Source organism: Ancylobacter sp. 3268, assembly GCF_031456575.1.
Lineage (GTDB): Bacteria > Pseudomonadota > Alphaproteobacteria > Rhizobiales > Xanthobacteraceae > Ancylobacter.
This window is the reverse complement of record NZ_JAVDUX010000011.1, coordinates 56,206-112,745: the sequence shown is the minus strand read 5'-3', so window position 1 is coordinate 112,745 and position 56,540 is coordinate 56,206. Positions and strand designations below refer to the sequence as shown.

The following is a 56,540-nucleotide window of genomic DNA, read 5'->3' as shown; positions in this document are numbered from 1 at the left end:
GCCCGTCCTTCGCCGCGGCGGCGGCGAAATCGGCTTCGACGTCCACCACGTCCCAGGCAACGTTGCCGCTTTCGACCATAGCCTTGAGCTTGCCGTAGTCGGTCGGCCCGTCCTGCTTCACGGCGATGCCGGTCTTCTTGGTGAAGGGCACGGCCCAGTCCTTTTTCTGGGCGTCCTGGGTCGTGCCGCCCCAGCTGGTGAAGACGATGGACCCCTGCTGCGCGGCGGCAAGGCCGGCCGCGGCGACCAGCGCCGCGAGAGCGAGGCCGGCGAGGCCCCCGGTCCTGGATATGCGTGACATGTCGTTCCCCTGTGGTTCTCTGGTTTGGTTCGGCACGCGGCGCTTTTCGCGCTCTGGTCAGCTCAGCGGCGAGAACGGGGTCGGCAGGAGAATCTTGTTCTCCATCACCTCGATCAGCGCCTGGATCTTGGGAAGGAAGGTGAGCCACGCCGGATCGGCGTTCAGCGCCGCGCGGCGGGCGGCGCGGTCGTCGAGGCTCTCATAGGCCCAGACGTGCACGATCTCGTTGAGCGGGCCGATCTCGCTGGTGAAATAGCCGACGAGATGGCCGAGATGGCCCTTCTGGATGGCGATGCCCTCCTCGGCCACCAGCTTCACATAGGCCGGCACGGTGCCGGTCTTCAGCCGGTAGGTGCGCATCTCGTAGAGCATGGCGTCGCCTCCTCAGCGCATCACGAAGGGATCGGCGATCGGCTCGTCCGAGGTGCGGATCCAGACCGACTTGGTGCGGGTGTAGTCGCGGATGGATTCGGCGCCACCTTCGCGGCCGAGGCCGGACTGGCCGTAGCCGCCAAACGGCACGATGGGCGAGACGGCGCGATAGGTGTTCACCCAGACGATGCCGGCCCGCAGCCGGCGGATCAGCCGGTGGGCGCGGGTGAGGCTGGCGGTGAACACGCCGGAGGCGAGGCCGAAGCGGCTGTCATTGGCCTTGGCGACGGCATCCGCCTCGTCCGCGAACGAAAGGACGGACAGCACCGGGCCGAACAACTCCTCGGCGGCGCAGGGCACCTCGTTGCCGGCGCAGGCGAGGATGGTCGGCTCGTAGTAATTGCCGGCGGCGAGACCCGCCGGGCGCCGGCCGCCGGTGACGAGGCCGGCGCCGGCCGACAGGCTCGCCGCTACCACTTCTTCGATATGGGCGAGCTGGCGCCGGGTGGCGAGCGGCCCCATCTCGGTCGCCGGCTCCTGCGGATCGCCGATGCGGATCCGCTTCGCCTTGTCGACGAGGATACCCAGCAACCGCTCGCGGATGGTCTCCTCGACGAGCAGGCGCGAGCCGGCGACGCAGCTCTGGCCGGAAGCGGCGAAGATGCCGGCGACGATGGCGTTGGCGGCGCTGTCCAGATCGGCATCGGCGAACACCAGCACCGGCGACTTGCCGCCGAGCTCCAGCGTCGTATAGGCGAGGTTCTCCGCCGTGTTGCGCACCACATGGCGGGCGGTGGACGGCCCGCCGGTGAAGGCGACGCGGTCGACGAGGCGATGCGAGGTGAGGGTACGCCCGCACTCCTCGCCGAAGCCGGTGAGGATGTTGACGACGCCGGCCGGGAAGCCGGCCTCGTGGACCAGCCGAGCGAAGGCGAGCAGCGGCGCCGGGCCGTCCTCCGAGGCCTTCAGCACCACGGTGCAGCCGGCGGCGAGCGCCGGGCCGAGCTTCACCGCGGAGAGGAAGAGCTGCGAGTTCCACGGCACCACGGCGGCGACCACGCCGATCGGCTCGCGGCGCAGATAGGCCTCCATGTCCGGCTTGTCGACGGGCAGGTGTGCGCCTTCCAGCTTGTCGGCGAGGCCGCCGAAATAGCGATAATAATCCGCGACATAGCCGATCTGCGCCCGCGTCTCGCGGATGATCTTGCCGGTGTCGCGGGTCTCCAGCTCGGCAAGCTCGCCGGCTCGGGCGGCGACGAGGTCGCCGAGCTTCATCAAGAGCTTGCCGCGCTGGGTGGCGGTGAGGTCGGCCCAGGCGGGATCGTGGAAGGCGCGATGCGCGGCCTTCACCGCGCGGTCGACATCGGCGGCGGTGGCGGCCGGCATGCGCGCCCAGGCACGGCCGGTTGCCGGATCGAGGCTCTCGAAGGCCGCGCCGCCGGCGACGAAGGCGCCGTCGATATAGAGAAGGAAATCGTCGCGGAGCGTCTCTGCCATCGCCCTCGTCCTCACGCCGCCGCCGCGCTGGACGGTGCGAAGGCCGGCAGCACCTCGCGGATGAACAGGTCGAGCGAGGCCTTCTTGCGGGCATGCGAGATGCCGCTGTCGATCCAGATCGAGAACTGGTCGAAGCCGAGCGCCTCATAGCCCTTCAGCCGGGCGATCACCTCGTCCGGGCGGCCGATGACGAGGTTGCGGCGCATCACCTCCGGGGCGTAGTGCGGCAGGGCGGCGCGCTCCTCCGGGGTGAGCGGGTCCATGATCGCCTGCCGGATCGGCCGCTTGTTGGCGAACCACGCGCCGAACAGGGCGTAGAAAGCGGAGAGGTCGTCGGCGAGAAGGCCGGCCTCCGCCTCGCTGTCGGCGACGAAGCAGTGCTGCAGCAGCATGATCTGCGGGCGCGGCACCTCGGGATGGCCGGCGACCGCGGTCTTGAAGCGCTGCATCAGGCTCGCCACCTCGCCGTCGCCGGAGGCGAGCGGCGTCACCTGCACGTTGCAGCCATTGGCCACCGCGAAATCGTGGCTGTTGGGATCGCGGGCGGCGATCCAGATCGGCACGCCGCCGGCCTGCACCGGCTTCGGCGTGGCGGTGGAGGTGGGGAAGGACCAGAACTCGCCCTGATGCGCGTAGTCGCCGGCCCATAGTTTCTGCACCGCCGGCACCAGCTCGCGCATGCGCAGCCCCGCGCCCATGGCGTCGAGGCCGGGCAGCATGCGCTCATATTCAAAGGCATAGGCGCCGCGCGCGATGCCGAGATCGAGCCTTCCGTTGCAGGCGACGTCCATCATCGCCGCCTCGCCGGCGAGGCGGATCGGGTTCCAGAACGGCGCGACGACATTGCCGGTGCCGAGCCGCAGCCGCGAGGTGCGCGCGGCGAGATGGGCGAGCTGGATGAACGGGTTGGGCGCGATGGTGAACTCCATCGCATGGTGCTCGCCGATCCACACCGTCTCGAAGCCGGCGGCCTCGGCGGCGAGCGCCAGCTCCTCCAGTTCGTCGAACAGGCGGCGGTGCGGGATCGACGGATCGGAACGCTCCATATGGACGAAGAGGGAGAATTTCATGACCGTCGAACCCCCATTGTTTGCTCAGGCCTGCGTGGCGAGCGCATGCACGGTGCCGCGCTCGGCATCGCCGACATAGATGCCGAACGCGTCTTCGCTGCGCTCCTTCACGAAGCGGCGCAGCATGGTGCGGGTCGCCGCGTCCGGCAGGCGCTCCCAGGGAATCTCCGCGAAGGGCACGAGGCACGTGGCGCCTTCCGGCGGCGTGCCCTCGAAGGTGCCGCGATAATAGATCGACACGGTGCCATCGGCGGCGCCCGGCGTCTCGTAGACCGCGAACAGGAAGCCGAGCCGGCCTTCGATGCCGAGCCGGGCCAGCACGCCTTTGAGGCTGCGGGGATTGCCGGCGGGCTCGAGGCAGGTGCCGGCGGGCAGAACGAGCCCGCCCGTGCCGTCCTCGACGAGGAGCAGGGCGCCGTCGCGCTCCAATATGGCGCCGACATGCGCCGGCTCCTCGCGCGTCGCCACCGCCTGCTGCGCCAGCGCGAAATCGACATAGGCGCCGCGGTAATAGCCGAGCGGGGCGCTCTCGCTGGCGCCGAAGCCGGCGACGCGGCCGATGAGGATCACATGGTCGCCCGCCTCCACCACCTCGTGGCGGGTGCAGTCGAACCAGGCGCTCGCCTCGTCGATGACCGGGCTGCCGGCCGGGCCGGGATGCCAGCGGCTCTGCGCGAATTTGTCCGGCGACTTGGAGGCGAACAGCGCCGAGACGTCCTTCTGCGCGGCGGCGAGCACCGAGACCGCGAAATTGCGCGCGGCGCCGAACACCGGGAAGCTCGACGCGGTCTTCGCGATGCAGACGAGGACCAGCGGCGGGTCGAGCGAGACCGAGGTGAAGGAATTGGCGGTGAAGCCGCGCATCTCGCCGGCGGCGTCGCGGGTGGTGACCACCGTGACGCCGGTGAGGAAGGCGCCGAGCGCCTGCCGGAAGGCCTTGGGGTCGAAAGGTTGCGGATCGAGCGCGGCCGCGACCTCGTCGAGGAAGGCGAGGAGGCGGCGGTTCACCTCCGCCGGCGCGGTGAGGTTCATCATGTGCCGTTCGCCGGCGAGGATGCCGGCCCGCCCGCGCGGGGCGAGGGCGGCCATCGCCTCCGACATGGCGGGCGTCGAGTTCGGGTCGCCGTCGGCGGTGAGGAACAGCGCCGGCACCGCGAGGGAGGGGAGGCGCTCGCGGTGCGCGGCGTCGGAGGACGCGAACAGGCCGTAGGTGCGGGCATAGCCGACCGGATCGCAGGCGGCGAGCAAAGCGGAGACGCGGGCGGCGGTCGCCTCCATCTCCGGCGGCACCGGCTCGCCGAACCAGCGGGCGACGGCGGCGTCATGGGAAGCGCCGCTGCCCTCCTGCGCCAGCGCGGCGGCGCGGGCGGCGACCGCGGCGCGCTGCTCCGGCGTGCGGCAGAACACGGCGTTCAGCGCGGCGACGCCGAGCACGCGGGACGAATGGGTGAGCGCCACCTCCAGCGCCACCAGCGCGCCCATGGAATGGCCGACGATCACCGCCGCCGGGAGGGCGAGCGCGTCGAGCAGGTGTACGACATGGTCGCTGTAATCGGCGAGGCGCGCCTCGTCCGGCGGCAGGCTGGAGCCGCCATGGCCGGGCATGTCGAGGGCGATGACGTCGTGGTGGGCGGCGAACGCCGCGACCTGCGGCTCCCACGCCTCCAGAGCCAGGCCGACGCCGTGGATCAGCACCACCGGCACGCCACCGGCGACGCCCTCGCGCCGGTAGCGGATGCGGGCCGGCCGCCCGTCGCGGCCGGTATAGGCGGCGACCGCGTCAGGCATCGGAGGCGACGTCCAGCGGCGCGGTGGTGTGCTGCGTGTCGCCGAGTTCCTTGAGGTCCTGGTAGCGGTCGCCGATGCGGTGATGCGGGCGCCCGCCGATCGAGGCGCCGAGCGCCACCACGATCTCGTCCGGCGCGGGAGCATCGAGGATGGAGAACTGGATGGTGAGGTAGTGCGAGCGCATGCCTTCGTCGAGCTTGTGCATCAGCGGGATGACCACCGGTGCGTTCGGCCCGCCGCGCACATTGGTGAAGGCGAGATAGCTCTTCGCCCCGACCGCCTTGCGATAGTGATTGCCGAATCGCAGCGTGTGAATGAGCGCCGAGGCGTGCTCGACCTCGCCGGAGGTGCCGACGATGGCGGCCTTGCCATAGCCTTCCACCGCCTCGCCGGAGCCTGTGAGCTTCAGCACCTCCTGCGTCAGCAGGGCACCGAGCTCGGGGGCGACGGCGGCGATCTCCGGCTTCAGATCCTCGACGAAGCCGCGTCCGGCCCACGGATTGGTCAGCACCGCCGCCGCGGCATGCAGCCGCAGCGGGGTGATGGCGGCGCGCCCGCCCTCGATCAGCGTGGTCTCGGAGTAGGTGACGAGTTTCCGGAGCTGCAGAGGCATGGCGCGCATTCCACCTTGGCGGCGCCCGTTCCAGCGCCCCTATCTATCGTTTCGCGTAAGATGGTATACCATAAGATGATCGAGTCAATTGTCATGACACGCGCCACAGGCGACAAGGAGCGGGGATGGAGGGACCATGGCCGCGATGACGGGATCGAACGACGTCGGCGAAGAGATGAAGATCGAGCGCAACGTCACGACGTTGCGCAGCCTCACGCTCGAGAAGATGCGGGACGCGATTCTCGACTTCCGCTTCCGTCCCGGCGAGCGGCTGGTGGAGCGCACCTTGTGCGAGCGACTAGGCGTGAGCCGCAGCGTCGTACGCGAGGTACTGCGCCATTTGGAAGCCGAGGGGCTGGTCGAAACCATCCCACACCAGGGACCGGCGGTGACCAAGCCCGACCCGACCCAGGCGGCGCAAATCTATGAAATCCGTGGCCTTCTGGAGAGCGAGGCGGCACGCGCGTGCGCCCTTCGTGCCGACGCGGCCTCGATCGCGGAGCTCGGACAGGCCATCGACCGGATCGATGCGGCGTTCCGCGCCGGCAGCCCGCGCGAGGTGCTCAAGGCCACGACGGACTTCTACGAGAAGCTGTTCCTTGCCGCAGGCAAGCTGGTGGCCTGGGATGTGGTGCGTTCGCTCAATGCCCGCATCAATCATCTGCGCGGCATGACCATCGCCACCGAGGGCCGCCATGCCGCGGCGATCGGCGAGATGCGCAAGGTTCACGAGGCGATCCGCCGGCGGGACGGCGCGGCGGCCTATGAGGCGAGCCGGGAGCACGTCGCGACAGTGGCGCGCCTCGCGGACGCGATACTCGGTGAGTTCTGACGCTTAGGCGCTTTGAGCTCGATGCGGCGCACCGGTGCGCGAGGAGACGATCCAATCACCCGCGGAGCCTTCATGTGGCGAGGCCATAGACTTCCAGCCTCCGCAACCGGCTGATGAGCGCGCCACGATGCTCGCCGATCAGCTTTCGGCCTCCGCATGCCTGGCGGTTTCGCGCCGGTGCCCTCGACCCCGGCAAGCCCCGAGGTCCGGAGGCTCGCTGCTCAGGGCAAATCCGGGCTCACCTTCCAGTCGCGCAGCTTATAGACCGTGCCGGGGCGCGGCCGGGGAGCATCGGCGCCTTCGCGCAGGCGGCGCTTGAAGCTGTGGATGGGCGTGGCGAGGTCGTCCACCCGCACCTCGACGACCGAAGGGCCCTCATGGGCGAAGGCGGCGTCCAGCGCCGGGCCGAGCTCGTCCGGCTTCTCCACATAAAGCCCCTTCAGGCCCAGTCCCGTAGCCGCCGCGGCGAAGTTGGGCTGACAGCTCTGGCTTTCCAGCAGGGCGGACTGCACATTCTTGAAGAAGATGTCCTGCCAGAGCTGGATCCAGCCCAGCCGTCCATTGTTCAGGACGACATTGACCACCTTCTGGTTCCTCTGGGCCTGCGTCGCCAGTTCGCCCACGGTGTAGGAGAACGCCCCGTCGCCGGCAACGGTGACGATGCGCGTGCCGGGCCGGGTCTCGGCGGCGCCAATGGCCGCCGGGATGGCATAGCCGAGGCCGCCCTGGCCGCGGGCGTAGAGAAAGGAACGACCGGGCCGGCGGGCCGGAATGTAGTTGGCGATCCAGCCGGCGGCGAAGCTGGCATCCGACACGACGATGTCGTCCAGTTCCAGCCGCGCGGCGACCTCGGCCATGACGCGGGCCGGGTGGAGGGGAAGCCGTTCGCTCTCGATCTCCGTGAGCTTCTGGCGCTCGCCCTCGGCCTTCACTTCCGCGATGCGCGCGGCCCATTCGGGGCGGGTCTGCGGGGCAAGCGCGGCGTTCAACAGGGTGAGCGCCTCGCGCACGTCGCCCAGCAGCGCCACCGTCGGCAGGAAGGTGCGGCCATGCTCGTTGGGATCGCAATCGATGGTGATGGTCGCCTGCTCCGGCAGCGGCAGGGTCCAGTTCATCGCGGTGTTCTGGCTGGCCTTGGAGCCGCACCAGATCACCAGATCCGCCTCCTTGACGAGTTCAATGGCGGCCCAGGATCCCAGCGGGTTCAGCGTGCCGGCAGCAAAGTCGGCGGTCTCCGGGACCGCGCCGCGTCCGGTGAGGCTGGTCACGGCGAGGCCGCCGAGCCTGCCGGCGAATTCGGTGGCCTCGGCGGAGGCTAGCGCGCCATGGACGCCGCCGCCGAACACCACGGCCGGCCGCTGCGCCCGGCCGATCAGCGCCACGGCGTCGGCGATGCCGGACGCGACGGGGGCCGAGCGCAGGAACGGCGCCTGCATCGCGCGCTCGTCGATGCCGATGCGGATCTCGGCCTCGTCCCACTCGGCGTCGAAGATGTCGTGCGGAATGATCAGCGCCACCGGACCGGGGCGCGGCGAGGTGGCGACGCGGAAGGCGGTGCGGATCATCTCCGGCAGCGCCGCGCGCGAGGGGACCAGCCAGCTGTCCTTGGTGATGGTCTTGAAGAAGGAGAGCTGGTCGAATCCCTGGCTGGCGATGCCTTTTTCCTTCAGCGTCAGCCAGTCCAGCGGCAGTTCGCCGACGATGCCGATCATCGGGACCGAGGCGTTCAGCGCTTCGATGAAGCCGGCGGGCAGAAGGTTGGCGCCGGGGCCGACCGTGACATCGCACACGCCGGGCTTGCCGGTGAGCCGCGCATAGGCATCGGCGGCATAGGCCGCGTTGCGCTCGTCGCGCATCAGCACATGGCGGATGCGGTCGGTGCGCCGGGAAATGCCGTCATGCAGCGCCGTGGTCTGCCCGCCGGGCATGCCGAACACCAGCTCGACGCCGTAGCGCGCCAGCATCTCGGCGACCAGATCACCCATATGGGCCATGGAACTCTCCTTGGGATCGACGATGTCGGCGTGCCGCAGTCCTGGGAAGGCCGTCAGGCGGGTGGCGCGGAAGGCGCGCGATGACGGATGGCATAATTCAATCGAGTATGACGTTTGTCAATGGCATGTTTCAAATTTGACTGGCATACGCCATGATGCATAAACGTCGACGCACCTGCCGGATCCCCTCCAGCGGGCGAAACATCCGGGCAAGGCATGGCGAAGCGGACAGAGCGCAATGGAACGGCGTCCCCGGCGCAGGATGCGACGCAGTTCGCGCTCGATCCCGTCCTGACGGCGGCCTGGCTTTACTATGAGGAGGGGCTGAAGCAGGACGAGATCGCCGCCCGCTTCGGCATCTCCCGCGCTACCGTGTTCAACCTCTTGCAGAAGGCGCGCGACGAGGGAACGGTCAGCGTCTCCATCGACGTCGCGCGCATCGGCGCGCTGCGCCTGGCCCGGACGCTGAGCCGATCCGCCGGCCTCGCCGAGTGCTACGTCGTTCCGGCGAGCGGCAATCACCGGCCGGTGGCCGACCGCATCGCCCGGCTCGGCGCCCGTGTCCTGGAGCCGCGGATCACAGCCGAGAGCGTGCTCGGCGTCGCCTGGGGGCGCACGGTAATGGCCCTCTCACAGGCGCTCGCTCCGCTCCACTTGCCCAGCACCACCATCGCGCAGATCACCGGCAGCGCCATCGGCACCTATGATTTCTCGCCGGAACTCTGCACCTCCAACATCGCGCTGAAGGTGGGCGGGCGGTGCGTGAACATGCTCGCGCCCGGCATCGTGTCCAGCCCGGAGATGAAGCAGCTGCTGATGGCCGAGCCGATCGTCGCGCAGCATTTCGCGCTGTTGCGCCATTGCGACATCACCCTGTTCGGCGTCACCGATCTGGGGGAGGGCACCTCGCTGATGCATAGCGGCTTCATGACCCAGGCGACATTGGCGGATTACCGCGCCCATGGCGCCATCGGCTTCGTTTCCGGCTATTTCTTCGATGCGGACGGGCAGCCGGTGCTGACGGATCTCGACGCCCGCCATCTGTCGATGCCGCGCGAGGATTTTCTCGCGGTGCCCACGCGGATCTGCGTGGGAGGGGGGCCATCGAAGATCGCGGCGATCACCGCCCTGCTGCGCGGCGGCTATGCCAATGTGCTGGTGACGGACGAAACCACCGCGCGGGCCGTTCTGGCGCGGATCAGCTGAAGCGCGTCACTTGACGATGAAGTGTAGCCGCGCCTGATCGGTCCGGTACACGGCGGTGTAGTATTCGACGGCCTCGTCGGTCTGCATATAGGTGACGGATTCGATGGCGATCACCGGCGCGCCGGCGGGAATGCCCAGCAATTCCGCCTGCTCGGGCGTGGCGGAGGCGGCCTCCAGCCAGCGTTCGGCGCGCTTCATGGCGATGCCATAGCGGCGCGACAGCGTGTCGTACAGCGAGCGATTCTGCATCGGCACCTGCTCGAAGCCGGGCGCCAGCCGCAGGTTGATGAAGGTATAGACGAGGATGCGCGGCATCCCGTCGACGCTCAGCACCCGGTCCAGCGCCACCACCGATTCATGCGCGCCAACGCCCAGCATCTGGCGGACACGTTCATCCGGCTTCACCAGTTCCTGGCGGAGGATGGCGCGGCTCACCGAATGATTGGTGTGGTGCAGTTCGCCGGAGAAACCGATATTCGAGCCGAGAAAGCCGTGGTCGTCGCGTTTGGGCGCGACGAAGGCGCCCTTGCCCTGCAGCTTGTAGATGACCCGCTCGGAGACCAGCTGGTTCAGCGCCTCGCGCACCACGGTGCGTGACACGCCAAAAATCTCGCACAGCTCGGATTCGGAGGGCAGCCTGGCGTTTTCCGGCAGCTTCTCGGTGACGATGAGCGTCAGCAGCGCCGATTTCAGCTGCGACCAGAGCGGCAAGCCGGAGCCGTTGTCGCGCAGGCCATTGTCCCGGTCCGCCAGCGCCTTGAGGGGCGGCACCAGATTGGTCCCGGCGCGCCGCGCGCGGCGATGTCCTTCGCTCATCAGGTCCTTCCCGGCACGAGATGCCGCGTGCCGATCACCTGCCCGGCCGCTGCGATTTCCTGCGCGATGCGCTCCGGCGGCCAGCCCAGCGCCTCGCCGGCCACCGTGCCCAGCTCGGCGAGCGCCTCGGGCGTCGCTTGCCCGAGCAGCGCGATGGAGGTGCGGCGGAGCACGATGTCTTCCAGCCGAACCACCCGTTCCTCGCGCGCGATTGCCACGATCTCCTGATACGAATAGTCGGGAAGCGTCGTCAACGACACTTCGCGCCACGGTGTGAAGCCTCCGAGACGTGTGGCCGCCGCGGTGCCGTAGCGGTCGAACAGGACGCGTGCCCGCGCAGGAGCGAGGCCGAAGCGTTGCGCGAGCTCGGTGATGTATTGCGTGGGATCGGCGGGCCAGCCGCTGCCGCCGCCGATGGCGATGCCGGCGGTGGAGCGCCGCCGCGCCCGGCCGATCCGCGCAAGTATATCGTCGGCAATTTCTTCGGCGCAGGCGCGAAAGGTCGTCCATTTGCCGCCGACCAGCGACAGCACCGGGAAGGGGCGGTCGCCCTGAGGCTCGAAGGTGCGGACCGAATGGTCGCGGCTGATCGCGCCGGCCACTCCCTCGCTCGCCGGCAGCGGCCGGATGCCGGCATAGGTATGCACGATCTGATCGCGGTCGAGCACGATGGCCGGCATCGCCATTGCCATCACCTCGAACAGATAGTCGATCTCCGCATCCGAACAGATCGTGTCGTCCGGGTCGTCCGTGCGCAGATCGGTGGTGCCGACCAGCGCATGCACGTCGTCGAGCGGGTAGGCCAGGCAGATGCGATGGTCGGAAGTCTCGAAATAGAGCATGGTGTCGGCGAGGCTCTCGACCAGGGCCGGGTTCCGCACCACGAGATGAGAACCCTTGGTGCCGCCGATCAATCGCTGATTGATGCCGAAGCGCCCATCCACCTCGTCGACGCGCGCCCCGGCGCAGTTCACCACCAGCTTCGGCCGCACGGCAAAGCGTTCTCCGGTCAACGTGTCGGCGAGCAGGATTCGCCCGCCCTCGCGGCCGGTCACCGCGAGGTAGGTGGCCGCCCGCGCCTCCGGACACATCTGCTCGGCCTGAGCGACCAGTTCGAGACCAAGTCGCTCCGGTGCGGTCAGTCGGGCGTCGTAGAATTCGGCGACATAGCGTGTCGACGGCGCGAGGGCCGGCATCTGCGCGCGAAACTCGTGGGCGGGGACCATACGGTGGTTGGGCATGGTCTGGTCGTGGCGGTTGAACAGGTCGTACGCACGTAGTCCCAGAGCGACAACGAGGGCGCCCTTCGGACCCGGTGTGCGCACCCATCCGAGAAAACGTCCCAGCGAGGTGAGCGCGCCGCTGAAGCGGTCGGCGATCGGTACACGCACGCGGAGCGGCCGGACAAGGTGCGGCGCGTCGAGGAGGAGGCGGTTGCGCTCCTCCACCGATTCCCGAACCAGCGAGAACTCGCCGATCTCCAGATAGCGCAGGCCGCCATGGATCAGGCGGGAGGAGGCGGCGCTGGTCGCCGAGCAGATATCGCCCCGGTCGACCAGCAGCGCGGGCACGCCCTGGAGGGCCAGATCCCGGAACACGCCGACGCCGTTGATGCCTGCGCCGATGATCAGCACCTCCGGCGCGGGGAGCCCCGGCCCCGGGGCGGCGCGCAGCCTGTCGAGAATGGCGTCGCGGGACAACATGGCAGGCTCCATGCCGATCGGCTCCCGAAGACCCTCACCGCGTGAGCAGAAAGGCGCAGGTCTTCGTGTCGGCATACAAACTTATAATTACAAGTAAGAAGCATCACATCCAATCCAACCTGTCAATTTGGGAATTTGAGCCGGAAATGACGCTGCATCGCAGCAAAAAATCGCCAGGTGAAAATATTGACGCGCTAGACATCACCGTTATGATCAAACATGTAATTACGTGTTGAGCTTCGAGAAACGAGGCCATGCCGGCTATGACCGGTACCGGAGGACGCCATGAAGGAACGCCTGATCGGCATCGATGCCGGCGGGACGATGACGAAAGCCGCCTTGTTCGATCTAGACGGCCGCGAGCTCGCCTGTGAGCGTCGACCCAACCAGATGCTCTTTCCGGGGCCGGGCCATACGGAGCGCGATCCGGAGCGCATGTGGCGGGCGGCCTGCGAGTCCATCGCTTCGGTGCTCGAGGTCACGGGCAGCTCGCCGGACGATGTGGTCGGTGTCTCCTGTTCCGGTTATGGCAGCGGCATCTATCTGACCGATCGCCACGGCGATCCGGTGCGGCCGGGAGTGGTCTCGACCGACAGCCGCACCGCTGATCTCGTCGGGGAGTGGGAGGGCAACGGACGCGCGGGCGTCACGGCCCGGCGCATTCAGCAGCGGGTCTGGCCCGGCCAGGCCATCGCGCTCATGGCCTGGTTCTCCAGGCACGAACCGGAGACGGTGGCGCGCACCGAGCGTGTGCTGTTCTGCAAGGATTTCCTGCGCGGCCGGCTCTGCGGCGATTTCTCCACCGACCCGACCGATGCCGGCATCGCCGGCGCCATCGATGTGGAGACCGGTGCCTATGCCCGCGAGGTTTTCCGCGATCTCGGCATCGCCTCCTGGCTGGACGTGATGCCGGAAATCGGCCCGTCGGCCGAGGTGGTCGGGCGCGTGACGCCGGCTGCGGCCCGGCAGACGGGGCTGAAGGAGGGCACGCCCGTGGTGCGGGGCGTGGTCGATGTGGCCGCCGCCGCGCTGGCCTCGGGCGTGGTGACTTCGGACCGGCTGTCGATGATCGCCGGCACGTTCAGCATCAACTCCACGCTGCACGACATGCCCCGGCTATCGGTGCCTCCCTTCCTGCAAATGCCCTATCCGGTGGGCGGGCAGGTGCTGGCGACCGAGGGGGCGGCGACCTCGGCCTCCAATTTCGAGTGGTTCTGCCGCGAGATTCTGGATGCCGAGGCGGCGCGGGCGCTCTCCAACGGCGCCTCCGTCTATGACGTCTGCAACGATTACGTGCGCGACGCGCTCGACCGCGCGAACGACATCCTCTTCCTGCCCTATCTGTTCGGCGGGCCCGGCGGCGCACCAGCGGGACTTCTGGGGCTGAAGCGCTCCGACAGGCTGGGCGACGTGCTGCGCGGCATATTCGAGGGCATCGCCTACGCCCATCGCGTGGATATTGAGCGCCTGCTCTCCGGCTATGACGCGGCCAAGCCCACGACGATACGCCTCGCGGGCGGGGCCTCGCGCAGCGCCATCTGGACCCAGATCTTCGCCGACGTCCTCGGTCTGCCGGTCGAGGTCACCGATGGTACCGAACTCGGCGCCCGCGGCGTCGCCATCGCCTCGGCGGTGGCGATCGGGGCCTATAGCGACTTCGACGCGGCCATCGCCCGGATGGTCCGCGTCCGCGAGCGGTGGGAGCCGAACGCGGCACAGCACGCCGCCCACTCCCGCAAATATGCCCGCTTCCTCAGCCTGACCCGTGCCCTCGCGCGGGACTGGCCACAGAAAGACTGAGCCGTAGCGCCTTCCGTTCGCCGCGCCGACCGCGGCCCGCCGGGGAACCTGCGCCCGCCGCATCGCGGCCCCGACCGACGCCTTCGCAGGCCTCTCTCCATGAGGCCCCAATGTCATTGTCGCCGGACATCTCGTTGACGGTGGGTGGACAGCACCACCTGCGGGACATCGCCCTCACTCTGGAACGCGACACGGTGAACGTGCTGCTCGGTCCCAGGCGAGCTCTTCGCGGTGACGGGCGGTGCAGCGCACCGACAGCGAAGTCGATGACGTTGCGTCGTCGACTAGTACGATCAGCCTAATCTTCCGGCTGTCCACGCTATGCCGATGTCGTTTCGGACCGGAGCGATATGGGCTGCCACCAAGCGGCTGGTGGCATTCTCGTCGCGCGAGCAGGCAAAGTCGCGGCTATCGTCTTGGCACCGTCAATTCAACGGACAAATCAAAGAGATAAGCCATGTCGCTCAGATATTCACTGTGCGCGGTCGCGCTCATTCTGGCTACCGCCACCTCAGCCTATGCCGAGGGTAACAGAGGCTCGGTGTCGCAATCCGGCAGTCGCAATTCCGGCAGCATCGGCCAGGTCGGGAGAGGCAACAGCGCCGACATGGCGCAACTCGGCCGCGGCCACACCGCGCTGTCGTTGCAGGTCGGGGCGGACAACGTCGTCAACATCGCCCAACGCAACAAGATGAACAATGCCGGCGTCGTGCAGGTCGGATGGGGCAACTGGGCCAAGGTCCAGCAGTTCGGAAAGATGAACAATACCAGCGTGTCGCAGACCGGGCGCGCCAATCGGACGAAGATCGTCCAGATGGGCGAAGCCAACGTCGCCGTGATCGACCAATCCGGTTGGGTCAACCTGGCGCAGGTGTTCCAGCTCGGCACCGGCAGTCAGGTGGTCAACAACCAGAACGGTCACCACAACGTCCTCGTCGCCGTGCAGCGCTGAGCGCAGGGCCGCCCAGCCCCGGCGGGCCAGCCCGACGCGTGCCGGCGCCGGCGCGCGGCGCGCGGAGCAATCGGCAAGAGCCTCCCGGCACGCTGGCCGGATACGGGGTGATGGCGGATCTCTCATGAGGATGAGGTCGGCCCCGTCGGTCGGCCTCGCTGATGATGCCGCGCAACGGCAATGAAAAAGCTCCCGCCGGTAACGTGGCGGGAGCTTTGTCGTGACGGGCTCAAGAAGGTGGTGGCGGGCGCCGGAGGCGTTGCCACCGCCTCGGCGCGATGCCGGATGCGGGCGCTCAGTCGCCGGAAGTGGCCATCTCGATGCGCTTGTTGAAGCGCAGCGCCAGGAGCGTGCAGACGGCGCCGGAGAGCAGGTAGGCGCCGGCGGCGAGCAGGCCGAAATTCGAGGCGAGAAGCAGCGCCGCCAGCGGCGCGAAGCCGGCGCCGAACAGCCAGGCGAAGTCGTTGGTCAACGCCGAGGCGGTGTAGCGGAACTTCGGCGCGAAGTTGGAGGCGACGACGCCGGAGGACTGGCCGAAGGAGATGCCGAGCAGGATGAAGGCGAGGATCATGAACACCGACTCGCCGACGAAGCCGCCGCTCAGCAATTGCGGCGCGAAGCCGGAGAACACCGCGATGGCCGCGGCGGAGCCGCCGAGCAGGTTGCGCCGTCCGATACGGTCGGCGATCACGCCGGAGACGAACACCGATACCAGGCCGCATAGGGCGGCGACCGCCTCGATGATCAGGAAGTGGGTCGGTCCCTCGGTGGTGAACAGGAACACCCAGGACAGCGGAAACACCGTGACCATGTGGAACAGCGCGAAGGTGGCGAGCGGCGCGAAGGCGCCGATCAGGATGCCCTTGCCCTCGGCGCGCAGGGTGTCGGTGACGCGGGCGGGCTGCAGGTCGCCGCGCTTGAACAATTCGACATAGTCCGGCGTCACCGCCATGCGCAGGCGGGCGAACAGCGCCACCACATTGATGGCGAAGGCGACGAAGAACGGATAGCGCCAGCCCCAGCTGAAGAAATCCTCGGCGGAGAGGTTGCCGAGGAAATAGGCGAACAGCGCGCTGGCCACGATGAGGCCGATGGGCGCCCCGAGCTGCGGCAGCGCGGCATAGAAGCCGCGGCGCTGCTCCGGCGCATTGATGGCGAGCAGCGGCGCCAGCCCGTCCCAGGTGCCGCCCCAGGCAAGGCCCTGGCCGATGCGGAAGGCGGCGAGCAGCCAGATCACCAGCGTGCCGAGGGTGTCGTAGCCGGGAAGGAAGGCGATGGCGACCGTCGAGGTGCCGAGCAGGAACAGGGCGATGGTCAGCTTGGCGCTGCGGCCGTAGCGGCGGTCGACCGCCATGAACAGCGCGGTGCCGAACGGGCGGGCGATGAAGGCGAGCGCGAAGATGGCGAAGGAGTAGATCGTGCCGGTCAGCGGATCGACGAAGGGGAAGATCAGCTTGGGAAACACCACCACCGAGGCGATGGCGTACACGAAGAAATCGAAGAATTCCGAGGCGCGGCCGATGACCACGCCGACGGCGATCTCGCCGGGGTCGACCTCGCCGTCCCGGTGGCCATCGGCATGGATTTGCCGCGCGTCGCGTTCAAGGGTCGACGTGGGAAGCGCCATCGTTCTCACTCAGATTCAGAAACGAACAGGGTCTATAGTATCATAGGCGGGTGGTGAGGGGCCGCGAGGCTTGCCGGACCACACGGCGTCGTTATTGCGTGCGATGCAGCAAGCCGGCATTGGACAAATTGTCCAATAGCCGCTTTGCTGCACCGCAGCTACCCGTTCGCCGTTTGGCAACGCCATTTTGGCAAGAACCATAGCAGGTTTCCCATTGCGCCGCCTCCGACTCCTCGCCCTGCTCCCGCTGATGGCCGCACTTGGCGGCTGCAAGTTCGAGGTGCTGGCCCCCACCGGCGATATCGCAGCGCAGCAGCGCGATCTCCTGGTGATCTCGGTCCTCCTGATGCTCATCATCATCATTCCGGTGATGGCCCTGACGGTGTTTTTCGCCTGGAAGTACCGGCAGTCGAATGCCGAGGCGCGCTATGAGCCGGAGTGGCACCATTCCACCCAGCTGGAGCTGGTGATCTGGGCGGCGCCGCTGCTCATCATCATCTGCCTCGGCGCCATGACGTGGATGGGCACGCATCTGCTCGATCCCTACCGGCCGCTCGATCGCATCGGCTCGCGGACGGTCATCGCCTCGCAGGACAAGCCGCTCGAGGTGAATGTCGTCGCGCTCGACTGGAAATGGCTGTTCATCTACCCCGAGCAGGGGGTGGCCACCGTCAACGAGCTGGCGGTGCCGGTGGATCGGCCGATCCATTTCAAGATCACCTCTTCCTCGGTGATGAACGCCTTCTACGTGCCGACGCTGGCGGGCATGATCTACGCCATGCCGGGGATGCAGACCCAGCTGCACGCGGTGGCCAATCAGCGCGTGGAATCGCGCGGCTTCTCGGCGAATTACAGCGGCGCCGGCTTCTCCAAGATGTTCTTCGCCTTCAAGGGAATGTCGGATTCCGAGTTCGCCTCCTGGGTGCGCGAGGCCAAGGGCGCGCCGGATCCGCTCACCCGCCAGGCCTATCTCGAGCTTGAGAAGCCCAGCGAGGCGGTGCCGGCGACCTTCTTCAACGCCGTCGACCCGACGCTGTTCGACGCCATCCTCAATCTGTGCGTCGAGCCCGGCAAGATGTGCATGAAAGAGATGATGGCCATCGACGCCAGGGGCGGTGCCGGCCTCGAAAGCGCGGTCGCCAGCCTGCTGCCGCTCCTGCATGACAAGCATGCGCGGCGCGGCACGGTGTTCGGCGGCGCGCCGTCCTATGTGGTCGGCATCTGCACGCCGGAGGAACTCGCCACCGCGCTGACCCTGTCCGCGGCCGGCTCCTCCGAGGCGGTGTCCCGCCGCGTCGACAGCGGCCCGGTCACCGGCGCCGGCCTGCCGATGCCCGGCGGCTTCTCCCCGGCGCTGCTGCCCGCCTTCACGTCGCCCCTTCTGCCGACGAGCGAGGCCGATATCGGTCCGCGCCGGCCTTCCAACAGCTGACGGCAGCCATGACCTCCTCCCCTATCGTCGAACCGACTTTCCTGCTGGGCCGTTTCAACCTGCAGGCGATCCCCTATCACGAGCCGATCCTGGTCTTCACCTTCATCGGCGTCGCCATCGGCGGTGCCGCGGTGCTCGGCGCGCTCACCTATTTCCGCCTGTGGGGCTATTTGTGGCGCGAGTGGTTCACCTCGGTGGACCACAAGAAGATCGGCATCATGTACATGGTGCTCGGCCTCATCATGTTCCTGCGCGGCTTCGCCGACGCCATCATGATGCGCCTGCAGCAGGCCCTGGCCTTCGGCGGCTCCGAAGGCTACCTGCCGGCCCATCACTACGATCAGGTCTTCTCCGCCCACGGCGTGATCATGATCTTCTTCGCGGCCATGCCGTTTGTGACCGGGCTGATGAACTACGTCGTGCCGCTGCAGATCGGCGCCCGCGACGTGTCCTTCCCGTTCCTGAACAATTTCTCGTTCTGGATGACGGTGTCGGGCGCGGCGCTGGTGATGACCTCGCTGTTCGTCGGCGAGTTCGCCCAGACCGGCTGGCTCGCCTATCCGCCGCTGTCGGGCATCGCCTACAGCCCCTATGTCGGCGTCGACTATTACATATGGGCGTTGCAGATCGCCGGCGTGGGAACCACGCTGTCGGGCATCAACCTCATCTGTACGATCGTGAAGATGCGTGCCCCCGGCATGGGCATGATGAAGATGCCGGTCTTCACCTGGACCTCGCTCTGCACCAACGTGCTGATCGTCGCCTCCTTCCCGATCCTGACCGCCACGCTGGCGCTGCTGACCGCCGACCGCTACATCGGCACCAACTTCTTCACGAACGATCTCGGCGGCAACCCGATGATGTACGTGAACCTGATCTGGATCTGGGGTCACCCGGAGGTCTACATCCTCATCCTGCCGGCCTTCGGCATCTTCTCCGAGGTCACCTCGACCTTCTCCGGCAAGAAGCTCTTCGGCTACACCTCGATGGTCTACGCCACGGTGGTCATCACCATCCTGTCGTACCTCGTCTGGCTGCACCATTTCTTCACCATGGGCTCCGGCGCCAGCGTGAACTCGTTCTTCGGGATCACGACCATGATCATCTCGATCCCGACGGGCGCGAAGATGTTCAACTGGCTGTTCACCATGTATCGCGGCCGCATCCGCTTCGAGTTGCCGATGATGTACACGGTGGCGTTCATGCTGATCTTCGTGATCGGCGGCATGACCGGCGTCATGCTCGCGGTGCCACCCGCCGACTTCGTGCTGCACAACTCGTTGTTCCTGATCGCGCACTTCCACAATGTGATCATCGGCGGCGTGGTGTTCGGCGTGTTCGCCGGCATCGCCTTCTGGTGGCCCAAGGCGTTCGGCTTCCGGCTCGATCCGTTCTGGGGCAAGATGTCGTTCTGGTTCTGGGTGGTCGGCTTCTTCTTCGCCTTCATGCCGCTCTACGTGCTCGGCCTGATGGGCGTCACCCGCCGCCTGCGCGTCTTCGATGATCCCTCGCTGCACGTCTGGTTCATCATCGCGGCCTTCGGCGCGGCGCTGATCGCCTGCGGCATCGCCTCGTTCATCATCCAGATCGGCGTGAGCATCCTGAGGCGCGACAAGCTGCGGGACACCACCGGCGACCCGTGGAACGCCCGCACGCTGGAATGGGCGACCTCCTCGCCGCCGCCGGCCTACAACTTCGCCTTCACCCCCGTCGTCCACGATACCGATTCCTGGTGGGACATGAAGCAGCGCGGCTATGTCCGTCCGCTGTCGGGCTTCAAGCCGATCCACATGCCGAGGAATTCCGGTACCGGCCCGGTTCTCGCGGGGATCAGCTTCGTGCTCGGCTTCGCGCTGATCTGGTACATCTGGTGGCTGGCGGCGGTGAGCTTCGTGGCGCTGCTGGCGGTCGCGATCCATCACACCTTCAACTACAACCGCGACTTCGACATCCCTGCCGAGGAAGTCGTCCGCACCGAGGAGGAGCGTACCCGCCTTCTCGCCGCGCAGGTGAACGCATGAGCACGACCGTGACCGCCCCCAGCGAGGCGCCCGTCTTCTACGAAGTCGACGAGCACCCGCATCCCGAAGGCCACAGCACCGCGCTGGGCTTCTGGATCTACCTGATGAGCGACTGCCTCATCTTCGCGATCCTGTTCGCCACCTTCGGCGTGCTTGGCGGCAATTATGCCGCCGGGCCCGGCCCGCGCGACCTGTTCGACCTGAACCTGGTGGCGCTCAACACCACCATGCTGCTGCTGTCCTCCATCACCTATGGCTTCGCCATGCTGGCGATGGACAAGGACCGGGTGAAGGCGACGCAGTTCTGGCTGGTGATCACCGGCCTGTTCGGCCTCGCCTTCCTGTCGATCGAGCTCTACGAGTTCCACCACATGATCGCCGAGGGCGCGACGCCGCAGCGCAGCGCCTTCCTCTCCGCCTTCTTCACCCTGGTCGGCACCCACGGCCTGCACGTCACCTTCGGCATCATCTGGCTGGTGACGCTGATGGTGCAGGTGCATCAGCGCGGGCTGATCGTCGCCAACAAGCGCCGGCTTATGTGCCTGTCGATGTTCTGGCACTTTCTCGACGTGGTGTGGATCGGCGTGTTCACCTTCGTCTATCTTCTGGGGATGCTGCGATGAGCGCCAACGCCCATAACGATGCTCACGGGCACGATGTGCACGCCGAACTGGGGGTCGCCCACGGCTCGATGCGCAGCTACATGACCGGCTTCGTGCTGTCGGTCATCCTCACCGCCGTGCCGTTCTGGCTGGTGATGAGCGGCAAGATCGGCAACCCGAACTGGACCGCGGCCATCGTCCTGGCCTTCGCGGTGGTGCAGATCGTGGTGCACATGATCTACTTCCTGCACATGAACTTTAAGTCGGAAGGCGGCTGGAACATGCTGGCGCTGGTGTTCACCCTCATCGTGGTGGGCATCGCCATGGCCGGCTCGCTGTGGGTCATGTACCACCTCAACACCAACATGATGCCCAGCCACGACATGAGGCAGATGCTATGAGCCTTCCGCCCCTGCGGGCGGACGAACATGCGAGGCCGCAGGCGGGAAAGAGGGTCGCCCTCCTTCTCGCCTGTTGCGTTATGGCCGCCCTGTTCGCCGCTCTCGGCGTCTGGCAGGTGCAGCGGCTCTCCTGGAAGCTGGACCTCATCGCCAGGGTCGAGGCGCGCCTGCATGCCGCGCCGGTGGCGGCGCCGGCGGTCGCCTCCGCCGCCGACGAATACCGGCGGGTGCGGCTCGAGGGCCGCTTCCTCAACGATCGCGAGACGCTGGTACAGGCGGTCACCGAGCTCGGCGGCGGCTTTTGGGTGCTGACGCCGCTGGCCACCAATGCCGGCGCCACCGTGCTGGTCAATCGCGGCTTCGTCCCACCCGAGCGGCGCGACCCGGCCAGCCGCGCCGCCGGCCTGATCGGGGGGCCGGTCGCGGTCACCGGGCTTCTCCGCCTCAGCGAGCCGGGCGGCGGCTTCCTGCGCAGCAACGATCCCGCCGGCGATCGCTGGTTCTCGCGCGATGTCGCCGCCATCGCCGCCGCGCGCGGCCTCGGCGGGGGCGGAGCGCCGGTGGCGGCCTATTTCGTCGATGCCGACGCGACGCCGGTGCCCGGCGGCTTTCCGGTCGGCGGGCTCACCGTGGTGCGCTTCACCAACAACCATGTGGTCTACGCGCTGACCTGGTTCGCGCTCGCCGGCATGTGTGTGGCGGCGGCGGTGTTCCTGTGGCGCCGGCCGGCCGGCACGCGCGGGGCCGCGGCGTGGTGAGCACGGCCGAGCGCCATACCGCCAACCGCGAGAACCTGTTCCTGCTGACTCAGCTGCGCTGGCTGGCGGTCGCCGGACAGGTCGTCACCATCCTCATCGTCCGGTTCGGCCTCGGCATCGAGCTGCCGCTCCAGGAAATGGGAATGGTGCTCGCCTGCCTGGTCGCGCTCAATCTCGCGACGCTGGTCTATCACGAGCGGCGGACGGCAATCTCCGACACCGAGCTGCTGCTGGAACTGCTGCTGGACGCCGCGGCGCTCACCATCCAGCTCTATCTGTCCGGCGGGGCCTCCAATCCCTTCGTCTCGCTCTATCTGCTGCAGGTGGCGCTCGGCGCCGTGCTGCTGCCGAGCTGGTCGGCCTGGGTGCTGGCGGGGGTGGTGTTGAGCGGCTTCGTGCTGCTGATGCGGAAGTTCCGGCCGCTGCCGCTGTCGGAGGAGCTGCATGGCGACCTGTTCACCCTGCATATCGGCGGCACGTTCATCTGCTTCGTGCTGGCCACGCTCCTGCTGGTGGCCTTCATCACCCGTATCGGCCGAAACCTGCGCGACAGCGACGCCCGCCTCGCCAGCTTGAACCGCCAGCAGGCGGAGGAGGGCCATATCGTGCGGATGGGCCTGCTGGCCTCCGGCGCCGCGCACGAGCTCGGCACGCCGCTCGCCACCGTCTCGGTGATCCTCAGCGACTGGCGGCGCATGCAGCTGCTGCGCGACCGGCCGGACCTCGCCGAGGACATCGCCGAGATGCAGCGCCAGCTCGACCGCTGCAAGGCGATCGTCTCCGGCATCCTGATGTCGTCGGGCGAGGCGCGCGGCGAGGGGACCCTGCGCACCACGGCGGCGGCCTTCTTCGACGGCATGATGAGCGAGTGGCAGGCGCGCCGTTCGCCGCATGCGCTCGACTACCGGCGCGAGCTTGTCGACGATGAGGAGATCATTTCCGACATCGCCCTGAAGCAGATCGTCTTCAACCTGCTCGACAATGCGGTGGAGGCCTCGCCGGACTGGGTCGGCGTGTCGGTGCGGCGACACGCCGATGTGATCGTGCTGGAGGTGCGCGACCGCGGTCCTGGCTTTACCAAGGAGATGCTCGCCGGCTTTGGTACGCCCTATAATTCCACCAAGGGTCGGCCGGGCGGCGGTCTCGGCCTGTTCCTGGTGGTCAATGTCGTGCGCAAGCTGGGTGGGCATGTCGAGGCGGTGAACGAGGCACAGGGTGCCTGCGTCACGCTGACCCTGCCGCTCGAAGCGCTCTCGGCGGAGGCCTGATACATGAACGACACCCTCCCGCAGGCGGATCGTCTCGATGCCGATGCGCCCGATCCCGGCAAGCTCCTGCTCGTCGTCGAGGACGATGCCGCCTTCGCCCGGGCGCTCGCCCGCTCCTTCGAGCGCCGCGGCTACGAGGTGCGCACCAGCCAGAGCGTCGATGGCGTCGAGGCGGCGCTCGACGGCGCCTCGCCCGGCTATGCGGTGGTGGATCTGAAGCTCGCCGGCGGCTCCGGCCTCGAATGCGTGAAGATGCTGCACGCCCGCGATGCGGCGATGAAGATCGTCGTGCTCACCGGCTTCGCCAGCATCGCCACCGCGGTGGAGGCGATCAAGCTCGGCGCCTGCCACTATCTCGCCAAGCCGGCCAATACCGACGACATCGAGGCCGCCTTCGCCCGCGCCGACGGCGACAGCTCCATCGCGGTGGCGGCGCGGCCGACCTCGCTGAAGACCCTCGAATGGGAGACCATTCACGAGACGCTGGTCGATACCGATTTCAACATCTCCGAGACCGCCCGGCGGCTCGGCCTGCACCGGCGAACGCTGGCCCGCAAGCTGGAAAAGAAGCCGCTGCCCTGAGCGGGCGGCGGCGTGCCGGGCGGCTTCAACCCTGTGGAAACCAATCGTCGCTAGGATGCCCGTGCCCGGTGGTCGCGCTTGGCGACGCCTGCGGGACGTGGGGGATCCGGACGATGAAGAACCTGACCATCCGCCAGCGGATTCTCGCGAGCTTCCTCGCCATTCTGCTGGTGCTCTCGGCGATGGCCGGGTCCTGCTACCACTGGTTCCTGTCGGCGGAGAACGAGGCGCTCAAGGTTGAGACCAGCACCGTTCCGGCGCTTTCCTCCAGCCTCCGGCTGATGACCGCCTGGATGCGGTCGCAAAGTCTGTTGCGGGCGCTGGCGCTGGAGGACAGCCCGGCCGGCCGCAGCCAGGTGCTGGAGCGCATCAAGTCGAACCGCGAGACCGCGAACACGCTGATGGCGGCCTATGAGGCCACGCTGGACAGTGACCAGGACCGGCGCAATTTCGCGGCGTTCCGCGAGGCGGTGTCGCGTTTCGAGCCGGTGCACGACGCCGCGCTCGGCCAGTCCGACGGCGAACTGCGCGCCACCATCGCCCGCGATCTGGCGCCGCTGCTCACCCGCATCCAGCAGACGCTGGAGGAAATCGTCGCCTTCAACCAGCAGGAAGCCAATGAATCGACGGCCACCATCGTCAGCGTGGTGCGCAATGCCGAGCTGGGGCTCGCCATCGGCTTCGTCATCGCGCTCGCCCTGTCGGTGGCGTGCGGCTACCTGCTGTTCCGCGCCATTGCCGGGCCGCTCGGCAAATTGCTGGCGATGGTGGGCGTGATGCGCGCCGGCGATTTCTCCGAACGGCTCGCGCTCGAGCGCCGCGACGAATTCGCCACGCTTTCGGACGGCTTCAACGCCATGGCCGACGAGCTCACCGCCCTGATCGGGCAGGTGCAGAAGTCGAGCATCCAGGTCAACACCTCCATCACCGAGATCGCGGCGACCTCCAAGGAGCAGCAGGCCACCGCCGGCGAGATCGCCGCCACCACCACCGAGATCGGCGCCACCGCCAAGGAGATCTCCGCCACCTCCAACGAGCTGGTGCGCACCATGGGCGAGGTGTCGAGCGTCGCCGAGCAGACCGCCACGCTCGCCGGCGGCGGCCAGGCCGGCCTCGCCCGCATGGAGGCGACCATGCGCCATGTGATGGAAGCGGCCGGCGCCATCAACGCCAAGCTGGCGGTGCTGTCCGAGAAGGCCGGCAACATCAACCAGATGGTCACCACCATCACCAAGGTGGCCGACCAGACCAACCTATTGTCGCTCAACGCCGCCATCGAGGCGGAGAAGGCGGGACAATACGGGCGCGGCTTCGCGGTGGTCGCCACCGAGATCCGCCGCCTCGCCGACCAGACCGCCACCTCCACCTACGACATCGAGCAGATGGTCAAGGACATCCAGTCGGCGGTCGCTGCCGGGGTGATGGGCATGGACAAGTTTTCCGAGGAAGTGCGTCGCGGCATGACCGAGGTGCAGGAGGTCGGCGGCCAGCTGTCGCAGATCATCGCCCAGGTTCAGGGCCTGGTGCCGCGCTTCGAGGACGTCAATGAGGGCATGCAGGCGCAGGCGACCGGCGCCGAGCAGATCAGCGAGGCCCTGTCGCAGCTCAGCGAGGCGGCGCAGCAGACGGTGGAATCGCTGCACCAGTCGACGCTGGCCATCGACGAGCTCAATCAGGTGTCCTCGGGATTGCGCAACTCGATCTCGCGGTTCAAGCTCCGGGCATGACGGCGAGGCAGGCACGATGCTGTTCCTGATGTTCCGCATCGGCAGGGATCGCTACGTTCTCGACGTCGAGCAGATCGAGCAGGTGCTGCCGTTGATGCAGGCCAAGGCGCTGCCCGGTGCTCCGCCCGGTGTGGCGGGGGTGATCAATTATCGCGGCGAGCCGGTGCCGCTGATCGATCTCGTCGCGCTGGCCACCGGCCGGCCGGCGGCGTCGGTGATGAGCACCCGCATCATCCTGGTGCGCTACCCGGCGCCGGGGGAGGGCGCGCATCGGCTCGGCCTGTGTGCCGAACGGGTGATCGACACCATCCAGCGCGATCCCGGCGACTTCGCCGCCACCGGCGTCGAGGCCGGCACGCCGGCCTGGCTGGGCCCGGTCGCTGCCGATGCCGACGGCTTCGTCCAGTGGGTGCGCGCGCCGGCGCTGTTGACCGATGACATCCGCGCCGTCCTGTTCCGCCCCGCCGGAGCGGAGGCATGATCCTCGACGAAGTCGAGCAATTGCTGCACGAGCGCATCGGCCTCGACGCCGGCACGGTCGGCGTCTCCGGGCTCAACTATGCTTTGAAGCAGCGCATGGCCGCCTGCGCCATCACCGATCCGTCGCTCTACTGGCGGCGGCTGACCGCGACGCCGCAGGAGCAGCAGGAGCTGATCAACGCGGTCATCGTGCCGGAGACCTGGTTCTTTCGCGATCCCAAGGCCTTCGTCGCCATGACGCGGCAGGCGCTGGCGATGCGTGCCACGGGCAAGGTGGCGGAGGGGCGGGCGCTCCGGCTGATCAGCCTGCCGTGCTCGACCGGCGAGGAGCCCTATTCCATGGCGATGGCGCTGTTCGATGCCGGCCTCGGCGCATCGGATTTCGCCATCGACGCCATCGACATCTCCACCCGCAATCTCGCCGCCGCCGCGCAGGCGGTCTATGGCCGCAATTCGTTTCGCGGCACCGACCTCGAATTCCGCGCCCGGCATTTCAATGCCGTGGAGGGCGGCTACCGGCCGCATGCGGAAATCCGCCGCCAGGTGCGGTTCCGGCACGGCAATCTGCTCGATGCCCTGGGAATCGATGCCGAGCCCTACGACGTCGTGTTCTGCCGCAACCTGCTGATCTATTTCGACCGCGATACCCAGGAGCGGGCGCTCGACCGGCTGTCTCGGATGCTGGCGCCGCATGGCGTGCTGCTGGTCGGTTCCGGCGAGGCCGGCCTGCCGTTGCAATGCGGTTTTTCCTCGCTGCGCATCCCGATGGCGTTCGCCTTCGCCAAGCGGGACGCCGCCGAGCGGCAACCCAAGCCGGCTGCGTCTCCCCCCGCGCCGGCCGGGCGGAAGCCGCCGGCACGGCCGGCGCCGGCGGCATCGCTGCGCACCCGCATGCCGCCGCCGCGGGCCGCGGTGGCGCCGGCTCCCCCGCAATCCCCGTCGCCCGCCGTGGCACCCGCGCCGTCGCGCGACGCGGCAGGCGAGAGCCTCGGCATCGTCGAGCGTGCCGCGAATGAGGGACGGCTTGGCGAGGCGCGCCAGGCGGCGCGCCGACACATCGAGGCCTTCGGCCCGTCGGCGGCCGCCTTGTACCTGCTCGGCCTCGCCTGCGATGCCGACGGCGCGGCGGACGAGGCGGTCGAGGCCTATCGCAAGGTGCTCTATCTGGCGCCGGACCATCGCGAAGCGCTGGCGCATCTGGCGCTGCTGCTGCGCCAGCGTGGCGATCTCGCCGGGGCGAAGGCGTTCAGCGACCGTCTCGGCCGGCTGGAGAAGAGGAGTGACCGGCAATGAGCGGCGGTGCCGACGACCGGCCGTCCGGCCGACCCGCCCGTGCGGCGGCGGCGCTCAAGGAAACGCCGCGTCGTGATGCCTCGCGGCACGAGGCGGCCAGCCGTCTGCTCGACCGTCCCCTGCCGCCGGGATATCGGGAGGAATGGGCGCGCTATTTCGCGGCGGTCGCCGAAGCCGATCGGGAGGAGAACTCCGCCAGCGAGGGCGCCGAGTCCCGCCGCATCCTGGTGTTCCGGCTTGCCGATGAGTGGCTGGCGCTCCCCGCCGGGCTGGTGGAGGAAGTCACCGAGCCCCGCCCGCGCCACACGCTGCCGCACCGGCGCGACGCGCTGGTGCTCGGCGTGGTCAATATGCGCGGTGAATTGCTGGTCGAGGTGTCGCTCGCCTCGCTGATCGGCATCGGCGAGGCGCAGGGCGGCCCGCGCGAAAGCGGCATCGCCGCCTTTGCCCGCCTGGTGGTGATCGGCCGCGAGGGCCGACGCGTGGCCTTCCGTGTCGACGAGGTGCACGGCCTGGTGCAATATGCGGCGCGCGACCTCGTCGAGCTGCCGGCGACGATCGGCAAGTCGGCATCCAGCTTCGCGACCTCGATGGTCGGCTGGCAGGGGCGCCTGCTCGGCCGTCTCGACGGCGCCTTGGTGCTCGACGCCATCGAGCGGGGCATCGCATGAGCACCCCGGATTATGGCAGCTTCTCCATGCTCGACCTGTTCCGGGCCGAGCTCGACATGCAGTCGCAGGCGCTCACCAACAGCCTGCTGGCGCTGGAGCGCGACCCGGTTGCCGCCGCCGAGTTGGAGGCGGCGATGCGGGCGGCGCATTCGCTCAAGGGCGCGGCACGCATCGTCGAGCTGATGCCGGCGGTGCAGGTCGCCCACGCCATGGAGGAATGCCTCGTCGCCGCGCAGAACGGGCGTTTGCGGCTGCGGCAGGGGCATATCGACGCCTTGCTCAAGGGGGTCGACCTGCTGGCGCTGGTCGCCACGGACGAGGCCGCCGGCGCCGCCGCCGGGCCGCGGATCGCCGCTTTCCTGCACACGCTGGAAGCCGCGTCGACGACCGGGGAAGGCGAGGCCGTCGACGGGCCCGCCCCGACGGAGCCGGAGCCCGCCCTCGCTGCCCTCGTCGCCGACGCCGCGCCGGCCGCGGCCGTGCTCGCACCGACGCCCGACGCTCCGCCGGCGGGTGCCGATCGCATGATCCGCATCACGTCCCAGAGCATGACGCGGCTGCTCGGCCTTGCCGGGGAATCGCTGATCGAGGCCCGGCGCCTGCGGCCGTTCGCCGACAGCCTGCAGCGCCTGAGGCGCCAGCAGGTCGAACTCGCCCGCGCGCTCGACAGCGTGCGCGCCGCGTTGCCGCCGGACGCGGAGGAGGGGCCAGCCGCCCAGGCGCTCGCGCTCGCCCGCGCCACGCTCGGCGAGAGCCGGGACTATCTCGCCGCCCGGCTGGCCGAGCTCGATTCCATCGATCGGCGCGGCACCGATCTCGCCAATCGCCTCTATGCCGAGACGCTGGAGAGCCGCATGCGCCCGTTCGAGGACGGCGTGCGCAGCTATTCCCGCACCGTGCGCGACCTCAGCCGGGCGCTCGGCAAGCAGGCGCGGCTGGCGATTCTCGGCGGCGCCACCGGCATCGATCGCGACATTCTCGACCAGCTCGACGCGCCGCTCGGCCATCTGCTGCGCAACGCCATCGACCATGGGCTGGAGACGCCGGAGGAACGCCGCGCCGCCGGCAAGCAGGCCGAGGGCCTCATCCGCCTCGAGGCCCGGCATACGGCGGGCCTGCTGCAGATCATCATCGCCGATGACGGGCGCGGCATCGATCTCGATGGCCTGCGCCGCGCGGTGGTGGAGCGCCACCTGATCGCCGCGGAGGCCGCCGCCCGGCTCAGCGAGGCGGAGCTGCTGGAATTCCTGTTTCTGCCCGGCTTCTCGATGAAGCCGACGGTGAGCGACGTTTCCGGTCGCGGCGTCGGCCTCGATGCGGTGCAGACCACGGTGAAGGAGGTTCGCGGCCGCGTCAGCGTCGCCACGCGCGCCGGCGAGGGCACGCGCTTCCTGCTGGAATTGCCGCTCACCCTCTCGGTGATCCGCACCCTGCTGATCGAGGTCGATGGCGAGCCCTATGCGCTGCCGCTGGCGGGCATCACCCGCACGCTCAAGCTGGCGCGGGAGGCCATCGAGACGCTGGAGGGCCGCCCGCATTTCCGCTTCGGTGCCCGGCCGGTCGGGCTGATCACCGCCCATGAGCTGCTGGAGCGCGGCGCGGCGGCGTCGGATGCGGCCGAGCTCGCCGTGGTGGTCATCGGCGAGGGCGAGGGCGCCTATGGGCTGATCGTCGACCGCTTCCTCGGCGAGCGCGAGCTGGTGGTACGGCTGCTCGATCCGCGGCTGGGCAAGATCAAGGACATCAGCGCGGCGGCGCTGATGGAGGACGGCTCGCCGGTGCTGATCGTCGACATGGACGATCTACTGCAATCGGCCGACAAGCTCGCCATGGCCGGGGCGTTCCGCAGCTTGCGGCAGAGCCTGGCCAGCACGGTGCAGAGCCGGCGCAAGCGGGTGCTGGTGGTCGACGATTCGCTCACCGTGCGCGAGCTGGAGCGCAAGCTGCTCGACCAGCACGGCTATGCCGTCGAGATCGCCGTCGACGGCATGGATGGCTGGAACGCGGTGCGCTCGGGCGCGTTCGACCTCGTGGTCACCGATGTCGACATGCCGCGCATGGACGGCATCGAGCTGGTCACGCTGATCAAGCACGATCCGCGGCTCAACCGGCTGCCGGTGATGATCGTCTCCTACAAGGACCGCGAGGAGGACCGCCGCCGTGGTCTCGATGCCGGCGCGGATTATTATCTCACCAAGGGCAGTTTCCACGACGAAACCCTGATCCACGCGGTCGAGGATCTGATCGGCGCGGCGGTCGAGTGAGGCGGAGCGGCGCAACAGGATATGGGACGCCAAATGAGGATCGGCATCGTCAACGACCTGCCACTGGCGGCGGAGGTGCTAAGGCGGGCGGTGGTCTCGGCGCCGGAACATGAGGTGGCCTGGATCGCGACCAACGGGCGCGCGGCGGTCGAGGCCTGCCGGCGCGACCTGCCCGATCTGGTGCTGATGGACCTGGTCATGCCGGAAATGGACGGCGTGGAGGCGACGCGGCAGATCATGAGGCAGACGCCCTGCGCCATCCTGCTGGTCATCGCCAGTGTCGACGGCAACATTCCCGGCGTCTACGAGGCGATGGGCTATGGCGCTCTGGATGCGGTCGACATTCCCTCGGTGAGCCGCGCCGACGACATGTCGATCCAGGCGAACGTGCTGCTGGCAAAGATCGCCACCATCGGCAAGCTGGTCGGCGACGGCCGCGCGTCGCGCCCGGCCTCGTCCCCGCCGACGCCGTCCGGCCTGACGCCGCCGCTGGTGGCGATCGGTGCCTCGGCCGGCGGCCCGGCGGCGGTGGCGAGCCTGCTCGGCGGCCTGCCGGCCGATTTTCCCGCGGCGCTGGTGCTGGTCCAGCATGTGGACGAGAAGTTCGTTCCCGGGCTCGCCGCCTGGCTCGGCCAGCACACCGCGCTGAAGGTGCGCCCGGCGCTGGAGGGCGACCGGCCGGAGGTCGGCACGTTGCTGATCGCCGCTTCGGCCGACCATCTCATCCTCACCGCCTCCGGCGCGCTCGCCTACACGCCGGAGCCGCGCGCCTATCCCTACCGGCCTTCGGTCGACGTGTTCTTCAAGAGCGTTGCGCGGCTGTGGCGGGGGGAGGCGGTCGGGGTGCTGCTGACCGGCATGGGGCGGGACGGGGCGATCGGTCTCAAGATGCTTCGCGACGCTCGTCACCATACGATTGCACAGGACAAGCAGAGCAGCGCGGTTTACGGAATGCCGAAGGCCGCCGCCGCGCTCGGCGCGGCCGCTGAAATTCTTCCCCTCGACCTGATCCCCGGACGGCTGACAGCGGCCTTCGGGCGATCGCAATGACGGGCAATAGTGCTATGAGCAACACGGGTACCTTCCCGGCCAGCGTGCCACCCCTGGCGGAAACCTATCTCTCGCTGGTGCTGCTGGTCGACGACCAGGTGCTGATCTGCGAGGCGGTTCGCCGGTCGCTGCTGGGCGAGGGGGATATCGACCTGCACTACTGCACCAATGCCCATGATGCGATCCGGGTGGCCGGCGAGCTGAAGCCGACGGTCATCCTGCAGGATCTGGTCATGCCGGGCATCGACGGCCTGGCCCTGGTGCGTCAGTATCGGGAAAATCCGGCGACCCAGTCGGTGCCGGTCATCGTGTTGTCCGCCAAGGACGAGGCGGCGACCAAGAGCGCTGCGTTCCAGGCCGGCGCCAACGACTATCTCGTCAAGCTGCCGGACCGCATCGAACTCATCGCCCGCATCCGCTACCATACCCGCGCCTATCTCGATCATCTCCAGCGCGACTCCGCCTATGCGGCGCTGCGCGAAAGCCAGCGTCTGCTGATGCAGGCCAATCTGGAGCTGGAGCGCCTCACCCGCATCGACGGGCTGACCAATCTCGGCAACCGGCGCTATTTCGACGAGTACATGCTGGCCGAATGGCGGCGCGCGCTGCGCGGCGACCTGCCGCTGTCGCTGCTGATGATCGATGTCGACAAGTTCAAGGACTACAACGACACCTATGGCCATCTGGCGGGGGACGAGGTGCTGCGGCGGGTGGGCAACGCCATTCGCCTGAGTGCCGGCCGGGCCGGGGATCTTGCGGCGCGCTTCGGCGGCGAGGAGTTCATCGTCGTGCTGCTGAACACCGGGATCGACGGGGCGCAGGCGGCCGCCGAGCGGCTGTTGCAGACCGTGCGCGACCTCGACATCCCGCATGGCGACGGGCGGGTCACGGTGAGCGTCGGCGTCGCCTCGATGCGGCCGGAGGGCGATTCGCCGGAGGTGATCATCACCGCCGCCGACATGGCGCTGTTCCGCGCCAAGGCAGCCGGCAAGGACCGCTACGAGCTGAGCGGCCCGACGGATCGCTAGGCGCGGCCGGCGGCGGCGATGCCTCCTCCGCGGTCTTGCCTCCTCCGCGGTCTTGCCTTCGCCCGCGGTCTTGCCCCGAGGCCCTTGCCTTGAGGCTTACTTGCAGACGTCGACCCACACCGCGCCGGTGAGCGTGGCCATGCGGTCGGGCGCGATCCGCAGCGCCGCATGCGGCGAGCCGGCGGCCGGCACCACCTCGTCGAAAGCTTTCAGCGACAGGTCGCAATAGACCGGCAGCGGCGTCGCGAGGCCGAACGGACAGACGCCGCCGATCGGGTGGCCGGTCAGCGCCATCGCCGCCTCGGCACCGAGCAGGCTCACCTTGCCGCCGAAGGCCGCCTTGGCCTTGGCGTTGTCGAGCCGCGCCGCGCCGCCGGCCACCAGCAGGAAGGCCCGCTCGCCCACGCGCAGCGACAGCGTCTTGGCGATCTGCGCCGGCGCCACCCCATGCCCGGCGGCGGCCTCGGCGACCGTCGCGGTGCGCGCCGCCAGCTCGATGACGGCGATGTCCGGTGCCGTCGCCGCCAGGAAGTCCCGCACCGATTGCACGCTCATGTCCGTTGTCGCTCCCGATCTGCCGACGGCCCGCAAGCATGCCCGATTCGCCGGTTGCGACGCAGCATCGAATTACCCTTGCGTTGTTGAGCAAATTGAACATAACTAAACACAAAGCTAAACGCGGCCGGACGCCACCGGCACGTGAACGCCAACCGAGGGGGCACAAGACCCGCCTCGTTCTCTGGGAGGAGAGCATGCTGAAGACGTGGAGGCCCCTTCTCGGGGCGGCGGTGGTCTGCGGGTCGCTCGGTGGAGCGCTCGCCGTGCCGCAGGCGGCGCAGGCCGAGCAGCTGACCCTGTGCTGGGCGGCATGGGATCCGGCCAATGCCTTGGTCGAGCTGTCCAAGGACTTCACCGCCAAGACCAAGATCGACATGAAGTTCGAGTTCGTCCCGTGGACGAGCTATGCCGACCGCTTCCTCAACGAGCTCAACTCGCACGGCAAGCTGTGCGACCTGATCATCGGCGACAGCCAGTGGGTCGGCGGCTCGGCGGAGAACGGCCATTACGTGAAGCTGAACGACTTCTTCGCCAAGGAAGGCATCAAGATGGATGACTTCGTGCCGGCGACGGTGGTCGGCTATTCCGAATGGCCGAAGAACACGCCGAACTACTGGGCGCTGCCGGCGATGGGCGACGTGGTGGGCTGGACCTACCGCAAGGATTGGTTCGAGAAGCCGGAGCTGCAGAAGGAGTTCAAGGCCAAGTATGGCTGGGACCTCGCGGCGCCCAAGACCTATGACCAGCTCAAGCAGATCGCCGAGTTCTTCCAGAAGCGGCAGATCGACGGCAAGACCGTCTATGGCGCTTCGATCTATACCGAGCGCGGCTCGGAAGGCATCACCATGGGCGTCACCAACGTCCTGTATGATTGGGGCTTCATGTATGAGAACCCCAAGAAGCCCTACGAGATGCAGGGCTACGTCAATTCGCCGGACGCGGTGAAGGGGCTCGAATTCTACAAGTCGCTCTATGATTGCTGCACCCCGCCGGGCGCTTCCAACGTCTACATGGTGGAATCGGCCGACGCCTTCAAATCCGGCCAGGTGGCGATGCAGATGAACTTCGCCTTCACCTGGCCCGGCCTGTACAAGGACGAGAAGGTCGGCGGCAAGCGCATCGGCTTCTTCCCCAATCCGGCGGAGAAGTACCATTTCGCCCAGCTCGGCGGGCAGGGCATCTCGGTGGTGTCCTATTCCGACAAGAAGGACGCGGCGCTCCAGTACATCAAATGGTTCGCCCAGCCCGACGTGCAGGCCAAATGGTGGCAGCTCGGCGGCTTCTCCTGCCTGAAGGCGGTGGTCGACGCGCCGGACTTCAAGGCCAGTCAGCCCTATGCGCCGGCCTTCCTGGAATCGATGGCCATCGTCAAGGATTTCTGGGCCGAGCCGAGCTATGCCGAACTGCTCCAGGCGATGCAGAAGCGGGTGCATGACTATGTCATCGCCGGCAAGGGCACGGCGCAGCAGGCGCTGGACGGCCTGGTGAAGGACTGGACCGAGATCTTCAAGGACGACGGCAAGATCTGACGCCTGCGGGCCTTTCTTTCCCTCTCCCCGCCGGGGAGAGGGGCTCGTGAAGCGGGTTGGTCAAGAGAGACGCAGCCGTGGCGCTTCACGACCCCCCGCCTCAACCCTTTTCGCCAGAGGTTGGGGGGCCGGGATGATCGCAGCCGGTTTCTCCGAGACTGCAACCAGCCGAATCTCGGCCTCAGGGAGATACGCTTGATCACGCTGATCAATGTATTCACCGTCGATCCCGACCATCAGCAGCGCTTGATCGAGATATTGACGGCGGCGACCGAAATGTCGGTCAGCCAGGCGGATGGCTTCGTTGCCGCCACGCTGCACCGGAGCACGGACGGCACCAAGGTGACGATGTACGCACAGTGGCGGAGCATGGCCGACTATCAGGCCATGCGGGAAGATCCCTCGCCGCGGCGATACTTCGAGGAAGCCCTGTCCATAGCCACGTTCGACCTCGGTATTTACGAGGTCGTCCGAACGTTTACTCCGCATCGGGTGCAACCGTGACCGCTTCGCACGAAACCTTCACCGACAAGGCCGCCGCGGCGGCGGTGCGCTCGACACCGGAGCCGCTCGCCGCACGGGTGCGCGGCCTGTCGGACCGCGCCATCGCCTGGTTGTTCATCGCGCCGACCATCGTCTTGCTGCTGGCGATCAACATCTTCCCGCTGTTCTGGGCGATCTACCTGTCCTTCACCAATTTCCGCGCCAACCGGCCGAACGCCGTGGTGCAGAATGTCGGGCTGGGCAACTATTCGCGCATCCTCAACGATCCCGACATCTGGGCATCGATGCAGACCACGGCGCATTTCGTGTTCTGGACCATCGTGCTGCAGACGCTGATTGGCTTCGCGCTCGCCTATCTCATCGACCGCAAGTTCCGCGGCCACGCCTTCTGGACCACGCTGATCCTCATCCCGATGATGCTGTCGCCGGCGGTGGTGGGCAATTTCTGGCGGTTCCTCTACGAGCCGCAGATCGGGCTGTTCGCCTATGCCGTTTCCTTCGTGTCGGGCATCCCGACCTCGGACATCCAGATGCTCGGCAACGTCCATCTGGCACCCTGGGCGATCATCATCGTCGATACCTGGATGTGGACGCCCTATGTGATGCTGATCTGCCTCGCCGGGCTGCGCTCCATTCCCGACTACATCTATGAGGCGGCCGAGGTCGACCGCGCCTCGCCCTGGCGGCAGTTCTGGTCGATCACCGTGCCGATGGCGCTGCCCTTCATCATGCTGGCGGTGCTGTTCCGCGGCATCGAGAACTTCAAGATGTTCGACATGGTCAACCTGCTCACCGGCGGCGGACCGGGCTCGACGACGGAGGTCGCCTCGATCGCGCTCAAGCGCGACGCCTTCGAGGCCTGGGCGACCGGGCGGTCCTCCGCCTTCGCCATCGTGCTGTTCGTCGCGGTGTTCGGCCTCGCCAACATCTATGTGAAGGCGCTCAACAAGGTGAAGCAAAGATGAGCTCCGCCAAATCCGCCGCGGCGGCAACCGCCAGTTCCGCCCATTCCGTCGTCGAGCCGAGCCCGGCCTCCAAGCGTGTCGCCGGCGCCATCGTCATCCTCTACGCGCTGGTCACCCTGGTGCCGCTGGTGTGGATATTCCTCACCTCGATCAAGTCGCCGCCGGATTCGATCTCCTACCCGCCGAAGATCCTGTTCACGCCGTCGCTGGAAGGCTACTGCAACCTCTTCACCACCCGCACGCGGCAGACGCCGGACTACATCGCCGCCCTGCCGCCGCCGTCGGGCGTGTGCGATGCGGTGACCCGCGAGCGCAACATGGTGATCGCCGGCCCGTCCAACTTCCTGCCGCGCTTCGCCAATTCGCTGATCATCGCCTTCGGCTCGACCTTCCTCGCGGTCTCGCTGGGCACGCTGGCGGCCTATGGCTTCTCGCGCTTCAAGGTGCCGCTGGCCGACGACCTGCTGTTCTTCATCCTGTCGACGCGGATGATGCCGCCGATCGCCGTCGCCATCCCGATCTACCTGATGTACCGGCAGCTCGGCCTGTCCGACACCGCCATCGGCATGATGCTGCTCTACACCGCGGTGAACGTCTCGCTCGCCGTCTGGCTGCTCAAGGGTTTCATCGACGAGATCCCGCGCGAATATGAGGAAGCCGCGATGATCGACGGCTATACGCGCCTCCAGGCCTTCTTCAAGGTGGTGCTGCCGCAGGCGACCACCGGCATCGCCGCCACCGCCATCTTCTGCCTGATCTTCGCCTGGAACGAATATGCCTTCGCCTCGCTGCTTACCTCGGGCAGCGCCCAGACCGCGCCGCCCTTCATCCCCACCATCATCGGCGAGGGCGGGCAGGACTGGCCGGCGGTGGCGGCGGGCACCACCATCTTCCTGGTGCCGATCCTCGTCTTCACCATCCTGCTCCGCAAGCAGCTCTTGCGCGGCATCACCTTCGGGGCGGTGCGCAAATGACCGACCACATCCTTCCCCCCAAGAAACACCGCCCCTTCTTCCTGCGGCGCGGGCCGATGGAGGCGCTGGCGGTGGCCATCATCGCGCTCGGCTTCCTCATGCTGTTCCAGCCCTTCGCTCTGGTGCTCTACACCTATTCCTTCATCACGCTTCTTGCCGGCACGGTGATGTTCACCATCGTGTCGAAGTTCCCGGAGTAGGCCGATGGCCGAGATCAGGGTCGACCATCTCCGCAAGGCCTTCGGCGAGTTCGTCGCCGTGCAGGATTCCTCCTTCACCGTCGAGGATGGCGAGTTCCTCGCCTTGCTCGGCCCGTCCGGCTGCGGCAAGACCACGACGCTGCGCATGATCGCCGGGCTGGAACTGCCCACCGGCGGCGCCATCCATCTTGGCGGCGAGGACGTCACCTACAGGCGCGCCAGCGAGCGCGACATCGCCTTCGTGTTCCAGCTCTTCGCGCTCTACCCGCACATGAATGTGCGCAAGAACATCGGCTTCCCGCTGCTGTCGCAGGGCGTGCCGAAGGGCGAGATCAAGCGGCGCGTCGAGGAGACGGCCAAGCTCCTGCAGATCGACCACATCCTCGACAAGTCGGTCTCCGGCCTCGCCGGCGGCGACCGCCAGCGGGTGGCGCTGGGCCGCGCCATCGTCCGCCGTCCCAAATGCTTCCTGATGGACGAGCCGCTCGGCACGCTCGACGCCGAATTCCGCGACGTGATGGTTCGCGAGCTGCGCGAGCTGCACAACCGCATCCACGCCACCACCGTCTACGTCACCCACGACCAGATCGAGGCGATGGCGATGGCGGACAAGATCGCGGTGATGAACCACGGCGTCATCGAGCAGTTCGCCACGCCCCGCGAGATCTACAACCGCCCGGCCTCGATGTATGTCGCCGACTTCATCGGCTCGCCGCCGATGAACTTCCTGCGCTTCACCGCCGGCCTGCCCAAGGGCGCCCGCATCGCCCGCATCGACGGCGCGGACGTGCAGATGCCCGAGCTGCGCGCCGACGTCGCCGAGGGCGAGCTTGCCCTCGGCGTGCGTCCCGAGCACATCCGATTCTCGGATAGCTCGCCGCTGCGCGGGGCGATCTATGGCGCTGAATATCTCGGCACCAACCAGATCGTCACGGTGGAGACGGCGGGCGGCCTCGTCCGAGCCCGGCTGCCGGCCGAGCGCTCCTACCGCGTCGGCGACCGGGTCGGGCTCAGCTTCGTGGCCGACCGGCTGTCGCTGTTCGAGTGCCGCAGCGGCCGGGCCGTCCCCTCCGTGCTGCACGAGGGCACGCTCGCCCGCGATACCCGCCACCGCGAAATGCGAGATCTGGAGGTCGGCCATGGCTGATGTCGCGCTAAAAGGCGTCACCCGCAGCTTCGGCGACAGGCGCGCGGTCGACGGCCTCGACCTTCACATCGCCGACGGTGAATTCGTCGTGCTGCTCGGCCCGACCGGCGCCGGCAAGACCACCACGCTGCGCCTCATCGCCGGGCTGGAGAAGCCGGATGCCGGCACGGTGGAGATCGGCGGCCGGCCGATGAACGGCGAATCCGCCGCCGGGCGCGACGTCGCCTTCGTGTTCCAGCAATATTCGCTCTACCCGCATCTCACCGTCTACGAGAACCTCGCTTTCCCGCTGCGCTCGCCGGCGCGGCGCATGGACAAGGCGAGCATCGACGCCCGCGTGCGGCAGGTGGCGAAGATGGTGCGCATCGACCACAAGCTGGAGAACCGCTCGACAAGGCTGTCCGGCGGCGAGATGCAGCGCGTCGCCATCGGCCGGGCGCTGGTGCGCCGGCCGTCCATCTATCTGATGGACGAGCCGCTTTCCTCGCTCGATGCCAAGCTGCGCGGCGAATTGCGGCTGGAGCTGAAGCGCATCCAGAAGGAGCTCGGCGCCACGCTGCTCTACGTCACCCACGACCAGATCGAGGCGATGACCATGGCCGATCGCATCGGCATCCTCGCCGAGGGCCGGCTGGTGCAGATCGGCACGCCGCGGGAGATCTACACCAATCCCGCCAACCTCCATGTCGCCGCCCGGCTCGGCCAGCCGCACATCAACCTGATGCCGGCGGACCTGCTGCCCGGCGGCGCCGTGCCCGCCGGCACGCGCACCATAGGCGCGCGCACTGAGCATCTCGAGATCAGCCGTGCCCGCCAGGGCAGCGCCGGCCTCGGTCCCGACGGCAATGCCGAGGTCGACTGGATCGAGCATCTCGGCGACCAGAACCACCTGCACATCAAGGTCGGCGGCCACAAGCTGGTGACGCTCGCCGATCCCGACCTGCCGGTCGAGGCCGGCGACCGGATCAGCGTGCGATTGAAGCAGCCGCTCTATTTCGGTGGCGACGGGCAGCGGCTCGCGTGACATGAAGGGGGCGGCGTCGCGCGGCGCCGCGCCGGAGTCGGCTAAGGATCGGAAGACCATGACGAAGCATTTCTTCAATCGCCGCGAGGCCATCGTCACCGAAGCACTGGACGGGCTGCTGCGCACCACCCCGCCCGGCCGGCTGGCGCGGCTGGACAGCTATCCCGACATCAAGGTCGTCATCCGCGCCGACTGGGACAAGGGGCGCGTGGCGGTGGTGTCGGGCGGCGGCGCCGGCCACGAACCCTCGCATGCCGGCTTCGTCGGGCGCGGCCTGCTCACCGCCGCCGTTTCCGGCGAGATCTTCGCCTCGCCGAGCGTGGAAGCCGTGCTCACCGCCATCCGCGCCGTCACCGGCGCGCCGGGCTGCCTGCTGATCGTCAAGAACTACACCGGCGACCGGCTGAATTTCGGCCTCGCCGCCGAGCGCGCCCGCGCCGAGGGGTTCAAGGTCGAGATGGTGATCGTCGCCGACGACATCGCCCTGCCGGACCTTTCCCAGCCGCGCGGCATCGCCGGCACGCTGTTCGTGCACAAGATCGCCGGCCACCATGCCGAGGCGGGCGACGACCTCGCCGCGGTGACCGCGGCGGCGCGGGCGGCGGCGAAGGACATCGCCTCGCTCGGCGTCGCCTTCTCCTCCTGCTCGATCCCCGGCCAGGATTTCACCGAGCGCCTCGGCGAGAGCGAGGGCGAACTCGGCCTCGGCATCCATGGCGAGCCCGGCGTCGAGCGCATCGCGGTGCAGCCGGCCGACGCCCTCGTCGCCCGCATGGCCGCGCATCTCGCCCCGAAGCTGGACACCGGCGCCGCCTATGCGCTCCTCATCAACAATCTCGGCGCGGTGCCGCCGCTGGAGATGTCGCTGATCGCCGACGCCGTGCTGCGGGCGCCGCTCGGCGCGCATGTGAAGCTGGTCATCGGCCCGCAGGCGCTGATGACGGCGCTGAACATGAACGGCTTCTCGCTGTCCTTCCTCAAGCTCGACGCCACCCGTGAAGCGGCGCTCACATCGCCGGTCGAGCCGCTGGCCTGGCGCCCGGCGGTGGCGGCCGGCCCGGTCGCGGTCGTCACGGCGCCTGCCGCCCCGCGCGAGGCTGCCCCGCCGGCCAGCACGGACGCGGCCACCGAGGCCGTGCTGCGCACCGCCTGCGCCGCGCTGGTCGCGCTCGAAGCCGAGCTGAACCGCCTCGACGCCAAGGCGGGCGACGGCGACACCGGCTCCACCGTCGCCACCGGCGCCCGCGCCGTCGAGGGCAGGCTCGCCAGCCTGCCGCTGGCCGACACCACGGCGACGCTCGCAGCCATCGGCGAGACGCTGGCCACCGCCATGGGCGGGTCGAGCGGCGTGCTGCTCTCCATCTTCTTCACCGCCGCGTCCAAGGCGACCGCCGAAGGCCGGGACCTCTCCGCCGCGCTGCTGGCCGGCCTCGACCGCATGACCTTCTATGGCGGCGCCACCCCCGGCGCGCGTACGATGGTGGATGCGCTCGATCCCGGCCTGAAGGCGCTGGCGGCGAGTGGCCTTGCCGCTGCCGCCGCCGCGGCCGGCGCCGGCGCCGAGGCCACCAGGACGATGATCCATGCCCGCGCCGGCCGCGCCGCCTATGTCGCGGCGCGCGATCTCGAGGGCTCGCCGGATCCCGGCGCGGTGGCGGTCGCCGCGGTGTTCGCGGCGCTGGCGACGCGGGGATAGCCGGGCGAACCGGGCAGGGAGGAGCCGATGCAGCTCGACGCCGCCGACCTTGCCGCGCTGATCGGGCTGTGCCGGGCGGAGATCGACCGGCATGGCGAGCATCTGAGCGCGCTCGACAGCGCCATCGGCGACGGCGACCACGGCGCCAATATGCGGCGCGGCCTGGAGGCGGTGTTCGCCGAGCGCGACGCCATCGCCGCCTTGCCGCTGCCGGCGGCGCTGGAGCGGATCGGCCTGGTGCTGGTGATGAACATTGGCGGCGCCGCCGGCCCGCTTTACGGCACGCTGCTGATGGAGCTGGGGCGGGGCCTCGGCAGCGCCGCCACGCCTGACGAGTTCGCCGCGACGCTGGAGCATGCCATCGCCGCGGTGGCGCGGCGCGGCCGGTCCGGGCCCGGCGACAAGACGCTGCTCGACGTGCTTTACCCCGTGCAGGCCGAGGTGGTAAGGCGCTCGGCACCCGGGCGGATCGCCGCCTGCGCCCGCTCGGCCGCCCATTCCACCGGGGCGATGCAGGCGCGGCGCGGCCGGGCGTCGTTTCTCGGGCCGCGCTCCATCGGCCACGAGGATCCCGGCGCCTCCAGCTGCGCCCTGCTCACCGCCGCCATCTGCGGCTATCTCGAGGAGCACCGCCCGTCATGAACGCGCGTGCCGCCCAGCCCGCCGCTTCGTCCTCGGCGAATGTCGGCATCGTCATCGTGTCGCACTCGCCGCTGGTAGCGAAGGGCGCCGCCGACATGGTGCGCCAGATGGTCGGCGACTGCGTGCCGCTGGCCTGGACCGGCGGCAATGCCGAGGGCGGGCTCGGCACCCATGTCGCCGGCATTTCTGCGGCGATCGAGGCGGCGTGGTCGGAGGCGGGGGTGGCGGTGTTCGTCGATCTCGGCGGCGCCGAGACCAATAGCGAGATGGCGGTCGAGCGGCTGGGTCCGGCGCGGGCGGCCCGCGTCGCCATCTGCAATGCGCCGCTGGTGGAAGGCGCGGTGGTGGCCGCCGCCGAGGCCTCGGGCGGCTCCAGCCTCGCCAAGGTGGTGGCGACCGCCGAGGAGCTGTCCCCCTGATGAGCGAGCCCAGCCCCGCCTTCCCGCGCGAGCGCAGCGGCACTCGCTGGCAGACCGAGGTGGAGGTCACCCACGGCATCGGCCTGCATGCGCGGCCCTCGGTCGCCTTCACCCGCCTCGCCAAGAGCTTTCCCTGCGCGATCGAGGTGGCGGTGGACGGCTCGGCCGATTGGCTGAACGGCAAGAGCATCGTCAAGATCATGGGGGCTCGCATCCGCCGCGGCACCCGCCTGCGCATCCGCGCCGAGGGGTCCCGCGCCGAGGAGGCGATCGTCGCGCTCGGGGAGCTGGTGCGGCGCAATTTCGATGAGGACCGCAAACATGGCCGCCCCGATGGCCGCCCCGATGGCCGGCCCGTCTGAGCTGCGCGGCAAGCCGGCCTCGCCCGGCCGGGCGCTCGGGCCGGCGTTCCGCGCCCCGGCGCCGGCGACGCAGTCGCTTCCCGCCGGCGGGGATGCCCGCGCGGCGCTTGCCGTCGCGGTGACGCTCGCGATCGAGGAATTGCGGGTGCTCGCCGCCGGGGCGGATGCGCAGAGCGCCGGCGTGCTCGACTTCCAGATCGAAATGCTGCTGGACGAGGACATGCTGGAGCCGGCGCTGCGGCGCATCGCCAGGGGGGAGGGCGCGGCGCTGGCCTGGGCCGGCGCCATGGACGCCCATATCGCGACGCTGGTCGCCGATGCCGGCTTTCCCGACAAGGACGCCCTCGCCGAAAATAGCGAGCGGCGCGGCTCCGGCGAAGACGCCTTCGCCGATGATGTCGAGCGGCGCGGCTCCGGCGAAGACGCCTTCGCCGCGCGGGCCTCCGATCTCGCGGATCTCAAGCAGCGCGTGCTCGACGCGCTTGCCGGCCGGGCGCGGGCGGATTTTCCGGAAGCCGCCATCTATGTCGGCCACGACATGCCGCCGAGCCTGTTCCTCGCCCATGACTGGTCGAAGGGCGGCGGCATCGCGCTGGCAGCCGGCAGTACGGTCAGCCATGTCGCCATGCTCGCCCGCGCCCGCGGCGTGCCGATGGTGATCGGCCTGGGCCCGCTGGCCATCCAGAGCGGCCAGCCGCTGCTGGTCGATGGCGGCGAGGGGCTGGTGCGCCTCGATCCCGGCGAGCCGGTGGCGGACATTCCCGTCCCGCCCGCCGTCCTGCCCGCCGTCCCGCCGGTCGCGCCCCGGCTGGAGCCGGTGGCGACCGAGGGGTTCCGGCTCAGCGTCAATCTCAACAGCCTCGCCGATCTCGATGCCGTCGATCCCGCCGCGGTGGACGGCGTCGGGCTGGTGCGCAGCGAATTCCTGTTCCTGTCGCCGGCGGAAGCGCTGAGCGAGGAGCGGCATGTCGCGTGTTATCGCCGCATCGTCACGCGCTTCGCCGGTCGCCCGGTCACGCTGCGCCTGCTCGATCTCGGCGGCGACAAGGCATTGCCCGGCCTGATCGAGGGCGGCCCGGCCTCGCTGCTCGGCGAGCGCGGCATCCGCTTCCTGCTGGCGCATCCCGAGCTTGCCCGCATCCAGGCGCGGGCGATCATGCGTGTCGCCGCGCTCGGCCCGGTCAGCGTGCTGCTGCCGATGGTGACGCTGCCGACGGAGGTGACGGCGATGGCGGAGCTGTTCGACGAGGAGGCGGCGCGCCTTGCCCGGCTCGGCGTGCCGGCCCGCCGCCCGCCGCTCGGCATCATGGTGGAGGTGCCGGCGGCCGCGCTCACGCTCGACCTGTTCGCCGAGGCGGCGTTCTTTTCGGTGGGGACCAACGACCTGATGCAGTATCTGTCGGCGGCGGCGCGCGACAATCCCGCCGTCGCCCCGCTCAACACCGGCTCGGAGACCGCCTTGTTCCGCCTGTTGGCCCAGATCAGCGCCGGCGCCCGCGCGCTCGGCAGGCCGGTGTCGGTCTGCGGCGATCTCGCCGGCGATCCCGACGCGGTGGCGCGGCTCATGGCGCTCGGCTTCCGCGACTTCTCGGTGGCACCCTCGCGGCTGCCCGCTTTGCGCGCGCTGCTGCGCCGGCCCGCCACGGCGGAGGGCTGAGCGGTGGCGCGGGAGACCGACGAGGCGGTGATCGCCTACAAGACCATTCTCGCCGGCCTGCTCGACAACCGGCCTTCCGGCACCCGCCAGCGGCTGGCGAGTGCGCTCGGCAAGCACCGCAGCTTCGTCACCCAGGTGACCAGCCCGGCCTATGACACGCCGCTGCCGGCGCGGCATCTGCCGACGATCTTCCGCGTCTGCCATTTCAGCCCGGCCGAGCAGGAGCGCTTTCTCTCGGCCTATGAGGCGGCGCATCCCGGCAAGCTGCCGGATGCCGGCGGCGGCGACAAGCTGCGCGCCCTGACGCTGATGGCGCCGGATTTCGCCGACGAGAAGAAGAACCGCCAGTTCGACGACGCCGTCGCCGAGTTCGTGCAGAAGATGGCCGCGCTGGTGAATGGCGGTGAGTGAGCGCCCCAGCCATAGCGGCGGCCGCCGCCGGCTTGCGCGCCGGAGCGCCGGGCGATGAAGAAGATCATGAACGCTCCGGAGCGGTTCGTCGCCGAGAGCCTTGAAGGGCTGGTGCGCGCGCATGAGGATCTCGTCGTCTTCGGCAGCGGGCGCAAATTCGTCCGCCGGCGCCATCTCACGCCCGGCAAGGTGGCGGTGATCTCCGGCGGCGGCGCCGGCCATGAGCCGCTGCATTCGGGTTTTGTCGGGCACGGCATGCTGGACGCCGCCTGCACCGGCCATGTCTTCACCTCGCCGACGCCGGACCAGATCGTCGCGGCGATGGACGAGGTCGATACCGGCGCCGGCTGCCTGCTCATCGTCAAGAATTACGACGGCGACGTGATGAATTTCGAGATGGCGGCGGAGATGGCCGCCTCCCGCCACGCCGTCGAGACGGTGATCGTCGAGGACGACGCCGCCACCGGCCCGGCGGTGCGCAGCCGCGGCCGGCGCGGCGTCGCCGGCACCATCGTGGTGGAGAAGCTGCTGGGCGCCGCCGCCGAGCGCGGCGCCGGCCTCGGCGCGCTCAAGGAGCTGGGCGAGGGCCTCAATGCCCGCATCCGCTCGATGGGCGTCGCGCTGCGCGGCGTGGCGATGCCGAACAATCCGCGCGAGACCTTCGCCCTCGGGCCTGAGGAAATGGAGATCGGCGTCGGCATCCATGGCGAGCCCGGCCTCACCCGCACCGGCTTCGCCGATGCCGATGCGATCATCCGCCGGCTCGGCGAGGCGATCCTTGCCGAACTTTCCCCGACGCTGGTTGGCGAGCCGGACCTGCGGCCACTGCTTCTCGTCAACGGCTTCGGCGGCACCCCGCCGATCGAGCTCTATCTCGCCTATGGCCTTGCCCGCCGCTTCTTCGAGGCGCACGGCATCGCGCCGGTCCGCTCGCTCACCGGCACCTTCGTCACTTCGCTCGACATGGCCGGCCTGTCGCTGACGCTCGCGCTGCTGACCCCGGATCAGCTGGCGCTCTGGGGAGCGCCGGTAGCGACGCCGGCACTGAGCTGGTGAGAATGCATCGCCGGCGGCGTCGCGGCGATCCAGTCCGCGAGCCGCGCGGCATAGGCCTCGGCGGCGGCGTCCAGTTCCTCCACCGGCACCTTGTTGGCGCCGTAGACGACGAAGGACGCGGCGAGCTCGAAGCGGCAGCGATGCGCGGTGGCGCGCAGCGGCGCCAGCAGCGCGTCCAGCGCGAAGGGATTGTCGGCACCGGGCCGGTAGGCCTCGGCGGGGCCACCGGCGGTGAGGGCGAGCAGCAGCGGCAGGCCCTCGATCCGCCGTCCCTCGCTCTCATAGGCGAGATAGAACATGCGGGTCAGCACCACGTCCTGCCATGTCTTGAGCAGCGGCGGGGTGGCGTACCACTGCACCGGGAACTGCAGCACCAGGCGATCGGCGGCGAGCAGGCGGGCCGCTTCACGGGCGCCGTCCGCCTCCATGTCGAGGCCGTGCGGGTAGTGTGCGGTCATGTCGACCACCTCGACTCGTGGCAGCCGCGCCGCCGCCGTGGCCAGCCGGGCATTGGCGCGGGAGCGGCCGGGGTCGGGGTGAAACAGCAGGATCAGCGTGTTGCCGGCGGGGGTGTCGCGCATGGTCGTCTCCGTGATGCGGTGTCGACGGCACGATGCGCGGCGCCAGAAAATCATTCCAATCGATTATAGATATAGCTAATTATTCGTCTGATGAATTTACGTTCGCTCGATCTCAACCTGCTGGTGGTGCTGGATGCGCTGCTCGACGAAGCCCATGTCGGGCGGGCCGCCGAGCGGATCGGCCTGTCGCAGCCGGCCGCCTCGGCGGCGCTCCAGCGCTGCCGCCACCTGTTCCGCGATGCGCTGCTGGAGCGCGGGCGCGGCGTCATGCGCCTCACCCCGCGGGCGCAGGCGCTGCGCGCGCCGCTGAAATCGCTGCTTGCCGAGGTGGCGGCGCTGGTCGATACCGCGCCGGTGCCGCTGCACGAACTGCGGCAGACGCTGCGCATCGTCATGACCGACTATCCGGCCCTGTTCGTGCTCGCCCCGCTCGCCGCCCGGCTGCGCGACACCGCGCCCGGCCTCGATCTGGTGGTGCAGCCCTGGCTCAGCGCCGACGCGGCGCGGCGCCAGCTGGCCGAGGGCAGCGCCGATCTCGCCATCTCGGTCTTCGCGCCCGGCGAGGATGGGCTCGGCTACGAGCACCTGCTCGACGAGCATTATGTGGTGGCGATGCGGCCGGACCATCCCGCCGCCGCCGGCTTCGATCGCTCGTGCTGGCTCGCCAGCCCGCACATCGTCGTCTCCGGACGCGGCGAGCGCACGACGCCGGTGGACGAGGAACTGGCGCGGCGCGGCCTTGCCCGGCGCGTCGGCCTGGTGGTGCCGGGATTCCAGATGGTGCCCATCCTGCTGCGCCAGACCGACATGATGGCGCTGCTGCCGTCGCGGGTCGCGGCGGCAGAAGCCGGGCTGGTCACCTTTCCGCCGCCGGTGCCGGTGCCGGGCTTTCCGCTGCACCTCGCCTGGCACCGGCGCCGCGACGGCGATGCCGGGCTGCGCCATGTCGCCGCCCTGCTCGTCGAGCTTCTGCGCACCACGCCGCCGATGGGCTGAGGCGGCTCCGGCGGCGTCAGCCCGCGGGGGCGGGGCGGGCCTCGCCGCGGCGGCCGGCGAGGGAGAGCAGCGCGCCGACCAGCGCCAGCCCGCCGGTGAGGACGACGATCGAGGTCCAGCCGCCATGTTCCCAGAACCAGCCGCCCATCGAGCCGGTGAGGCTGGAGCCGATATAGTAGAACAGCAGGTACAGCGAGGCGGCGTGTCCCTTGGACATGCCGGCCAGCGGGCCGACCGAGCTCGAGGCCACCGAATGGCCGATGAAGAAGCCGGTCGCCACCAGCGCCACCCCGCCGGCGATGGCCACCAGCGCGCCCGACAGCGTCAGCAGCACGCCCGCCAGCATGATCAGGAAGCCGGCGACCAGCAGCGGCCGGCGCCCGAAGCGGTCGGCGAGGCTGCCGGCCAGCGAGGAGGAGACGATGCCGAAGCCGAAGGCGAGGAACAGCATGCTCACCGCCGACGGGCTCAGCCCATAGGGGGCGCCGGACAGGCGGAAGGTGGCGTAGTTGAACAGCGTCACGAAGATGCTGGTGAGCACGAAGCCGATGGCATAGACGCGGATCAGCGCGCGATTGCGCAGGTGCCCGCCCCAGGCGGCAAGGTGGAAGCCGAGGCCGAGGCCCCGCTGCGGCTGGAAGTTGCGCGAGGGCGGCAGCAACAGCAGGAAGCCGATCGCCGAGGCGATGCACAGCGCCCCGAGCACCCCGAGCGCCACCCGCCAGGAGGCGAATTCGGTGGTCAGCCCCATGCCGACCCGCCCCATCATCGCGCCGAAGGCGGTGCCGCCAATATACAGCCCCATCGCCTTGCCGAGATGCCGGGGGGCGATCTCCTCCGCCAGATAGGCCATGGCCACCGCCGGCACGCCGCCGAGCACGAAGCCCTCCAGCGCGCGGGCGAGCAGCAGCGTCGGCCAGCTCGGCGCGAAGGCGGCGGCGAGATTGAACGCCGCCGCCAGCGCCATGGAGCCGAAGATCAGACCGCGCCGGCCGAGCACCTGCGAGAACGCGCCGGCCAGCACGATGGAGATCGCGAGCAGCCCGGTGGTGAGCGACAAGGCGAGCGAGCTCTGCGCCGGGCTGAGCGCGAAGCTGCGGGCGAAATCCGGCAGCAGCGGCTGCACGCAATAGATCAGCGCGAAGCTGGCGAAGCCGGCCAGGAACAGGGCGAGGCCGGCGCGGCGATAATCCGCCGTGCCCCGCTCGATCCAGGCCGGGGCCGCATCGAGGCCGATGCCGGCCGGCATCACCATGTCCGGCGCGGCGCGCAGGGCAGGGGTTGAGGGGGTATGGTCGAGGAAGGCGGGGGAGGCGGCAGCGGCGGGCGGTGACATCTGGGCAATCCGGGGCGATCCCTGTTTCGCCGCGGAGATAACCACGCAAGGGTCATCTGTCTAATATATGGAAATATCATTCTCCATATGTAATGGATATGGGATGGAGCTGCGCCACATTCGCTATTTCATCGCCGTCGCCGATGAACGGAACTTCACCCGTGCCGCCGCCCGGCTCGGCATCGGCCAGCCGCCGCTGAGCTTGCAGATCAAGGATCTGGAAGCGGAGATCGGCACCCAGCTGTTCCACCGGGTCGCCCATGGCGCCGAGCTGACGCCGGCCGGCACGGCGTTCCTCGCGGCGGTGCGGGCGATGCCGGACACCGCCGCCGCCGCCATCCAGGCCGCCCGGCGCGCCGCGCGCGGCGAGACCGGCGAGCTGAGCGTCGGGCTGACCGGCACCGCGGCGCTCAACCCGCTGTTTCCCGCCGCCATTCGCTCGTTTCGCCGCACCTATCCCGATGTCGAACTGAGGATCGTCGAGGCGAATTCGGTGGTGCTGCTGTCGAGCCTCGTCGAGGGGCGGCTCGACGTCGCCATCCTGCGCCCGGCAGAATCCGATCCGGAGGAACTGCGCGAGGAACGGCTGATCGACGAGCCGCTGGTGGCGGCGCTGCCCGCTGGCCATCCCGCCGCGCAGGACTATGGGGCAGCCGCTTCGCGCCTGCTGGATCTGGGCATGCTGAAGGAGGAGCCGTTCATCCTCACCCCGCGCTCGGTCGGCACCAGCCTGCACGATGCCGCGCTCGCCGCCTGCCGCGCGGTCGGCTTCGAGCCCCGGCTCGGCCAGCCGGCGCCGCAGATCGCCTCGATCCTGTCGCTGGTGGCGGCGGAGTTCGGCGTCTCGCTGGTGCCGGCCTCGCTGGGCGAGCTCAACGTGCCCGGCGTGGTGTTCCGCCGCCTGCGCGCGCCGGAGCCGCATGTCGGGCTGGTGGTGGCCTATCGCAGGCACCGGCCGCCGCAACTGGTGCTCAACTTCGCCAAAGTGGCGCGGGAGGCGCGGTCGACCCCGCCGCCGTGACGGGCTGCTCCCTGCGCCTCGAGCAACAGGCGTGCCGCGCGGGAGCGGGGGCAGCGCCTCAGGCTGCCGGCCGGCGTCGCCGCGGTGGGAACGGAGGGCCTCGTTTCGCCGTCGGCTGGTCGGTGCCGATGGGTTTGCCGCAGCGGGCGGCCGCGATTTCTCCTATGCTGCCGGCGGTGGCGCGCCCGCGTCGCCGTCCAGCCTTCGCCAGCCCGTGATGGCCCTTCCCATGATCCAAGCTGCTCCCCCAGGCGCGCCGGCGCCCGATCGTCGTCCCAACATCCTGCTGATCACCGCCGACCAGTGGCGCGGCGACCTGATGGCGCCTGGACGCCCGTTCGGCGGCCTGACGCCCAATCTCGACGCGCTGGCTGCCGCCGGCACCAGCTTCGCCAGCCATTATTGCCAGGTCTATCCCTGCGGTCCCTCGCGCGCCTCGCTCTACACCGGGCTCTACGCCCACAAGCACCGCTCGGTGGCGAACGGCATGCCGCTCGACGCCCGCCATCCGACCCTGTTCACCGAACTGCGCCGCGCCGGCTACCTGCCGACGCTGTTCGGCTATACCGACACCACGCTCGACCCGCGTGGCCGGGCGCCGCTCGATCCCGATCGCGGCACCTATGAGAATCTGTGCCCCGGCATCGCCGCCGGGCTGGTGCTCACCGAGCGGGCGACGCCGTGGCTGGCACAGCTGAAGGCGAACGGCTATCGGGTCGAGGATCCCGATGCGGGCCGCGAGGCGATCTTCGCCCAGCGCCGCTTCGGCGAGCCGGCGGTGTTCGCCGCCGAGCATTCCGAGACCGCCTTCCTCACCGACCGCTTCCTCGACTGGCTGGGCGTTGCCGGCAAGGCGCCGTTCTGTGCCCACCTGTCCTATATCGCCCCGCATCCGCCCTTCGGGGCGGCGGCTCCCTATCACCGTCTCATCGACCCTGCCGACATGCCGGCACCGGTGCGTGGTGCCGACGCTTCGGTCGAGGCGGGCCAGAGCCCGCTGATCGCTGCACTGATCGGTCAGATCGGTCTCTCTGCACACCTCATCGGCCTCACCGGACGCGCCGCCGAGATGGATGACGCCCTCATCCGGCGGATGCGCGCCATCTATGCCGGCCTTGCCCATGAGGTGGACCACCATCTTGGCCGAATCTTCCGGGCACTGCAGGAAAATGGCTTGTGGGACAATACCTTGATCGTCTTCACCGCCGATCACGGCGAGCAGCTCGGCGACCATTGGCTGCTCGGGAAGATCGGCTATTACGATCAGTCCGCCCATATTCCGCTGATCGTCTGCGACCCGCGCCCCGCTGCTGATAATGGACGAGGCAAGTTACTGGATTCGTTCACGGAATCGGTCGATCTGCTGCCCACCCTGCTGGAGGCTGCGGGCGTGCCGGTCCCACGCAATTGTGACGGCCGCAGCCTGCTCCCCCTCTGCGCCGGCAAGGCGCCTCCCGCCGACTGGCGCGATGCCGTGCAATGGAGCTTCCACTTCGGCGATATCGCCGAACGGCGCATGGAGCGCGCCCTTGGCCTGCCGACGCGGCATTGCCATTTACAGGTCATTCGAAGTAAATCATTGAAATATATTAGTTTTGCGGGGCTGCCGCCGGTGCTGTTCGACCTCGCCGCCGATCCCGCGGAACTGATGGATCGTGCCGCCGATCCCTCGGCGGCGCCGTTGCGGCTGGAGGGAGCCGAGCGGTTGCTTCGATTCCGTCAGCATCACGAGGAGGAAACCCTCACCGGTTATCTGGCGAAAGATGGGCGGTTTCATGAGGAGGTATCATGAGAGAGGGAAACGGCGTCAGTATGGCTTGGACGGTGAGTTGACGTCGCGGGTATCGAGGTTTGCCAGCGGTCACGGCAGTAGAATTAAATTAGAACTATTAAAATAAAGGTGGCGTCGCCTATTGCAATCTTCATAACTGGAATCGTTTAAAAGTAAGCATTAATATTTGTTTAGTTGACATGGATGGCTTAGGCGGCGGATAGGCAATCAGATCTTGTTCTGTCGGTGACTCCGATCCATGCCCGCCTCCGGTCTCTCGCCCGTCTTGCCCCGCCGCCGCGATGTACTCGGCCTCATGGCACTGACCGTGATCGGATGCCGTACATTCATCCGTCCGGCAGCCGCCGCGATCGCGCTGAAGGACGTCACCGGACATGAGGTGACGCTCGCCAGGCCGGCCTCCCGGATCGTGATTGGCGACGGACGCTTTCTGCTGGCGCTGGCGCTGATCCATCCCGATCCGGTCTCGCTCATCGCCGGCTGGCCGCGCGACGTCAACCGTATCGGCCGCGCCGCCTATGCGGCCTGGCAGGAAAAATTTCCTGCTATCAAGGACATACCGCAGACGTCTGCCGCCAATGCGGCGATTTCGGTGGAGCGGATCATCGCCGCACAGCCGGATCTCGCGGTGTTTTCACTCGGCGCCCAGCCCTCGGATGAGGAGCGCGCGCGGCTGGAGGCGGCCGGTATCCCGGTGGCGGTGGTCGATTTCTTCGTCAAACCGCTCGACAACATGGAAGCGAGCCTGCGCCTTATCGGCGGGGCGATCGGGCGCGAGGCGCAGGCGGAGGAGTTCATCGCCTTTCGCCGCGCGCGTTTCGATGTGGTACGCAGCCGCGTCGCCCAACTGCCGCCCGAGAAGAAGCCGCGCCTGTTCTTCGAGGCGCATGCGGCGATGACCGCCGATTGCTGCAACTCCCCCGGTCGTGGCAATATTGGCGAGGTGATCGAGGCGGTCGGGGCGACAAATATCGGCGCCACAGTGATTTCCGGCGCGTTCGGCAAGCTGAACCTTGAATATGTCATCGCACAGGACCCGCAGGTCTATGTCGCGACCGGCGGCAGCCACATGGAAGGCACCGCCGGCCTGTTGATCGGCCCGGAATACAGCGCGGAGCGGGCGCGGGAGACGCTGGCCGGCCTGATCCGCCGTCCCGGCTTCGAAGGCATGAGCGCGGTCCGCAACCACCGCGTCTACGGCCTCGCTCATCAGATGCTCAACTCGCCGCTCGACGTGCTCACCCTTGAGGTGCTGGCGCGCTGGGGGCATCCCGAGCTGTTCGCCGATCTCGATCCCGATGCAACCCTCGCCGAGATCAACGCGCGCTTCCTGGCCGTGCCCGTCACCGGGCCGAACTGGATTGCCCTCGACTGACCGCCTCTTCGCCCTCACGAAACGGAGACTTCCCATGCGCCTTGCCGCCCGGACCAGCCGATTCCTCGCCGCTCCCTCGCTCCGGGTGCTTCTGATGGGAACGGCGCTGCTCATCGGCGTCGGCGTGGCGCAGGCGGCGCCGGAATTCGTGCGCTGGGTGAAGCCGGGGCCGGGTGTCTATGAACTTGTCTACAGCGCGCCGATGAACCGGGTCTATGTCGCTTCCGCCGGCACCCGCGGCTCGACCGAGGCGAAGGTACTGGCGCTCGATCCCGTGACGCTGGAAACCAAGGAAACCATTGACTTCGGCTCGGAAGCCGCTTTCGGCCTCGGTATCAACAACACGACCAAGAAGCTCTATGCCACTCAAACCCGCATCGGTGCGGTGGCGGTCGTCGATCTCGCTAGCGGCAAGGTGGTGGCGACGGTGAAGAAGGGCGAGAAGGCGCATGTGCGCGAGGCGGTGGTCGATGAAGCGGGCAACCGCATCTATGTCTCAGTGATGGGCCGGGATGACGACAGCTCGGTGTGGATCATCGACGGTGCCACCGACAGTCTGGTCGGCAGCATCGACAATCTGCCGGGCAGCGTGACCGGCGTCGCCGTGGATCAGAAAGGCAACCGCCTCTTCGCCTCCGCGATGAAGAGCAACCAGGTACATGTGATCGACCTGGCGACCGGAAAGGTGGTCAAGAGCTTCGCTTCGGGCGGAGAGAGCGCGATCAATCTGGTCTATGACGCGAGCGGCGACCAGCTGTTCGTCGCGCATCAGGGATCCGGCGAGGTTGTGGTGCTCGATCCCAAGGATGGTTCGGTCATCAAGAACATCCCGACCGGTCCCGGCGCGCTCGGCGTCACCATCGATCCGGCGCGCAACCTCGTCTACGTCACCAATCGCGCCGGGGGCTATGTCACGCTGATCGATACCAAGACGCTGGAGCCGGTGGCGAATGTGGTGACGGGATCGATGCCGAACACCGTCGCCGTCGATCCGGCGACCGGCAATGCCTATGTCACCAACAAGTCGAAGACCACCCCGCGCCCGCGACCGGCCCAGCCGCCGGCGGCTGCGTCAGCTCCGGGGGCGACGCCGGTCGCGGCTGCGCCGGCCGGCGCCGTTCCGGGTGCTGGCGGCCCCGGCGGGCGTCCGGTGCCGATGGTCGATCCCTTCGGTGATACCGTCGCCGTGATCAAGCCGTGACACGCCGGCCGTGACCAAAGCCTTGGTGATGAAAACCCCGGAGATGACGGGCGAGGGGAGCGGTGCTGTTGCGCCCGATGCCGCGCTCTCGTCCTTCGTTCTCGTCGGTGCCGACGAAACGGTGGTGGCAAATGGCTGCCGGCCGATTCCGGCGGTGGCCGGAGCGTCTCTGGCGCGGCGGGTCTCCGAGGCGCTGGAAGACGCCGTGGCGGTGGTGGGTGCACTGCCCTATGAGCGCCTGCAACCGGCGCACCTCCTGAGGCCGACCGAATGGTCGCGTCTGCCGCAGCGTTCCACGGCGCGGGCATTCGGTCCGCCGGCACTGCTGCGCAGCTGTCCGGTGCCGCATTGGCAGGTGACGGCGGAGCCTTCCCTTGCCGCGTACCGTGCCTCGGTCGCCGAGGCGCTGCGGCAGATGGAGCGCCGGCCCGAGCTGCGCAAGGTGGTGCTTTCCCGGGCGCTCCGCGTATCGGGTGACCGTCCGATAGATCCCCGGGCGCTGCTCTGCCGCCTCGCCGAGGATCCGGCCGCCACCGCGTTCTGCGTGCCGCTGCCATCAGCGGACGGCACCGGCCGCCTGCTGTTGGGGGCGACGCCGGAATTGCTGGTCTCGCGGCGGGGCGACCAGGTGATCTCGCATCCGCTGGCAGGTTCCGCCCGCCGCTCGTCGGATCCCGGCCGTGATCGTGATGCAGCCGAAAGACTGGCCGCCTCGACCAAGGATGGCCGCGAGCACAGGGAGGTGGTAACCGCCATACTCGACCTGCTGGCGCCGTATTGCCGCGAGCTCGGCACGCCCGAAGGCACACAGCTGGTCTCGACGGCCAGCATGTGGCATCTCGGCACGCGGATCGTCGGCCGGCTGCGCGACCCGGCGTCGTCGAGCCTTGAACTCGCCGCTCTGCTTCACCCGACCCCGGCGGTATGCGGCACGCCGCGCGATGCCGCGGCCGAACTCATCGCCGAGATCGAGGGCCATGATCGCGGCTTCTATGCCGGAGCCGTCGGCTGGTGCGACACGGCGGGCGACGGTGACTGGTATGTCGCCCTGCGCTGCGCCGAGATTTCCGGCGGTGAGGCGCGGCTGCATGCCGGGGCCGGCATCGTGCCCGGATCCGATCCGGTGGCGGAAGGTGACGAGACGGCTGCGAAATTCGCCGCCATGCTGCGCGCGCTCGGGATCGACGAGGCCATCGCCTTCGAGGGAGCCGCCGCGTGATCCCGCTGCTGCAACCCTTTCCGCCGGATGTCGCCGAGCGCTACCGGCAGGCCGGGCATTGGCGCGGTGAGACCTTCCCCGGCATGCTGCGGCAGTTGGCGTCGCGTTATTCGTCGCGGACGGCGGTGGTCGGCGGCGAGCAGCGCTGGAGCTATGCCGAGCTCGCCGACCGGGCCGAGCGGGCGGCCGCGGGCTTTCTCGCACTGGGGCTGAAACCCGGTGATCGGGTGGTGGTACAGTTGCCGAACATCCCCGAATTCCTATCGGTGGTGTTCGGTCTTTTCCGTGCCGGGTTGATACCGGTCTATGCGCTCCCGGCGCATCGGGCGGTCGAGGTCGTGCATTTCGCCCGCACGGCCGAGGCACGCGGCTATGTGATCGCCGAGCGGCACGAAGGTTTTGATTATCGCGATCTCGCCGAGGAAGTCCGCCGTCAGGTGCCGGCCCTCGACACGGTGGTGGTGGTCGGCGAGGCCGGGCCGTTCACGTCCTTTGCCGGGCTTGATGGCACTGCGGCGCCGCCGCCGGGCGATCCCGATCCGTCATCGGTCGCCTTTCTCCAGATTTCCGGCGGGAGCACCGGGCTTTCGAAGCTGATCCCGCGCACGCATGACGACTACATCTACAGCTTCCGCGCCAGCGCCGAGATCTGCGGCCTGACGCCCGACAGCGTCTATCTGGCGGCGCTGCCGGTGGCGCATAATTTCCCGATGAGCTCGCCGGGCGTGTTCGGCGTGCTCTATGCCGGCGGCACGGTGGTCATGTCGCCGTCGCCGAGCCCGGAGGCGGCTTTCCCGCTGATCGCGCGCGAGAAGGTCACCATCACCGGCCTGGTGCCGCCACTCGCCCTATTGTGGATGCAGGCGGCGCAGAAGGGGACCCACGACCTGTCCAGCCTCGAGGTGCTGCAGGTCGGCGGTGCCAAGTTCATGCCGGAGGCCGCGCGTCGGGTGCGCCAGACGCTCGGCTGCACGCTGCAGCAGGTGTTCGGCATGGCGGAGGGATTGGTCAATTATACCCGCCTTGACGACGCGGAGGAGATCATCGTCTCCACGCAGGGGCGGCCGATCAGCGAGGATGACGAGGTGCTGATCCTCGACGATTCCGGCCAGCCGGTGCCGGAGGGCGAGGTCGGCAACCTGCTGGCGCGCGGGCCCTACACCATCCGCGCCTATCACAATAATGACGGCGCCAATGCGCGCTCCTTCACCCCGGACGGCTTCTACCGCACCGGCGACATGGTGAAGCGCACGCCGGAGGGGAATCTCGTCGTGCAGGGCCGTGCCAGCGACCACATCAACCGCGCGGGCGAGAAGATTTCCGCCGAGGAGATCGAGGACCATCTTCTGGCGCATCCGAGCGTGTTCGATGCCGCCGTGGTGTCGCTGCCGGACGAGTTCCTCGGCGAGCGCAGTTGCGCCTTCATCATCGCCCAGGGAGAAAAGCCCAAGGCATCGGCGCTGAAGTCGTTCATGCGCACGCGCGGGCTTGCCGATTTCAAGGTGCCGGACCAGATCGTCTTCGTCCCGGCCTTCGAGACCACGGCGGTCGGCAAGGTGAGCCGCAAGGAGTTGCGCGCTGCGCTGCGCCGCCAGTTCCTCGCCGAACAATCGGCCGTGCCGCCCGGAGAATGACGATGTCTCAAAAGCCGGGACTGCCCCGTATCGCCTCCTATGCGTTGCCGACACCGGCCGAGTTGCCGGCTTCGCGCGCGCCATGGGTGCTGG

At 68.8% G+C, this 56,540-nt stretch carries 53 protein-coding genes (2 of these 53 only partly in view); 40 read left to right on the top strand and 13 right to left on the bottom strand.

Features of this window, described 5'->3' with window-relative positions; all coding sequences use genetic code 11:
- The 6 genes in view from J2X65_RS16490 to J2X65_RS16465 are tightly spaced (at most 57 nt apart) and all read right to left on the bottom strand, a layout consistent with a single transcriptional unit that may run on beyond the window.
- A protein-coding gene (locus J2X65_RS16490) for an ABC transporter substrate-binding protein (RefSeq protein WP_310202957.1) crosses the window boundary here: on the bottom strand, positions 1–301 show its start. Its footprint begins 734 nt before the window's first position; only the first 301 of its 1,035 coding nucleotides appear in the window; it begins with the start codon at positions 299–301; the stop codon falls past the left edge of the window.
- 57 nt (positions 302–358) lie between these two features.
- Positions 359–673, bottom strand: a complete 315-nt coding sequence (locus tag J2X65_RS16485; RefSeq protein ID WP_310202955.1) for an NIPSNAP family protein — start codon at positions 671–673, stop codon at positions 359–361.
- A 12-nt stretch (positions 674–685) separates the two neighbouring features.
- Positions 686–2,170 (bottom strand): aldehyde dehydrogenase, encoded by a 1,485-nt coding sequence (locus J2X65_RS16480; protein WP_310202953.1) that lies wholly within the window; start codon positions 2,168–2,170, stop codon positions 686–688.
- A gap of 11 nt (positions 2,171–2,181) precedes the next feature.
- The gene (locus tag J2X65_RS16475; RefSeq protein WP_310202951.1) at positions 2,182–3,240 is read right to left on the bottom strand and encodes an LLM class flavin-dependent oxidoreductase; all 1,059 of its coding nucleotides are present in this window, start codon (positions 3,238–3,240) and stop codon (positions 2,182–2,184) included.
- Between the two features lie 24 nt (positions 3,241–3,264).
- On the bottom strand, positions 3,265–5,028 hold the full coding sequence (locus tag J2X65_RS16470; protein WP_310202949.1) for an alpha/beta fold hydrolase: 1,764 nt from the start codon (positions 5,026–5,028) through the stop codon (positions 3,265–3,267).
- Positions 5,021–5,641, bottom strand: coding sequence for an amino acid synthesis family protein (locus tag J2X65_RS16465; protein ID WP_310202947.1), 621 nt, complete (start codon positions 5,639–5,641; stop codon positions 5,021–5,023). The genes J2X65_RS16470 and J2X65_RS16465 overlap by 8 nt, the downstream gene beginning before the upstream one ends.
- A 136-nt stretch (positions 5,642–5,777) precedes the next feature.
- Between J2X65_RS16465 and J2X65_RS16460 the strand changes: the two genes are divergently transcribed.
- Positions 5,778–6,473 carry a GntR family transcriptional regulator gene (locus J2X65_RS16460; protein ID WP_404977735.1) on the top strand — a complete coding sequence of 232 codons (696 nt, stop codon included), beginning with the start codon at positions 5,778–5,780 and terminating at the stop codon, positions 6,471–6,473.
- Positions 6,474–6,694: 221 nt separating this feature from the next.
- On the opposite strand, the gene J2X65_RS16455 is transcribed toward J2X65_RS16460, so the two are convergent.
- Complete coding sequence (locus tag J2X65_RS16455) at positions 6,695–8,467, bottom strand: thiamine pyrophosphate-binding protein (protein ID WP_310202946.1); 1,773 nt, start codon at positions 8,465–8,467, stop codon at positions 6,695–6,697.
- Positions 8,468–8,683: 216 nt separating this feature from the next.
- On the opposite strand from J2X65_RS16455, the gene J2X65_RS16450 reads away from it, so the two are divergent.
- On the top strand, positions 8,684–9,673 hold the full coding sequence (locus J2X65_RS16450; RefSeq protein ID WP_310202945.1) for a sugar-binding transcriptional regulator: 990 nt from the start codon (positions 8,684–8,686) through the stop codon (positions 9,671–9,673).
- A gap of 6 nt (positions 9,674–9,679) precedes the next feature.
- On the opposite strand, the gene J2X65_RS16445 is transcribed toward J2X65_RS16450, so the two are convergent.
- Entirely contained in the window at positions 9,680–10,489 is an 810-nt protein-coding gene (locus tag J2X65_RS16445) for a GntR family transcriptional regulator (protein WP_310202944.1), read from the bottom strand.
- Positions 10,489–12,192, bottom strand: coding sequence for a glycerol-3-phosphate dehydrogenase/oxidase (locus J2X65_RS16440; RefSeq protein ID WP_310202942.1), 1,704 nt, complete (start codon positions 12,190–12,192; stop codon positions 10,489–10,491). The genes J2X65_RS16445 and J2X65_RS16440 overlap by 1 nt, the downstream gene beginning before the upstream one ends.
- A 285-nt stretch (positions 12,193–12,477) precedes the next feature.
- Between J2X65_RS16440 and J2X65_RS16435 the strand changes: the two genes are divergently transcribed.
- Both J2X65_RS16435 and J2X65_RS16430 read left to right on the top strand, forming a co-directional pair.
- Complete coding sequence (locus J2X65_RS16435) at positions 12,478–13,992, top strand: FGGY-family carbohydrate kinase (RefSeq protein WP_310202940.1); 1,515 nt, start codon at positions 12,478–12,480, stop codon at positions 13,990–13,992.
- A 457-nt stretch (positions 13,993–14,449) separates the two neighbouring features.
- Positions 14,450–14,944, top strand: coding sequence for a hypothetical protein (locus J2X65_RS16430; RefSeq protein WP_310202937.1), 495 nt, complete (start codon positions 14,450–14,452; stop codon positions 14,942–14,944).
- 295 nt (positions 14,945–15,239) lie between these two features.
- Here the strand turns inward: J2X65_RS16430 and J2X65_RS16425 are convergent, their stop codons facing one another.
- Complete coding sequence (locus J2X65_RS16425) at positions 15,240–16,571, bottom strand: MFS transporter (RefSeq protein WP_310202935.1); 1,332 nt, start codon at positions 16,569–16,571, stop codon at positions 15,240–15,242.
- A 214-nt stretch (positions 16,572–16,785) separates the two neighbouring features.
- On the opposite strand from J2X65_RS16425, the gene cyoA reads away from it, so the two are divergent.
- The 14 genes from cyoA (at position 16,786) to J2X65_RS16355 (ending at position 32,148) form a co-directional block, all read left to right on the top strand.
- Positions 16,786–18,003 carry a ubiquinol oxidase subunit II gene (gene cyoA / locus J2X65_RS16420; RefSeq protein ID WP_310202933.1) on the top strand — a complete coding sequence of 406 codons (1,218 nt, stop codon included), beginning with the start codon at positions 16,786–16,788 and terminating at the stop codon, positions 18,001–18,003.
- A gap of 8 nt (positions 18,004–18,011) precedes the next feature.
- A complete protein-coding gene (gene cyoB, locus J2X65_RS16415; RefSeq protein WP_310202931.1) occupies positions 18,012–20,024 on the top strand; it encodes a cytochrome o ubiquinol oxidase subunit I in 2,013 nt (670 codons plus the stop codon).
- Positions 20,021–20,647 carry a cytochrome o ubiquinol oxidase subunit III gene (gene cyoC, locus J2X65_RS16410; RefSeq protein WP_310202929.1) on the top strand — a complete coding sequence of 209 codons (627 nt, stop codon included), beginning with the start codon at positions 20,021–20,023 and terminating at the stop codon, positions 20,645–20,647. Before cyoB ends, cyoC begins: the two co-directional genes overlap by 4 nt.
- Entirely contained in the window at positions 20,644–21,027 is a 384-nt protein-coding gene (cyoD, locus tag J2X65_RS16405; RefSeq protein WP_310202927.1) for a cytochrome o ubiquinol oxidase subunit IV, read from the top strand. The genes cyoC and cyoD overlap by 4 nt, the downstream gene beginning before the upstream one ends.
- Entirely contained in the window at positions 21,024–21,785 is a 762-nt protein-coding gene (locus J2X65_RS16400) for an SURF1 family protein (protein WP_404977734.1), read from the top strand. The genes cyoD and J2X65_RS16400 overlap by 4 nt, the downstream gene beginning before the upstream one ends.
- The gene (locus J2X65_RS16395; protein WP_310202925.1) at positions 21,779–23,053 is read left to right on the top strand and encodes an ATP-binding protein; all 1,275 of its coding nucleotides are present in this window, start codon (positions 21,779–21,781) and stop codon (positions 23,051–23,053) included. The genes J2X65_RS16400 and J2X65_RS16395 overlap by 7 nt, the downstream gene beginning before the upstream one ends.
- Before the next feature lie 3 nt (positions 23,054–23,056).
- Entirely contained in the window at positions 23,057–23,635 is a 579-nt protein-coding gene (locus J2X65_RS16390; RefSeq protein WP_310202923.1) for a response regulator transcription factor, read from the top strand.
- 113 nt (positions 23,636–23,748) lie between these two features.
- Positions 23,749–25,362, top strand: coding sequence for a methyl-accepting chemotaxis protein (locus J2X65_RS16385; RefSeq protein ID WP_310202922.1), 1,614 nt, complete (start codon positions 23,749–23,751; stop codon positions 25,360–25,362).
- Positions 25,363–25,378: 16 nt separating this feature from the next.
- Positions 25,379–25,843 carry a chemotaxis protein CheW gene (locus tag J2X65_RS16380; RefSeq protein ID WP_310202921.1) on the top strand — a complete coding sequence of 155 codons (465 nt, stop codon included), beginning with the start codon at positions 25,379–25,381 and terminating at the stop codon, positions 25,841–25,843.
- Positions 25,840–27,135, top strand: coding sequence for a protein-glutamate O-methyltransferase CheR (locus J2X65_RS16375; protein WP_310202919.1), 1,296 nt, complete (start codon positions 25,840–25,842; stop codon positions 27,133–27,135). Before J2X65_RS16380 ends, J2X65_RS16375 begins: the two co-directional genes overlap by 4 nt.
- A complete protein-coding gene (locus tag J2X65_RS16370) occupies positions 27,132–27,806 on the top strand; it encodes a chemotaxis protein CheW (RefSeq protein ID WP_310202917.1) in 675 nt (224 codons plus the stop codon). The genes J2X65_RS16375 and J2X65_RS16370 overlap by 4 nt, the downstream gene beginning before the upstream one ends.
- The gene (locus J2X65_RS16365) at positions 27,803–30,070 is read left to right on the top strand and encodes a hybrid sensor histidine kinase/response regulator (RefSeq protein WP_310202915.1); all 2,268 of its coding nucleotides are present in this window, start codon (positions 27,803–27,805) and stop codon (positions 30,068–30,070) included. Before J2X65_RS16370 ends, J2X65_RS16365 begins: the two co-directional genes overlap by 4 nt.
- Positions 30,071–30,103: 33 nt before the next feature.
- Entirely contained in the window at positions 30,104–31,120 is a 1,017-nt protein-coding gene (locus J2X65_RS16360) for a chemotaxis response regulator protein-glutamate methylesterase (RefSeq protein WP_310202913.1), read from the top strand.
- A gap of 14 nt (positions 31,121–31,134) precedes the next feature.
- The gene (locus J2X65_RS16355) at positions 31,135–32,148 is read left to right on the top strand and encodes a diguanylate cyclase (RefSeq protein ID WP_310202911.1); all 1,014 of its coding nucleotides are present in this window, start codon (positions 31,135–31,137) and stop codon (positions 32,146–32,148) included.
- A gap of 96 nt (positions 32,149–32,244) precedes the next feature.
- Here J2X65_RS16355 and J2X65_RS16350 read toward each other — a convergent pair whose 3' ends face one another.
- On the bottom strand, positions 32,245–32,703 hold the full coding sequence (locus J2X65_RS16350) for a YbaK/EbsC family protein (protein ID WP_310202909.1): 459 nt from the start codon (positions 32,701–32,703) through the stop codon (positions 32,245–32,247).
- 197 nt (positions 32,704–32,900) lie between these two features.
- Between J2X65_RS16350 and J2X65_RS16345 the strand changes: the two genes are divergently transcribed.
- From J2X65_RS16345 to J2X65_RS16280, 14 genes are all read left to right on the top strand, one after another.
- Positions 32,901–34,235 (top strand): ABC transporter substrate-binding protein, encoded by a 1,335-nt coding sequence (locus tag J2X65_RS16345; RefSeq protein WP_310202906.1) that lies wholly within the window; start codon positions 32,901–32,903, stop codon positions 34,233–34,235.
- A gap of 195 nt (positions 34,236–34,430) precedes the next feature.
- Positions 34,431–34,739 (top strand): antibiotic biosynthesis monooxygenase family protein, encoded by a 309-nt coding sequence (locus tag J2X65_RS16340; protein ID WP_310202904.1) that lies wholly within the window; start codon positions 34,431–34,433, stop codon positions 34,737–34,739.
- Positions 34,736–35,704: a sugar ABC transporter permease gene (locus tag J2X65_RS16335; protein WP_310202903.1), complete on the top strand. Its 969-nt coding sequence runs from the start codon at positions 34,736–34,738 to the stop codon at positions 35,702–35,704. Before J2X65_RS16340 ends, J2X65_RS16335 begins: the two co-directional genes overlap by 4 nt.
- Positions 35,701–36,678, top strand: coding sequence for a carbohydrate ABC transporter permease (locus J2X65_RS16330; RefSeq protein ID WP_310202901.1), 978 nt, complete (start codon positions 35,701–35,703; stop codon positions 36,676–36,678). Before J2X65_RS16335 ends, J2X65_RS16330 begins: the two co-directional genes overlap by 4 nt.
- Positions 36,675–36,878, top strand: a complete 204-nt coding sequence (locus J2X65_RS16325; protein WP_310202899.1) for a hypothetical protein — start codon at positions 36,675–36,677, stop codon at positions 36,876–36,878. The genes J2X65_RS16330 and J2X65_RS16325 overlap by 4 nt, the downstream gene beginning before the upstream one ends.
- Before the next feature lie 4 nt (positions 36,879–36,882).
- Positions 36,883–38,025: an ABC transporter ATP-binding protein gene (locus J2X65_RS16320; RefSeq protein WP_310202897.1), complete on the top strand. Its 1,143-nt coding sequence runs from the start codon at positions 36,883–36,885 to the stop codon at positions 38,023–38,025.
- Positions 38,018–39,049: an ABC transporter ATP-binding protein gene (locus tag J2X65_RS16315; protein ID WP_310202895.1), complete on the top strand. Its 1,032-nt coding sequence runs from the start codon at positions 38,018–38,020 to the stop codon at positions 39,047–39,049. The genes J2X65_RS16320 and J2X65_RS16315 overlap by 8 nt, the downstream gene beginning before the upstream one ends.
- Before the next feature lie 58 nt (positions 39,050–39,107).
- A complete protein-coding gene (locus J2X65_RS16310) occupies positions 39,108–40,745 on the top strand; it encodes a dihydroxyacetone kinase subunit DhaK (protein ID WP_310202893.1) in 1,638 nt (545 codons plus the stop codon).
- Positions 40,746–40,772: 27 nt separating this feature from the next.
- Positions 40,773–41,387, top strand: a complete 615-nt coding sequence (gene dhaL, locus J2X65_RS16305) for a dihydroxyacetone kinase subunit DhaL (protein WP_310202891.1) — start codon at positions 40,773–40,775, stop codon at positions 41,385–41,387.
- Complete coding sequence (gene dhaM, locus J2X65_RS16300) at positions 41,384–41,806, top strand: dihydroxyacetone kinase phosphoryl donor subunit DhaM (RefSeq protein WP_310202890.1); 423 nt, start codon at positions 41,384–41,386, stop codon at positions 41,804–41,806. The genes dhaL and dhaM overlap by 4 nt, the downstream gene beginning before the upstream one ends.
- Positions 41,806–42,168, top strand: a complete 363-nt coding sequence (locus J2X65_RS16295; protein WP_310202888.1) for an HPr family phosphocarrier protein — start codon at positions 41,806–41,808, stop codon at positions 42,166–42,168. The genes dhaM and J2X65_RS16295 overlap by 1 nt, the downstream gene beginning before the upstream one ends.
- Complete coding sequence (locus J2X65_RS16290; RefSeq protein WP_404977733.1) at positions 42,128–43,825, top strand: putative PEP-binding protein; 1,698 nt, start codon at positions 42,128–42,130, stop codon at positions 43,823–43,825. The genes J2X65_RS16295 and J2X65_RS16290 overlap by 41 nt, the downstream gene beginning before the upstream one ends.
- A gap of 3 nt (positions 43,826–43,828) precedes the next feature.
- Positions 43,829–44,236, top strand: a complete 408-nt coding sequence (locus J2X65_RS16285) for a hypothetical protein (RefSeq protein WP_310202886.1) — start codon at positions 43,829–43,831, stop codon at positions 44,234–44,236.
- Between the two features lie 54 nt (positions 44,237–44,290).
- Entirely contained in the window at positions 44,291–45,292 is a 1,002-nt protein-coding gene (locus tag J2X65_RS16280; protein WP_310202884.1) for a dihydroxyacetone kinase subunit DhaK, read from the top strand.
- On the opposite strand, the gene J2X65_RS16275 is transcribed toward J2X65_RS16280, so the two are convergent.
- Positions 45,241–45,873, bottom strand: coding sequence for an NAD(P)H-dependent oxidoreductase (locus tag J2X65_RS16275; protein WP_310202882.1), 633 nt, complete (start codon positions 45,871–45,873; stop codon positions 45,241–45,243). The genes J2X65_RS16280 and J2X65_RS16275 overlap by 52 nt on opposite strands.
- Before the next feature lie 90 nt (positions 45,874–45,963).
- On the opposite strand from J2X65_RS16275, the gene J2X65_RS16270 reads away from it, so the two are divergent.
- On the top strand, positions 45,964–46,869 hold the full coding sequence (locus tag J2X65_RS16270) for a LysR family transcriptional regulator (RefSeq protein ID WP_310202880.1): 906 nt from the start codon (positions 45,964–45,966) through the stop codon (positions 46,867–46,869).
- Positions 46,870–46,885: 16 nt separating this feature from the next.
- On the opposite strand, the gene J2X65_RS16265 is transcribed toward J2X65_RS16270, so the two are convergent.
- A complete protein-coding gene (locus tag J2X65_RS16265) occupies positions 46,886–48,124 on the bottom strand; it encodes an MFS transporter (RefSeq protein WP_404977738.1) in 1,239 nt (412 codons plus the stop codon).
- A 184-nt stretch (positions 48,125–48,308) separates the two neighbouring features.
- Between J2X65_RS16265 and J2X65_RS16260 the strand changes: the two genes are divergently transcribed.
- The 7 genes from J2X65_RS16260 to J2X65_RS16230 all read left to right on the top strand — a co-directional run.
- Positions 48,309–49,226, top strand: coding sequence for a LysR family transcriptional regulator (locus tag J2X65_RS16260; protein ID WP_310202876.1), 918 nt, complete (start codon positions 48,309–48,311; stop codon positions 49,224–49,226).
- A gap of 229 nt (positions 49,227–49,455) precedes the next feature.
- Complete coding sequence (locus J2X65_RS16255; RefSeq protein WP_310202874.1) at positions 49,456–51,018, top strand: alkaline phosphatase family protein; 1,563 nt, start codon at positions 49,456–49,458, stop codon at positions 51,016–51,018.
- A 295-nt stretch (positions 51,019–51,313) separates the two neighbouring features.
- A complete protein-coding gene (locus J2X65_RS16250) occupies positions 51,314–52,393 on the top strand; it encodes an ABC transporter substrate-binding protein (protein ID WP_310202872.1) in 1,080 nt (359 codons plus the stop codon).
- A 34-nt stretch (positions 52,394–52,427) separates the two neighbouring features.
- Positions 52,428–53,594, top strand: coding sequence for a YncE family protein (locus J2X65_RS16245; protein WP_310202870.1), 1,167 nt, complete (start codon positions 52,428–52,430; stop codon positions 53,592–53,594).
- Positions 53,595–53,604: 10 nt separating this feature from the next.
- Positions 53,605–54,813, top strand: a complete 1,209-nt coding sequence (locus J2X65_RS16240) for an isochorismate synthase (RefSeq protein ID WP_310202869.1) — start codon at positions 53,605–53,607, stop codon at positions 54,811–54,813.
- Positions 54,810–56,447 carry a (2,3-dihydroxybenzoyl)adenylate synthase gene (locus tag J2X65_RS16235; RefSeq protein WP_310202867.1) on the top strand — a complete coding sequence of 546 codons (1,638 nt, stop codon included), beginning with the start codon at positions 54,810–54,812 and terminating at the stop codon, positions 56,445–56,447. The genes J2X65_RS16240 and J2X65_RS16235 overlap by 4 nt, the downstream gene beginning before the upstream one ends.
- 2 nt (positions 56,448–56,449) lie before the next feature.
- A protein-coding gene (locus tag J2X65_RS16230; RefSeq protein ID WP_310202865.1) for an isochorismatase family protein crosses the window boundary here: on the top strand, positions 56,450–56,540 show its 5' portion. Its footprint extends 557 nt past the window's final position; 91 of the gene's 648 nt are visible here — the first part of the coding sequence; the start codon lies at positions 56,450–56,452; its stop codon lies beyond the right edge, outside the window.

Bases quoted from the DNA above. Each gene is read 5' to 3' on its own strand.
- J2X65_RS16330 (WP_310202901.1), top strand. From the start codon at position 35,701: ATGAGCTCCGCCAAATCCGCCGCGGCGGCAACCGCCAGTTCCGCCCAT.
- J2X65_RS16400 (WP_404977734.1), top strand. From the start codon at position 21,024: ATGAGCCTTCCGCCCCTGCGGGCGGACGAACATGCGAGGCCGCAGGCG.
- J2X65_RS16480 (WP_310202953.1), bottom strand. From the start codon at position 2,170: ATGGCAGAGACGCTCCGCGACGATTTCCTTCTCTATATCGACGGCGCC.
- J2X65_RS16425 (WP_310202935.1), bottom strand. From the start codon at position 16,571: ATGGCGCTTCCCACGTCGACCCTTGAACGCGACGCGCGGCAAATCCAT.
- dhaL (WP_310202891.1), top strand. From the start codon at position 40,773: ATGCAGCTCGACGCCGCCGACCTTGCCGCGCTGATCGGGCTGTGCCGG.
- cyoC (WP_310202929.1), top strand. From the start codon at position 20,021: ATGAGCACGACCGTGACCGCCCCCAGCGAGGCGCCCGTCTTCTACGAA.
- J2X65_RS16485 (WP_310202955.1), bottom strand. From the start codon at position 673: ATGCTCTACGAGATGCGCACCTACCGGCTGAAGACCGGCACCGTGCCG.
- dhaM (WP_310202890.1), top strand. From the start codon at position 41,384: ATGAACGCGCGTGCCGCCCAGCCCGCCGCTTCGTCCTCGGCGAATGTC.
- J2X65_RS16440 (WP_310202942.1), bottom strand. From the start codon at position 12,192: ATGTTGTCCCGCGACGCCATTCTCGACAGGCTGCGCGCCGCCCCGGGG.
- J2X65_RS16380 (WP_310202921.1), top strand. From the start codon at position 25,379: ATGCTGTTCCTGATGTTCCGCATCGGCAGGGATCGCTACGTTCTCGAC.
- J2X65_RS16290 (WP_404977733.1), top strand. From the start codon at position 42,128: ATGGCCGCCCCGATGGCCGCCCCGATGGCCGGCCCGTCTGAGCTGCGC.
- J2X65_RS16280 (WP_310202884.1), top strand. From the start codon at position 44,291: ATGAAGAAGATCATGAACGCTCCGGAGCGGTTCGTCGCCGAGAGCCTT.
- J2X65_RS16470 (WP_310202949.1), bottom strand. From the start codon at position 5,028: ATGCCTGACGCGGTCGCCGCCTATACCGGCCGCGACGGGCGGCCGGCC.
- J2X65_RS16385 (WP_310202922.1), top strand. From the start codon at position 23,749: ATGAAGAACCTGACCATCCGCCAGCGGATTCTCGCGAGCTTCCTCGCC.
- J2X65_RS16450 (WP_310202945.1), top strand. From the start codon at position 8,684: ATGGCGAAGCGGACAGAGCGCAATGGAACGGCGTCCCCGGCGCAGGAT.
- J2X65_RS16350 (WP_310202909.1), bottom strand. From the start codon at position 32,703: ATGAGCGTGCAATCGGTGCGGGACTTCCTGGCGGCGACGGCACCGGAC.
- J2X65_RS16465 (WP_310202947.1), bottom strand. From the start codon at position 5,641: ATGCCTCTGCAGCTCCGGAAACTCGTCACCTACTCCGAGACCACGCTG.
- J2X65_RS16370 (WP_310202917.1), top strand. From the start codon at position 27,132: ATGAGCGGCGGTGCCGACGACCGGCCGTCCGGCCGACCCGCCCGTGCG.
- J2X65_RS16325 (WP_310202899.1), top strand. From the start codon at position 36,675: ATGACCGACCACATCCTTCCCCCCAAGAAACACCGCCCCTTCTTCCTG.
- J2X65_RS16475 (WP_310202951.1), bottom strand. From the start codon at position 3,240: ATGAAATTCTCCCTCTTCGTCCATATGGAGCGTTCCGATCCGTCGATC.
- J2X65_RS16270 (WP_310202880.1), top strand. From the start codon at position 45,964: ATGAATTTACGTTCGCTCGATCTCAACCTGCTGGTGGTGCTGGATGCG.
- J2X65_RS16310 (WP_310202893.1), top strand. From the start codon at position 39,108: ATGACGAAGCATTTCTTCAATCGCCGCGAGGCCATCGTCACCGAAGCA.
- J2X65_RS16455 (WP_310202946.1), bottom strand. From the start codon at position 8,467: ATGGCCCATATGGGTGATCTGGTCGCCGAGATGCTGGCGCGCTACGGC.
- J2X65_RS16365 (WP_310202915.1), top strand. From the start codon at position 27,803: ATGAGCACCCCGGATTATGGCAGCTTCTCCATGCTCGACCTGTTCCGG.
- cyoB (WP_310202931.1), top strand. From the start codon at position 18,012: ATGACCTCCTCCCCTATCGTCGAACCGACTTTCCTGCTGGGCCGTTTC.
- J2X65_RS16260 (WP_310202876.1), top strand. From the start codon at position 48,309: ATGGAGCTGCGCCACATTCGCTATTTCATCGCCGTCGCCGATGAACGG.
- J2X65_RS16430 (WP_310202937.1), top strand. From the start codon at position 14,450: ATGTCGCTCAGATATTCACTGTGCGCGGTCGCGCTCATTCTGGCTACC.
- J2X65_RS16245 (WP_310202870.1), top strand. From the start codon at position 52,428: ATGCGCCTTGCCGCCCGGACCAGCCGATTCCTCGCCGCTCCCTCGCTC.
- J2X65_RS16315 (WP_310202895.1), top strand. From the start codon at position 38,018: ATGGCTGATGTCGCGCTAAAAGGCGTCACCCGCAGCTTCGGCGACAGG.
- J2X65_RS16255 (WP_310202874.1), top strand. From the start codon at position 49,456: ATGATCCAAGCTGCTCCCCCAGGCGCGCCGGCGCCCGATCGTCGTCCC.
- J2X65_RS16275 (WP_310202882.1), bottom strand. From the start codon at position 45,873: ATGCGCGACACCCCCGCCGGCAACACGCTGATCCTGCTGTTTCACCCC.
- J2X65_RS16355 (WP_310202911.1), top strand. From the start codon at position 31,135: ATGAGCAACACGGGTACCTTCCCGGCCAGCGTGCCACCCCTGGCGGAA.
- J2X65_RS16345 (WP_310202906.1), top strand. From the start codon at position 32,901: ATGCTGAAGACGTGGAGGCCCCTTCTCGGGGCGGCGGTGGTCTGCGGG.
- J2X65_RS16360 (WP_310202913.1), top strand. From the start codon at position 30,104: ATGAGGATCGGCATCGTCAACGACCTGCCACTGGCGGCGGAGGTGCTA.
- J2X65_RS16250 (WP_310202872.1), top strand. From the start codon at position 51,314: ATGGCACTGACCGTGATCGGATGCCGTACATTCATCCGTCCGGCAGCC.
- J2X65_RS16320 (WP_310202897.1), top strand. From the start codon at position 36,883: ATGGCCGAGATCAGGGTCGACCATCTCCGCAAGGCCTTCGGCGAGTTC.
- J2X65_RS16460 (WP_404977735.1), top strand. From the start codon at position 5,778: ATGGCCGCGATGACGGGATCGAACGACGTCGGCGAAGAGATGAAGATC.
- J2X65_RS16375 (WP_310202919.1), top strand. From the start codon at position 25,840: ATGATCCTCGACGAAGTCGAGCAATTGCTGCACGAGCGCATCGGCCTC.
- J2X65_RS16445 (WP_310202944.1), bottom strand. From the start codon at position 10,489: ATGAGCGAAGGACATCGCCGCGCGCGGCGCGCCGGGACCAATCTGGTG.
- J2X65_RS16390 (WP_310202923.1), top strand. From the start codon at position 23,057: ATGAACGACACCCTCCCGCAGGCGGATCGTCTCGATGCCGATGCGCCC.
- cyoD (WP_310202927.1), top strand. From the start codon at position 20,644: ATGAGCGCCAACGCCCATAACGATGCTCACGGGCACGATGTGCACGCC.
- J2X65_RS16295 (WP_310202888.1), top strand. From the start codon at position 41,806: ATGAGCGAGCCCAGCCCCGCCTTCCCGCGCGAGCGCAGCGGCACTCGC.
- J2X65_RS16435 (WP_310202940.1), top strand. From the start codon at position 12,478: ATGAAGGAACGCCTGATCGGCATCGATGCCGGCGGGACGATGACGAAA.
- J2X65_RS16265 (WP_404977738.1), bottom strand. From the start codon at position 48,124: ATGGTGATGCCGGCCGGCATCGGCCTCGATGCGGCCCCGGCCTGGATC.